Annotated in this window: 60 protein-coding genes (2 of these 60 cut by a window edge); 26 read left to right on the plus strand and 34 right to left on the minus strand. The window is 58.2% G+C overall.

Features of this window, described 5'->3' with window-relative positions:
• The 3 genes from SP68_RS20045 to SP68_RS20055 form a co-directional block, all read left to right on the plus strand.
• Nucleotides 1–927: the 3' portion of an MFS transporter gene (locus tag SP68_RS20045; protein WP_012968830.1), read on the plus strand. Its footprint begins 438 nt before the window's first position; 927 of the gene's 1,365 nt are visible here — the last part of the coding sequence; its start codon lies beyond the left edge, outside the window; its stop codon occupies nt 925–927.
• Nucleotides 928–1,256: 329 nt separating this feature from the next.
• Complete coding sequence (locus SP68_RS20050) at nt 1,257–2,435, plus strand: Gfo/Idh/MocA family protein (protein ID WP_022066300.1); 1,179 nt, start codon at nt 1,257–1,259, stop codon at nt 2,433–2,435.
• Nucleotides 2,436–2,593: 158 nt separating this feature from the next.
• Nucleotides 2,594–3,958 carry an MFS transporter gene (locus SP68_RS20055; protein ID WP_012542696.1) on the plus strand — a complete coding sequence of 455 codons (1,365 nt, stop codon included), beginning with the start codon at nt 2,594–2,596 and terminating at the stop codon, nt 3,956–3,958.
• A 42-nt stretch (nt 3,959–4,000) separates the two neighbouring features.
• Here SP68_RS20055 and SP68_RS20060 read toward each other — a convergent pair whose 3' ends face one another.
• Complete coding sequence (locus tag SP68_RS20060) at nt 4,001–4,492, minus strand: YajQ family cyclic di-GMP-binding protein (RefSeq protein ID WP_002891465.1); 492 nt, start codon at nt 4,490–4,492, stop codon at nt 4,001–4,003.
• A gap of 217 nt (nt 4,493–4,709) precedes the next feature.
• On the opposite strand from SP68_RS20060, the gene panE reads away from it, so the two are divergent.
• Genes panE through SP68_RS20075 form a run of 3 tightly spaced genes read left to right on the plus strand, consistent with a single transcriptional unit; the run spans nt 4,710 to nt 6,704 of the window.
• Complete coding sequence (panE, locus tag SP68_RS20065; protein WP_008805385.1) at nt 4,710–5,621, plus strand: 2-dehydropantoate 2-reductase; 912 nt, start codon at nt 4,710–4,712, stop codon at nt 5,619–5,621.
• Nucleotides 5,584–6,177 (plus strand): protein deglycase YajL, encoded by a 594-nt coding sequence (gene yajL / locus SP68_RS20070; RefSeq protein WP_008805384.1) that lies wholly within the window; start codon nt 5,584–5,586, stop codon nt 6,175–6,177. The genes panE and yajL overlap by 38 nt, the downstream gene beginning before the upstream one ends.
• Before the next feature lie 50 nt (nt 6,178–6,227).
• Nucleotides 6,228–6,704, plus strand: coding sequence for an SRPBCC family protein (locus SP68_RS20075; RefSeq protein ID WP_008805383.1), 477 nt, complete (start codon nt 6,228–6,230; stop codon nt 6,702–6,704).
• Nucleotides 6,705–6,773: 69 nt separating this feature from the next.
• Here SP68_RS20075 and thiI read toward each other — a convergent pair whose 3' ends face one another.
• Nucleotides 6,774–8,222, minus strand: coding sequence for a tRNA uracil 4-sulfurtransferase ThiI (gene thiI, locus SP68_RS20080; protein ID WP_008805382.1), 1,449 nt, complete (start codon nt 8,220–8,222; stop codon nt 6,774–6,776).
• Between the two features lie 181 nt (nt 8,223–8,403).
• Between thiI and xseB the strand changes: the two genes are divergently transcribed.
• The 4 genes from xseB to SP68_RS20100 are packed head-to-tail and all read left to right on the plus strand — an operon-like array spanning nt 8,404 to nt 12,463.
• Nucleotides 8,404–8,646, plus strand: a complete 243-nt coding sequence (gene xseB, locus SP68_RS20085; RefSeq protein WP_002891398.1) for an exodeoxyribonuclease VII small subunit — start codon at nt 8,404–8,406, stop codon at nt 8,644–8,646.
• A gap of 1 nt (nt 8,647) precedes the next feature.
• Nucleotides 8,648–9,547, plus strand: a complete 900-nt coding sequence (ispA, locus tag SP68_RS20090; RefSeq protein ID WP_040973555.1) for a (2E,6E)-farnesyl diphosphate synthase — start codon at nt 8,648–8,650, stop codon at nt 9,545–9,547.
• A gap of 18 nt (nt 9,548–9,565) precedes the next feature.
• Complete coding sequence (gene dxs / locus SP68_RS20095) at nt 9,566–11,428, plus strand: 1-deoxy-D-xylulose-5-phosphate synthase (RefSeq protein WP_008805380.1); 1,863 nt, start codon at nt 9,566–9,568, stop codon at nt 11,426–11,428.
• Between the two features lie 60 nt (nt 11,429–11,488).
• Nucleotides 11,489–12,463, plus strand: coding sequence for an aldo/keto reductase (locus SP68_RS20100; RefSeq protein ID WP_032729433.1), 975 nt, complete (start codon nt 11,489–11,491; stop codon nt 12,461–12,463).
• A gap of 45 nt (nt 12,464–12,508) precedes the next feature.
• Here the strand turns inward: SP68_RS20100 and pgpA are convergent, their stop codons facing one another.
• From pgpA to nrdR, 6 genes are all read right to left on the minus strand, one after another.
• Nucleotides 12,509–12,976, minus strand: coding sequence for a phosphatidylglycerophosphatase A (gene pgpA / locus SP68_RS20105; RefSeq protein WP_004204830.1), 468 nt, complete (start codon nt 12,974–12,976; stop codon nt 12,509–12,511).
• A gap of 28 nt (nt 12,977–13,004) precedes the next feature.
• The gene (thiL, locus tag SP68_RS20110) at nt 13,005–13,976 is read right to left on the minus strand and encodes a thiamine-phosphate kinase (RefSeq protein ID WP_012542699.1); all 972 of its coding nucleotides are present in this window, start codon (nt 13,974–13,976) and stop codon (nt 13,005–13,007) included.
• A gap of 73 nt (nt 13,977–14,049) precedes the next feature.
• Nucleotides 14,050–14,469: a transcription antitermination factor NusB gene (gene nusB, locus SP68_RS20115; RefSeq protein WP_008805376.1), complete on the minus strand. Its 420-nt coding sequence runs from the start codon at nt 14,467–14,469 to the stop codon at nt 14,050–14,052.
• 19 nt (nt 14,470–14,488) lie between these two features.
• Nucleotides 14,489–14,959 carry a 6,7-dimethyl-8-ribityllumazine synthase gene (gene ribH, locus SP68_RS20120; RefSeq protein WP_001021161.1) on the minus strand — a complete coding sequence of 157 codons (471 nt, stop codon included), beginning with the start codon at nt 14,957–14,959 and terminating at the stop codon, nt 14,489–14,491.
• An 87-nt stretch (nt 14,960–15,046) separates the two neighbouring features.
• Nucleotides 15,047–16,150 (minus strand): bifunctional diaminohydroxyphosphoribosylaminopyrimidine deaminase/5-amino-6-(5-phosphoribosylamino)uracil reductase RibD, encoded by a 1,104-nt coding sequence (ribD, locus tag SP68_RS20125; RefSeq protein WP_012542700.1) that lies wholly within the window; start codon nt 16,148–16,150, stop codon nt 15,047–15,049.
• A 3-nt stretch (nt 16,151–16,153) separates the two neighbouring features.
• On the minus strand, nt 16,154–16,603 hold the full coding sequence (gene nrdR / locus SP68_RS20130) for a transcriptional regulator NrdR (RefSeq protein ID WP_002890417.1): 450 nt from the start codon (nt 16,601–16,603) through the stop codon (nt 16,154–16,156).
• A 147-nt stretch (nt 16,604–16,750) separates the two neighbouring features.
• Here nrdR and SP68_RS20135 point away from each other — a divergent pair, with 147 nt between their 5' ends.
• Nucleotides 16,751–17,290: a SadB/YajI family lipoprotein gene (locus tag SP68_RS20135; RefSeq protein ID WP_040973217.1), complete on the plus strand. Its 540-nt coding sequence runs from the start codon at nt 16,751–16,753 to the stop codon at nt 17,288–17,290.
• Between the two features lie 301 nt (nt 17,291–17,591).
• Nucleotides 17,592–18,476, plus strand: a complete 885-nt coding sequence (locus SP68_RS20140; protein WP_004204836.1) for a nucleoside-specific channel-forming protein Tsx — start codon at nt 17,592–17,594, stop codon at nt 18,474–18,476.
• 42 nt (nt 18,477–18,518) lie between these two features.
• On the opposite strand, the gene SP68_RS20145 is transcribed toward SP68_RS20140, so the two are convergent.
• The 8 genes from SP68_RS20145 to SP68_RS28570 form a co-directional block, all read right to left on the minus strand.
• Nucleotides 18,519–19,214 carry a helix-turn-helix transcriptional regulator gene (locus tag SP68_RS20145; protein WP_008805373.1) on the minus strand — a complete coding sequence of 232 codons (696 nt, stop codon included), beginning with the start codon at nt 19,212–19,214 and terminating at the stop codon, nt 18,519–18,521.
• 24 nt (nt 19,215–19,238) lie between these two features.
• Complete coding sequence (locus SP68_RS20150) at nt 19,239–19,604, minus strand: VOC family protein (RefSeq protein ID WP_012968837.1); 366 nt, start codon at nt 19,602–19,604, stop codon at nt 19,239–19,241.
• A gap of 137 nt (nt 19,605–19,741) precedes the next feature.
• Complete coding sequence (secF, locus tag SP68_RS20155; RefSeq protein ID WP_008805371.1) at nt 19,742–20,713, minus strand: protein translocase subunit SecF; 972 nt, start codon at nt 20,711–20,713, stop codon at nt 19,742–19,744.
• Nucleotides 20,714–20,723: 10 nt separating this feature from the next.
• Entirely contained in the window at nt 20,724–22,571 is a 1,848-nt protein-coding gene (secD, locus tag SP68_RS20160; protein WP_008805370.1) for a protein translocase subunit SecD, read from the minus strand.
• A 26-nt stretch (nt 22,572–22,597) separates the two neighbouring features.
• Nucleotides 22,598–22,930: a preprotein translocase subunit YajC gene (gene yajC, locus SP68_RS20165; protein WP_002890398.1), complete on the minus strand. Its 333-nt coding sequence runs from the start codon at nt 22,928–22,930 to the stop codon at nt 22,598–22,600.
• Between the two features lie 22 nt (nt 22,931–22,952).
• Nucleotides 22,953–24,080 carry a tRNA guanosine(34) transglycosylase Tgt gene (gene tgt / locus SP68_RS20170; protein WP_002890395.1) on the minus strand — a complete coding sequence of 376 codons (1,128 nt, stop codon included), beginning with the start codon at nt 24,078–24,080 and terminating at the stop codon, nt 22,953–22,955.
• Between the two features lie 109 nt (nt 24,081–24,189).
• Nucleotides 24,190–25,254 (minus strand): tRNA preQ1(34) S-adenosylmethionine ribosyltransferase-isomerase QueA, encoded by a 1,065-nt coding sequence (gene queA, locus SP68_RS20175; protein ID WP_002890390.1) that lies wholly within the window; start codon nt 25,252–25,254, stop codon nt 24,190–24,192.
• 64 nt (nt 25,255–25,318) lie between these two features.
• On the minus strand, nt 25,319–25,435 hold the full coding sequence (locus tag SP68_RS28570; protein ID WP_004218831.1) for a hypothetical protein: 117 nt from the start codon (nt 25,433–25,435) through the stop codon (nt 25,319–25,321).
• A gap of 74 nt (nt 25,436–25,509) precedes the next feature.
• On the opposite strand from SP68_RS28570, the gene acpH reads away from it, so the two are divergent.
• Both acpH and SP68_RS20185 read left to right on the plus strand, forming a co-directional pair.
• Nucleotides 25,510–26,091, plus strand: a complete 582-nt coding sequence (acpH, locus tag SP68_RS20180) for an ACP phosphodiesterase (RefSeq protein WP_008805369.1) — start codon at nt 25,510–25,512, stop codon at nt 26,089–26,091.
• A gap of 127 nt (nt 26,092–26,218) precedes the next feature.
• Complete coding sequence (locus SP68_RS20185; protein WP_004178733.1) at nt 26,219–26,821, plus strand: peroxiredoxin; 603 nt, start codon at nt 26,219–26,221, stop codon at nt 26,819–26,821.
• Nucleotides 26,822–26,965: 144 nt separating this feature from the next.
• Here the strand turns inward: SP68_RS20185 and SP68_RS28575 are convergent, their stop codons facing one another.
• Nucleotides 26,966–27,112, minus strand: coding sequence for a hypothetical protein (locus tag SP68_RS28575; RefSeq protein WP_012542702.1), 147 nt, complete (start codon nt 27,110–27,112; stop codon nt 26,966–26,968).
• A 55-nt stretch (nt 27,113–27,167) separates the two neighbouring features.
• On the opposite strand from SP68_RS28575, the gene SP68_RS20190 reads away from it, so the two are divergent.
• From SP68_RS20190 to fba, 5 genes are all read left to right on the plus strand, one after another.
• Nucleotides 27,168–27,611: a PTS sugar transporter subunit IIA gene (locus tag SP68_RS20190; protein ID WP_008805368.1), complete on the plus strand. Its 444-nt coding sequence runs from the start codon at nt 27,168–27,170 to the stop codon at nt 27,609–27,611.
• Between the two features lie 5 nt (nt 27,612–27,616).
• Nucleotides 27,617–27,904: a PTS sugar transporter subunit IIB gene (locus SP68_RS20195; protein ID WP_012542704.1), complete on the plus strand. Its 288-nt coding sequence runs from the start codon at nt 27,617–27,619 to the stop codon at nt 27,902–27,904.
• A 20-nt stretch (nt 27,905–27,924) separates the two neighbouring features.
• Nucleotides 27,925–29,316, plus strand: coding sequence for a PTS ascorbate transporter subunit IIC (locus SP68_RS20200; RefSeq protein ID WP_012968840.1), 1,392 nt, complete (start codon nt 27,925–27,927; stop codon nt 29,314–29,316).
• 65 nt (nt 29,317–29,381) lie between these two features.
• Nucleotides 29,382–30,344, plus strand: coding sequence for a carbohydrate kinase family protein (locus SP68_RS20205; protein WP_040973216.1), 963 nt, complete (start codon nt 29,382–29,384; stop codon nt 30,342–30,344).
• A 35-nt stretch (nt 30,345–30,379) separates the two neighbouring features.
• Complete coding sequence (gene fba, locus SP68_RS20210) at nt 30,380–31,234, plus strand: class II fructose-1,6-bisphosphate aldolase (RefSeq protein ID WP_162500005.1); 855 nt, start codon at nt 30,380–30,382, stop codon at nt 31,232–31,234.
• A gap of 59 nt (nt 31,235–31,293) precedes the next feature.
• Here fba and SP68_RS20215 read toward each other — a convergent pair whose 3' ends face one another.
• From SP68_RS20215 to SP68_RS20225, 3 genes are all read right to left on the minus strand, one after another.
• Nucleotides 31,294–33,162, minus strand: a complete 1,869-nt coding sequence (locus tag SP68_RS20215) for an amidohydrolase (protein WP_040973214.1) — start codon at nt 33,160–33,162, stop codon at nt 31,294–31,296.
• 24 nt (nt 33,163–33,186) lie between these two features.
• Entirely contained in the window at nt 33,187–33,732 is a 546-nt protein-coding gene (locus SP68_RS20220) for an antibiotic biosynthesis monooxygenase (RefSeq protein ID WP_008805362.1), read from the minus strand.
• 185 nt (nt 33,733–33,917) lie between these two features.
• Nucleotides 33,918–34,559, minus strand: a complete 642-nt coding sequence (locus tag SP68_RS20225) for a hydrolase (RefSeq protein WP_002890357.1) — start codon at nt 34,557–34,559, stop codon at nt 33,918–33,920.
• 267 nt (nt 34,560–34,826) lie between these two features.
• Here SP68_RS20225 and SP68_RS20230 point away from each other — a divergent pair, with 267 nt between their 5' ends.
• Nucleotides 34,827–35,729 carry a LysR substrate-binding domain-containing protein gene (locus SP68_RS20230; protein WP_012968843.1) on the plus strand — a complete coding sequence of 301 codons (903 nt, stop codon included), beginning with the start codon at nt 34,827–34,829 and terminating at the stop codon, nt 35,727–35,729.
• On the opposite strand, the gene malZ is transcribed toward SP68_RS20230, so the two are convergent.
• The 3 genes from malZ to brnQ all read right to left on the minus strand — a co-directional run bounded on the left by malZ (nt 35,726) and on the right by brnQ (nt 40,473).
• The gene (malZ, locus tag SP68_RS20235; RefSeq protein ID WP_008805359.1) at nt 35,726–37,543 is read right to left on the minus strand and encodes a maltodextrin glucosidase; all 1,818 of its coding nucleotides are present in this window, start codon (nt 37,541–37,543) and stop codon (nt 35,726–35,728) included. The genes SP68_RS20230 and malZ overlap by 4 nt on opposite strands.
• Nucleotides 37,544–37,693: 150 nt before the next feature.
• Nucleotides 37,694–39,067: a proline-specific permease ProY gene (gene proY, locus SP68_RS20240; protein ID WP_023297118.1), complete on the minus strand. Its 1,374-nt coding sequence runs from the start codon at nt 39,065–39,067 to the stop codon at nt 37,694–37,696.
• Nucleotides 39,068–39,153: 86 nt separating this feature from the next.
• On the minus strand, nt 39,154–40,473 hold the full coding sequence (brnQ, locus tag SP68_RS20245) for a branched-chain amino acid transporter carrier protein BrnQ (protein WP_008805357.1): 1,320 nt from the start codon (nt 40,471–40,473) through the stop codon (nt 39,154–39,156).
• Here brnQ and SP68_RS28580 point away from each other — a divergent pair.
• Entirely contained in the window at nt 40,465–40,806 is a 342-nt protein-coding gene (locus tag SP68_RS28580) for a hypothetical protein (RefSeq protein WP_153242733.1), read from the plus strand. The genes brnQ and SP68_RS28580 overlap by 9 nt on opposite strands.
• An 80-nt stretch (nt 40,807–40,886) precedes the next feature.
• On the opposite strand, the gene phoR is transcribed toward SP68_RS28580, so the two are convergent.
• On the minus strand, nt 40,887–42,182 hold the full coding sequence (gene phoR, locus SP68_RS20250; RefSeq protein ID WP_012968845.1) for a phosphate regulon sensor histidine kinase PhoR: 1,296 nt from the start codon (nt 42,180–42,182) through the stop codon (nt 40,887–40,889).
• Between the two features lie 21 nt (nt 42,183–42,203).
• Complete coding sequence (gene phoB, locus SP68_RS20255; protein ID WP_002890343.1) at nt 42,204–42,893, minus strand: phosphate response regulator transcription factor PhoB; 690 nt, start codon at nt 42,891–42,893, stop codon at nt 42,204–42,206.
• Between the two features lie 182 nt (nt 42,894–43,075).
• Between phoB and sbcD the strand changes: the two genes are divergently transcribed.
• A complete protein-coding gene (gene sbcD / locus SP68_RS20260; protein ID WP_040973212.1) occupies nt 43,076–44,281 on the plus strand; it encodes an exonuclease subunit SbcD in 1,206 nt (401 codons plus the stop codon).
• Nucleotides 44,278–47,415: an exonuclease subunit SbcC gene (sbcC, locus tag SP68_RS20265; protein WP_040973211.1), complete on the plus strand. Its 3,138-nt coding sequence runs from the start codon at nt 44,278–44,280 to the stop codon at nt 47,413–47,415. Before sbcD ends, sbcC begins: the two co-directional genes overlap by 4 nt.
• 206 nt (nt 47,416–47,621) lie before the next feature.
• Here the strand turns inward: sbcC and mak are convergent, their stop codons facing one another.
• A complete protein-coding gene (gene mak / locus SP68_RS20270; protein WP_032753741.1) occupies nt 47,622–48,536 on the minus strand; it encodes a fructokinase in 915 nt (304 codons plus the stop codon).
• Between the two features lie 91 nt (nt 48,537–48,627).
• Here mak and rdgC point away from each other — a divergent pair, with 91 nt between their 5' ends.
• A complete protein-coding gene (gene rdgC, locus SP68_RS20275; RefSeq protein WP_002890285.1) occupies nt 48,628–49,539 on the plus strand; it encodes a recombination-associated protein RdgC in 912 nt (303 codons plus the stop codon).
• 71 nt (nt 49,540–49,610) lie between these two features.
• Here the strand turns inward: rdgC and ppnP are convergent, their stop codons facing one another.
• The 4 genes from ppnP to aroL all read right to left on the minus strand — a co-directional run bounded on the left by ppnP (nt 49,611) and on the right by aroL (nt 51,699).
• A complete protein-coding gene (gene ppnP / locus SP68_RS20280) occupies nt 49,611–49,895 on the minus strand; it encodes a pyrimidine/purine nucleoside phosphorylase (protein ID WP_002890284.1) in 285 nt (94 codons plus the stop codon).
• Nucleotides 49,896–49,972: 77 nt separating this feature from the next.
• Nucleotides 49,973–50,653: an AroM family protein gene (locus tag SP68_RS20285; RefSeq protein WP_008805351.1), complete on the minus strand. Its 681-nt coding sequence runs from the start codon at nt 50,651–50,653 to the stop codon at nt 49,973–49,975.
• Nucleotides 50,654–50,902: 249 nt separating this feature from the next.
• Complete coding sequence (locus SP68_RS20290; RefSeq protein ID WP_008805350.1) at nt 50,903–51,094, minus strand: YaiA family protein; 192 nt, start codon at nt 51,092–51,094, stop codon at nt 50,903–50,905.
• A gap of 71 nt (nt 51,095–51,165) precedes the next feature.
• Nucleotides 51,166–51,699, minus strand: a complete 534-nt coding sequence (gene aroL, locus SP68_RS20295; protein ID WP_008805349.1) for a shikimate kinase AroL — start codon at nt 51,697–51,699, stop codon at nt 51,166–51,168.
• A gap of 327 nt (nt 51,700–52,026) precedes the next feature.
• Here aroL and SP68_RS20300 point away from each other — a divergent pair, with 327 nt between their 5' ends.
• Entirely contained in the window at nt 52,027–52,722 is a 696-nt protein-coding gene (locus SP68_RS20300) for a DUF2076 domain-containing protein (RefSeq protein WP_008805348.1), read from the plus strand.
• Here SP68_RS20300 and SP68_RS20305 read toward each other — a convergent pair.
• On the minus strand, nt 52,719–53,177 hold the full coding sequence (locus SP68_RS20305; protein ID WP_040973137.1) for a YaiI/YqxD family protein: 459 nt from the start codon (nt 53,175–53,177) through the stop codon (nt 52,719–52,721). The two genes, SP68_RS20300 and SP68_RS20305, sit on opposite strands and share 4 nt — an antisense overlap.
• 116 nt (nt 53,178–53,293) lie before the next feature.
• Here SP68_RS20305 and proC point away from each other — a divergent pair, with 116 nt between their 5' ends.
• Nucleotides 53,294–54,103 (plus strand): pyrroline-5-carboxylate reductase, encoded by an 810-nt coding sequence (proC, locus tag SP68_RS20310; protein WP_039104218.1) that lies wholly within the window; start codon nt 53,294–53,296, stop codon nt 54,101–54,103.
• A 70-nt stretch (nt 54,104–54,173) separates the two neighbouring features.
• On the opposite strand, the gene SP68_RS20315 is transcribed toward proC, so the two are convergent.
• From SP68_RS20315 to iraP, 3 genes are all read right to left on the minus strand, one after another.
• Nucleotides 54,174–54,491: a PsiF family protein gene (locus SP68_RS20315; protein ID WP_008805345.1), complete on the minus strand. Its 318-nt coding sequence runs from the start codon at nt 54,489–54,491 to the stop codon at nt 54,174–54,176.
• A gap of 91 nt (nt 54,492–54,582) precedes the next feature.
• Nucleotides 54,583–56,013, minus strand: coding sequence for an alkaline phosphatase (phoA, locus tag SP68_RS20320; protein ID WP_008805344.1), 1,431 nt, complete (start codon nt 56,011–56,013; stop codon nt 54,583–54,585).
• A gap of 90 nt (nt 56,014–56,103) precedes the next feature.
• Nucleotides 56,104–56,203, minus strand: the end of a protein-coding gene (gene iraP / locus SP68_RS20325) for an anti-adapter protein IraP (protein WP_008805343.1). Its footprint extends 161 nt past the window's final position; the window shows 100 of its 261 coding nt (coding positions 162–261); the start codon falls outside the window, past its right edge; its stop codon occupies nt 56,104–56,106.

Below are 56,203 nucleotides of genomic sequence, written 5' to 3' on the forward strand. Positions count from 1 at the left end.
TCATTTATTATTACCGTCATCTTTTGCGGCTTCACCTTCGGCGCGGCGGCAGGAGGATTCTCAGCATCGTGGCTGATCCCGCAGTTTGGCTGGCACTCGCTGATGGCGCTCGGCGGCATTCTGCCGCTGCTGTTTGCCCCGCTGCTTATCTGGCTGCTGCCGGAGTCGGTTCGTTTTCTGGTGATCAAACAAGCGCCAGCGGCGCGCATTCGCGCCATTCTTAACCGTCTCTATCCCGGACAAATCAGCGACAACGTGACGTTTACCCTGCCGGCGCAGCCGGCGGCCGGCAACGCGATGCGCATTGTGCTCTCCCGCCAGTACGGCTTCGGCTCACTGATGCTATGGCTGGTCTACTTTATGGGGCTGTTCCTGGTCTATATCCTCGGTAGCTGGCTGCCAACGCTGGTTAAAGCGGTGGGAATGACCGTTAGCCAGGCGGCCATCATGACAGCGATCTACCAGGCGGGCGGCACCCTCGGCTCGCTGTTTGCCGGCTGGCTGATGGACAGGATCAACCCTCATCGCGCGCTGGGGATGATCTACGCCGTTGGCGGCCTGTTCACCATGGCGATGGGCTACGCCGCGGGCAGCTTTGCCTTGCTCTGTATGCTGGCGTTTATCAGCGGCGCCTGTCTGAACGGCGCGAATACCGGTATGAACGCCCTCTCCGCCCGCTACTATCCTACGCAGGCGCGGGCGACGGGATCCAGCTGGATGCATGGCGTCGGGCGCATCGGCGCCATTCTCAGCGCCTTTGCCGGTGCCGAGATGATGGCGCTCAACCTGCCCTTTGAAAGCGTCTTTTTGATCCTCGGTATCCCGGCAGCCCTCACCGTCGCAGGTCTGGCGGCGAAAGGCATCTTTGCGGCCGGTAATCCTCCCGCCGCTTCACCTTCCCCCGCGTCTGTGCGCGGAGCGTCATAGCGGCATCGGCTCCCCGGTGCAATCTGCGGATTGCACCGGCTCAGCGGCTAAAAAGAAAATTTATTTCATATTTGGTCGGAACGAAAAACACCCGCAAGAATCTGCTCTGCTCCGGGAGGCGATAAGCCCTCGCTCATCTTTTCAACGCAGCCCAAAAGAAACTTTCGCTAATTCGATCCCCCTCGCATATATGGAAAATAAATTCCACAACACAATTGAAACAGAACAAACATTTCCTTAAGTTAAGGTCAGTCTATCCGGATGCGCGTTGCCGCAGGCGTCGGCATTGAGCGCCTCAGAGTGCGAATGATTTCAAAAAGGAGAGCACCATGTTAAACGGCCTGAAACCCTTATCCCGCTCCCTGCGTTGGGGCATGGTCGGCGGCGGGGGAACCAGTCAAATCGGCTACAGCCACCGCTGTGCGGCGCTGCGTGACAATGTTTATACCCTGCTGGCCGGCGCGCTTGACGTCGATGCCGAGCGCGGACGCGCGTTCGGCGAGCAACTGGGCATCGCGCCGGAGCGCTGCTACGCCGACTACCAGACCCTGTTTCGTGAAGAGACGCAGCGCCCTGACGGCATCGAGGTCGTCTCGGTCACCACCCCGAACAATACCCATTTCGCCATCACCAAAGCGGCGCTGGAAGCGGGCCTCCACGTCATCTGTGAAAAGCCCCTCTGCTTTAGCGCCGAAGAAGCACGCGAGCTGGTGGACCTGAGCAAAAAACAGAACAAAATCGTCGGCGTCACCTACGGCTATGCCGGCTATCAGATGATCCAGCAGGCGCGGCAGATGATTGCCGATGGACTGCTCGGCGAGATCCGCATCGTCAATATGCAGTTCGCCCACGGCTTTCATAACCAGGCCGTCGAGCTGCAGGCTGAATCCACCCGCTGGCGCGTGACGCCGAAGTTTGCCGGGCCCAGCTATGTGTTGGGCGATCTGGCCACCCATCCGCTGTTTGTCGCCGAAACCATGGCGCCGCAGCTCAATATCAAACGGCTGATGTGCTCCCGCCAGAGCTTTGTCCCCTCCCGCGCGCCGCTGGAAGATAACGCCTTTGTCCTGATGGAATATGACAACGGCGCGGTTGGCTCGATGTGGACCAGCGCGGTCAACAGCGGCGCCATGCACTCGCAAAAAGTGCGTATCGTCGGCGAAAAAGCGAGTATCGAATGGTGGGATGAGCATCCTAACCAGCTCAGCTATGAGGTGCAGGGCGAGCCGGCGCGGATTCTGGAGCGCGGGATGCCCTACCTGTCGCCGAACGCGCTGGCGGATGACCGCATCGGCGGCGGCCATCCGGAAGGGCTATTCGAAGCCTGGGCCAACCTCTATCGCCGCTATGCGCAGGCGATTGACGCCACGGACCGTGACGATCGCGCTTTCCTGCAAGACTTCTGGTATCCGGACGTTGAAGCCGGGCTGCACGGCGTCTATTGGGTCGAACAGTGCGTCAAATCGGCTGACGCTGGCAGCCAGTGGGTTGACTTTACTTTACCTTAATTTTTCCCCTCGCCAGTGGAGTCCCCCTCCACTGGTTTATTGATTTTTACCAACTTGTCTCATCGCGCAACAGCCCCGTAATATCTGTTAAACAAACATTTATTTACGCTTCTTACCCCCGCCGCTACACTAGGCGCAGTTTTTATATTGAGGTGGTAATGAACGATAACAAAATGACGCCAGGGGAACTGCGCGCGACCTGGGGTTTGGGGACGGTATTCTCCCTGCGCATGCTTGGCATGTTTATGGTCCTGCCGGTTCTGACCACGTATGGCATGGCGTTGCAGGGCGCCAGTGAAGCGCTGATTGGCCTGGCGATCGGTATCTACGGCCTGGCGCAGGCGATTTTCCAAATCCCCTTCGGACTGTTATCTGACCGTATTGGCCGTAAGCCGCTGATCGTCGGCGGCCTGCTCATCTTTGTACTCGGCAGCGTCATCGCCGCGCTCACCGACTCTATCTGGGGCATCATTCTTGGTCGCGCCCTGCAGGGCTCCGGCGCTATCGCCGCCGCGGTCATGGCTTTGCTGTCCGATCTCACTCGCGAACAGAACCGCACCAAAGCGATGGCCTTTATCGGCGTCAGCTTTGGCGTCACCTTCGCCATCGCCATGGTGCTGGGGCCGATTGTCACCCACCAGCTGGGTCTGCACGCCCTGTTCTGGATGATCGCCATTCTGGCGACCATCGGCATCCTGCTCACCCTGTGGGTGGTGCCCAACAGCCATAACCACGTGCTCAACCGCGAATCCGGGATGGTGAAGGGCTGCTTTAGCAAAGTACTGGTGGAACCACGCCTGCTGAAGCTCAACTTTGGCATCATGTGCCTGCACATCATGCTGATGTCGACCTTTGTCGCGCTGCCCGGCCAACTGGAGGCTGCTGGCTTTCCGGCCGCCGAGCACTGGAAGATTTACCTGGTCACCATGGTTATCTCGTTCATCTCGGTGGTGCCGTTTATCATCTATGCCGAAGTGAAGCGCAAAATGAAGCGCGTCTTCCTGCTCTGCGTCGCCATCCTGCTGATTGCGGAAATTGTCCTCTGGGGCGCTGGAGGCTACTTCTGGGAACTGGTGGCGGGCGTCCAGCTCTTCTTCCTGGCGTTTAACCTGCTGGAAGCGCTGCTGCCATCGTTAATTAGCAAGGAGTCGCCGGCGGGCTATAAAGGCACCGCAATGGGCGTCTACTCCACCAGCCAGTTCCTCGGCGTGGCGATTGGCGGCGCGCTTGGCGGCTGGGTCGATGGTTTCTTTGATTCGCAAACCGTGTTCTTGCTGGGCGCCCTGCTGGCAATGCTGTGGCTGCTGGTGGCCAGTACCATGAGCGAGCCGCCGTACGTCAGCAGCCTGCGGGTGGAGGTGCCGGATGGCGTGGTGGTCGACAGCGCGCTACAGACGCGTCTGCTGAACGCCAACGGGGTTCATCAGGCGCTGGTGGTGCCTGAGGAGCGCTCGGTGTATATCAAAATCGACAGCAAGGTCACCAACCGCTTCGAGATCGAGCAGCTCATCAAAGGGGTATAAAAAAAGCGGGGAATTCCCCGCTTTTTGCTGTCTGCCGCCGCGTTAGTCGCGGAAGTTTTTGAACTGGAACGGCTGCCCCAGATCGCCGCCGCGCACCAGCGCCATCACCGACTGCAGATCGTCGCGGGACTTACCGGTCACGCGGATCTCTTCGCCCTGAATCTGCGCCTGCACTTTCAGCTTGCTGTCTTTGATCAGTTTGACGATCTTCTTCTGCACCGCGCTTTCAATGCCCTGCTTCAGCTTCGCTTCAACAAACCAGGTTTTACCGCTGTGCACGATATCTTCCGGCACGTCGAGGGAGGTACCTTCAATGCCGCGCTTAAGCAGCTTAGCGCGCAGGATATCCAGCAGCTGGTTCACCTGGAAGTCAGACTCACTCAGCACCTTAATGGTTTTGTTGGCGTCGTTTAATTCAAAAGTGGCTTCAACGCCACGAAAATCAAAACGCGACTCGACTTCGCGGCTCGCGTTGTCCACCGCGTTACGGGCTTCCTGAAGATCAACTTCAGAGACAATATCGAAAGATGGCATCTTTTCCTCTCCTTCCGTTTCTTTTGCGTTGCATAATACCTGCAACGCGGCATAACTCAACTTGTTATCCCGGAAGCTTAGCTGATTACGCAACGCTCGCGCTATTTCCCCGTGCTGCCCGACGACGCCGAATCCCCCTTTCCGTCCGACAATGCGAAAAGCGACGAGATAGACTTTAGCCATCAGCGCCTGGGGTAGCGGCAGATGAGGAGGAACAATGAAAGTAACCGTACTGGGATGCGGTGCACTGGGACAACTATGGCTGACCGCGTTGTGCAAACAGGGACATGAAGTCCAGGGCTGGCTACGCGTACCGCAGCCATTCTGTAGCGTCAATGTCATTGAAACCGACGGCTCGGTGTTCAACGAGTCACTGACGGCCAACGACCCCGATTTTCTCGCCAGCAGCGAGCTGCTGATCGTCACCTTAAAGGCCTGGCAGGTGTCGAATGCGGTGAAGCACCTGGCCGGGATCCTGCCGGTCACTACGCCAATTGTGCTGGTGCATAACGGCATGGGCACCGTCGAGGAGCTGCGCGGCGTGAAACAGCCTTTGCTGCTGGCCTCCACCACCCAGGCAGCGCGTCGCGACGGGAATGTGATCATCCACGTCGCCCAGGGCACCACCCATATCGGTCCGGCGAAAAGCTACGAGGAGGACTACAGCTATCTCGCGGAAGTCCTGCAAAGCGTACTGCCGGATGTCGCCTGGCACAACCATATCTACTCGGCCACCTGGCGCAAGCTGGCGGTAAACTGCGTCATTAATCCTCTGACCGCCCTCAAAGGATGTAAAAACGGCGATTTGCGCCACTATCCGCAGGAGGTTGCCGCCATTTGCCAGGAAGTGGCGGCGGTGATGGAGCGCGAAGGTATTCATACCTCGGCGGAAAACCTGCTATTTTATGTCGAACAGGTGATTGAAAGTACGGCAGAAAATATCTCATCCATGCTGCAGGACATCCGCGCCCAGCGGCACACGGAGATCGACTATATCACCGGTTTTCTGCTCAACCGCGCCCGCGCCCACGGCGTTGCCGTACCGGAAAACGCCCGCTTATTTGAATTGATCAAGCGTAAGGAGAATGAATATGAGCGCGTCGGCACTGATTTGCCTCGCCCCTGGTAGCGAAGAGACCGAAGCGGTCACCACTATCGATCTGCTGGTCCGCGGCGGAGTGAAGGTAACCACCGCCAGCGTCGCCAGCGACGGCGGCCTGACCATCGTCTGCTCGCGCGGCGTCAAACTGCTGGCGGATGCGCCGCTGGTCGAGGTGGCCGATGGTGATTTCGATATCATCGTCCTCCCGGGCGGCATCAAGGGCGCAGAGTGCTTCCGCGACAGCCCGCTGTTGGTGGAAACCGTCCGACAGTTCCACCTCTCAGGCCGCATTGTGGCCGCCATCTGCGCCGCCCCGGCGACCGTGCTGGTGCCCCATCAGCTGTTCCCAATCGGTAACATGACCGGTTTTCCGGCGCTGAAGGAACATATCCCCGCCGATCAGTGGCAGGATAAACGGGTGGTCTGGGATCCACGGGTGAATCTGTTAACCAGCCAGGGACCGGGGACATCAATTGATTTCGCCCTGAAAATGATTGACCTGTTGGTGGGTCGCGAGAAAGCGTATGAGGTCGCCTCGCAGCTGGTAATGGCCGCCGGCATCTATAATTACTACGAAGCCTGATAGCCGGTCCGCGCCGCGGACTGGCTCCCCTTTTCCTGAGGAGTCGTAGCATGTCCCGTAGCGCAACCGATTCTCGCGATCTTGTCATCAGCCGCCTGCTCAGCGCGCCAGCCTCTGCCCTGTGGCGCGCGTGGGCCGACCCGGCATTACTCAAAACCTGGTGGTGCCCGAAGCCCTGGTCTACTGAGGTGCTGGCCTTTGATTTTCGCTCTGGCGGGGCTTTTCATACCGTGATGCACGGCCCTGACGGTGAACGCAGCGATAATCCCGGCTGTTTTCTTGCGGTCATCCCGCAACAAAAAATCGTCATGACCTCGATGCTGACGGCGGATTATCGCCCTGCGGTTTCTCCCTTCGCCATGACGGCCATCATCACCTTTGCCGACGAAAAAGACGGATGTCGCTATACGGCCACGGTGCTGCATGCGGATGATGAAACTCGCGAGCAGCATGAGCAGATGGGATTTTTTGAGGGCTGGAATATCGTCATCGATCAGCTGAATGACCTGGCGATGACCCTGCGCTAATGCGCTGGCCCGGAGATGACAAAAGGCCTTCCATCGGGGAAGGCCTTTTTCAATATGGATGGCAACCCGTTACGGGCGATAAACTTTCACGTTGCTGAAGCCCTGCTCGCGCAGATAGAGCGCCTGCAGACGGCTCATCACCCCGCGCTCGCACCACAGCAGCCAGGTTTTGCTCTGATCAAGATCGCCAAATTTGGTGCTCAGCTTGTAGAACGGCAGCGAAACGACCTCAACGCCCTCGACCTTCAGCGGCTTGTCTTCCTGCTCGTCAATGGAGCGGATGTCAAGGATCGCGTCGTTAGCGCCAAAGCCGGTCACGGTTTCCACTTCAACCACGGCGGCTTCCGTCTGCTGGGCAATATCGCGAATGTCGATATTGCTCGCCTCTTCCACCACTTTATCGAGGATGCTGAAATCGAAGTGTTCTTCCTCCGCTTCAATCTTCGCCTTCACCGCCTTCACGGTCGGGCTCTTCGAGATCACGCCACAGTATTCCGGCATGGTGCGGGCGAAATCTTCCGTGCCGATCTCACGCGCCAGGTCGATGATGTGCTCTTTATCGTGCGAAATCAGCGGACGCAGGATCAGAGTATCGGAGACGTTGTCGATCAGGCGCAGGTTAGTGAGGGTCTGACTGGAAACCTGGCCCAGCGCTTCGCCGGTGACCAGCGCCTGCACGCCGTAGCGTTCCGCGACTTTTGACGCAGCGCGGACCATCATGCGCTTGAGCACGACACCCATCTGACCATCGTCCACTTTTTCAAGGATTTCGCCGACCACGGGCTCAAAGTTAATCGCCACAAAGCGAACGCGGTGCGAACTGCCGAAGCGGTTCCACAGGTAATGTGCGACCTGGCGAACGCCAATCTCGTGGGCGGCGCCGCCAAGGTTAAAGAAGCAGTAGTGCACGCGGCAGCCGCGGCGCATCAGCATATAGCTGGAAACGCCGGAGTCAAAGCCGCCGGAGATCAGCGACAGCACATCTTCCTGGGTGCCGATCGGGAAGCCGCCGATGCCTTCATAGCGGCCTTTCACCAGCAGCAGGCGATCGTTTTCAATCTCGAGATTGACGGTGACGTCCGGGTCGGTCAGCTTCACGCGCGCCGTTTCAATATGCTGATTCAGACCGCCGCCGACGTAGCGTTCCACCTCAATGGAGGTGAATTCATGTTTGCCGCGACGCTTCACACGCACGCAGAAGGTTTTGCCTTCCAGCGCCTCGCGCCACAGCGGCAGCGTCTTTTCAAAAATATCGTGCAGCGAGGTGAACGGTACGTCTTCGACTTCCAGAATATGGTGGATGCCGGGGATACGGGTCAGCGCATCGCGAATAGCCGGGCGCTGATTTTCATCTTTCGCGCGAACTTCGATATGATCCCAATGACGGACGACGGCCAGCGTCTCGTCATAGTTTTTGAGAACGTTACGAATGTTCCCGGTTAAGATTTTAATGAAGCGCAACCGCACAGATTGGCTTTTGATGGTGATTTCCGGGAACAATTTAATGATAAACTTCATGGCGACAATAGTTCGTTGGCAAGCCCGACGGGGCTATAAGCAAAAGTTGTAAAGCAGCGCACACCGGTGCCTGCATCCTGGGCGCGGAGTATATCACCATTGCGCGTTATTTGCTTACACGCGTGACTTCGTTACCATACCCGGTATTGCCGTCGCGACATAACAAGAGTCTACATTCACTATGCCAAAGAAAAATGAGGCCCCGGCCAGCTTTGAAACTGCTCTGGGCGAACTGGAGCAGATCGTTAACCGTCTGGAAAGCGGCGATTTGCCGTTAGAGGAAGCGCTAAGCGAATTTGAGCGCGGCGTACAGCTGGCGCGCCAGGGGCAAAGTCAGCTGCAGAAGGCCGAACAGCGCGTGCAGATCCTGCTGGCGGATAGTGAAGATTCCCCGACCACGCCTTTTACGCCGGACGCTGAATAAAATGGATTTCCCGCAACAATTGCAGGCCTGTGTGGAACAGGCTAATGGGGCATTGCGCCGTTTTATCGCGCCGCAGCCCTTTCAGAACACTCCGCTGGTGGAAGCGATGCATTATGGCGCACTCTTAGGCGGTAAACGCCTGCGCCCCTTCCTTGTCTATGCCACCGGCGCGATGTTCGGCGTCAGCCGCGCCACGCTCGATGCCCCCGCCGCGGCGGTCGAATGTATTCATGCTTATTCCCTGATGCATGATGATTTGCCGGCGATGGATGATGACGATCTGCGTCGCGGACTGCCGACCTGTCATATTAAATTTGGCGAAGCCAACGCAATTCTTGCGGGAGATGCCCTGCAAACGCTGGCGTTCTCTATACTGAGTGATGCGCCGATGGCCGACGTCTCTGATCGGGACCGGCTGGCGATGGTCTCCGAACTGGCGCAGGCCAGCGGCGTGGCGGGTATGTGCGGCGGCCAGGCGCTGGATCTGGAGGCGGAAGGACAGCAGGTGGATCTGCAGGCGCTGGAGCGTATCCATCGCCACAAAACGGGGGCGTTGATCCGCGCCGCCGTCCGGATGGGGGCGCTGAGCGCCGGCGAACGCGGCCGCGCTGCCCTGCCCGCGCTGGATCGCTATGCGGAAAATATCGGTCTTGCCTTCCAGGTCCAGGATGACATTCTCGACGTGGTAGGGGATACTGCGACCCTTGGCAAACGTCAGGGTGCCGACCAGCAATTGGGTAAAAGCACCTATCCCGCCCTCCTGGGTCTTGAGCAAGCCCGGAAGAAAGCGCACGACCTGATCGCTGATGCCCGCCGGTCGTTAGATGAGCTGGCCGCACAATCTCTGGATACTTCGGCACTGGAAGCGCTCGCGAATTACATTATTCAGCGCGATAAATAAACAATAAATGAGTCTCTGATGAGTTTTGATATTGCCAAATACCCGACCCTGGCGCTGGTAGATTCCACCCAGGAGTTGCGCCTGTTGCCAAAAGAGAGCCTGCCGAAGCTGTGTGATGAGCTGCGGCGCTATCTGCTGGACAGCGTCAGCCGCTCCAGCGGTCACTTTGCCTCTGGCCTCGGCACGGTGGAACTGACCGTGGCGCTGCACTACGTGTATAACACGCCGTTCGATCGCCTGATCTGGGACGTCGGCCATCAGGCCTACCCGCATAAAATTCTGACCGGCCGCCGGGACAAAATCGGCACCATTCGCCAGAAAGGCGGCCTGCACCCCTTCCCGTGGCGCGGTGAAAGCGAGTATGACGTGCTGAGCGTCGGCCACTCCTCGACCTCCATTTCAGCCGGTATCGGGGTGGCTATCGCCGCCGCGAAAGAGGATAAGCAGCGGCGCGCAGTGTGCGTGATTGGCGACGGGGCGATCACCGCCGGCATGGCGTTTGAAGCGATGAACCACGCCGGGGATATCAAACCCGACCTGCTGGTGGTGCTGAATGACAATGAAATGTCGATTTCCGAGAACGTTGGCGCGCTGAACAATCATCTGGCGCAGCTGCTCTCCGGCAAGCTCTACTCCACCCTGCGCGAAGGGGGTAAAAAGGTCTTCTCCGGGGTGCCGCCGATTAAAGAGCTGCTTAAACGAACCGAAGAACATATCAAAGGGATGGTGGTGCCGGGCACGCTGTTTGAAGAGCTGGGCTTTAACTACATCGGGCCGGTCGATGGCCACGATGTGCTCGGTCTGGTCAGCACGCTGAAGAACATGCGCGACCTGAAAGGCCCGCAGTTCCTGCATATTATGACCAAAAAGGGCCGCGGCTATGAGCCTGCCGAGAAAGACCCGATCACCTTCCATGCGGTGCCAAAATTCGACCATACCAGCGGCGTACTGCCCAAAAGCAGCGGCGGTCTCCCTTCCTACTCGAAAATCTTCGGCGACTGGCTGTGCGAAACGGCGGCCAAAGACAGCAAGCTGATGGCGATCACGCCGGCGATGCGCGAAGGTTCAGGGATGGTGGAGTTTTCGAAGAAATTCCCCGATCAGTACTTTGACGTCGCCATTGCCGAGCAGCATGCGGTCACCTTCGCCGCCGGGCTGGCGATTGGCGACTACAAGCCGGTGGTGGCGATCTACTCCACCTTCCTGCAGCGAGCCTACGATCAGGTGATCCACGATGTGGCTATCCAGAAGCTGCCGGTGCTGTTTGCTATCGACCGCGCCGGGATTGTCGGCGCAGACGGCCAGACGCATCAGGGAGCGTTCGATCTCTCCTTCCTGCGCTGTATTCCGGATATGGTGGTGATGACCCCGAGCGATGAAAATGAATGTCGCCAGATGCTGCATACCGGCTACCATTACAGCGACGGCCCCTGCGCCGTGCGCTATCCGCGCGGTAGCGGCACCGGCGCGACGCTCGAGCCGCTGGCATCGCTGCCGATCGGCAAAGGGATGGTGAAACGTCAGGGCGAGAAAATAGCGATCCTCAACTTTGGCACCCTGCTGCCGGAAGCCGCGGCGGTAGCGGATAAACTCAACGCGACCCTCGTGGATATGCGCTTTGTGAAGCCGCTGGATACGGCGCTGATCCTGCAGCTGGCCGGCGAACACGACGCGCTGGTGACGCTGGAAGAGAACGCCATCATGGGCGGCGCCGGCAGCGGCGTGAACGAAGTGCTGATGGCCCATCGCCGGGCGGTACCGGTGCTCAATATTGGCCTGCCGGATTATTTTATTCCTCAGGGCACTCAGGAAGAGATCCGCGCCGACCTCGGCCTTGATGCCGCCGGTATTGAAGCCAAAATCCGCGACTGGCTGGCATAATTGCCCCTTCCGCTCCTGCTATGCTTAAGGGATACCCTTGATGAATAGCAGGAGCGCACTATGCACTATATCCCCCTCGGTGATACTGCCTTACGGGTTTCCCGACTCTGCCTCGGCTGCATGACCTTCGGCGAGCCGGACCGCGGCAGACACGCCTGGACGCTTCCGGAAGAGAGCAGCCGCCCGCTTATCCAGCACGCTATTGAAGGCGGCATCAACTTCTTCGATACCGCAAACAGCTACTCCGACGGCAGCAGTGAAGAGATCGTTGGCCGCGCCCTGCGCGACTTTGCCCGCCGTGATGAGGTGGTTGTCGCCACCAAAGTGTATCACCAGGTCGGCGATCTGGCGGAAGGGCTTTCCCGGGCGCAGATCCTGCGCTCCATCGACGACAGCCTGCGCCGTCTTGGGATGGACTATGTCGACCTGCTGCAGATCCACCGCTGGGACTATACCACCCCGATTGAAGAGACCCTCGAAGCGCTGGACGAGGTGGTGAAAGCCGGCAAAGCGCGCTATATCGGCGCCTCGTCCATGCATGCCCGACAGTTTGCCCAGGCGCTGACGCTCCAGCAGCAGAACGGCTGGGCGCGCTTTGTTACCATGCAGGATCACTACAATCTGATTTACCGGGAAGAAGAGAATGAGATGCTGCCACTGTGTCAGCACAACGGCGTGGCGGTGATCCCGTGGAGCCCGCTGGCGCGCGGCAGACTGACCCGCCCCTGGGGAGAGACCACCGCCCGGCTGGTTTCGGATGAGTTCGGCAAAACGCTGTACAGCGCCAGCGAAGAAAACGACGCGCAGATCGCCGGGAATCTCGCGGACGTGGCGGAAGAACTCGACGCCAGCCGCGCCCAGGTCGCCCTCGCCTGGCTGTTAAGTAAACCTGGCGTTGCCGCGCCGATTATCGGTCCCTCGCGTCAGGAACAGCTCGACGACCTGCTGCAGGCGGTGGATTTGACGCTTTCTCCGGAACAGATCGACAAGCTGGAGGCGCCGTATCAGCCGCATCCGGTGGTGGGATTTAAGTAACAGGTGTGGTCTCCCCGGCAGCATGATGCTACCGGGGAGAGACGATTAAAGCAGACCGATGGGCCAGTGATGGCCAATGACATACAGCACGCCGGCCGAGATCACGCCGGCGACGATATCGTCGACCATAATCCCCATTCCGCCGTGGATATTGCGGTCAAACCAGCGAATCGGCCACGGCTTCCACATATCGAAGATACGGAAAATCACGAAGCCAGCGGCCACCCACTGCCAATCCAGGGTCGGCAACGCCATCAGGGTGATCCACATCCCGACAAACTCATCCCAGACTATACTGCCGTGGTCATGGGTGCCCATATCTTTGGCCGTGCGATGGCACAGATAGACGCCAATACAGATGCTCATCATCACCACCAGCGAGTAGAGCTGCCAGGGGAGAAAGGTCATCAGATACCAGAACGGGATCGCCGCCAGCGACCCCATCGTCCCCGGTACCACCGGGCTTAAGCCGCTGCCAAAGCCAGTCGCCAGCAGATGCCACGGGTTACGCATGCTCAGGCGGCGTAACGCCTCGTCTCGACTACGCAAAGTGATCGTATCCCTTTAAATCAAGCGCGACCGGCTTACCATCGCGGATAAATTGCAGCCCTTCGCTCTCCGGCGCAATCTGTCCGATACAGGTAAAACGCGCGCCAAGATGGCCAAGGGCCACGTCCAGCGCCCCGCGGTTCAGCTCCGGTACGGTAAAGCACAGTTCGTAATCTTCCCCGCCAGCGAGCGCCCAGCGCAGCGCCTGCTCGGGCTCCACCTGGCGCAGTATCGCGTCGGAATACGGCATGGCATCGAGATCGATGCGCGCGCCGCAGCCGCTGGCTTTAAGAATATGGCCCAGATCGGAGATCAGGCCGTCGGAAAGATCGATAGCCGATGTCGCCAGGTCACGCAGCGCCTGGCCCTGCAGCACGCGCGGCATCGGGCGCAGATGACGAGCCAGCAGGTAGTCGGCGTCAGACGGTTCATCCACCGTCAGCCGGTTCTGCAGCACCGCCAGGCCGGCGGCGCTGTCTCCCGGGGTGCCGGTGACATAGATCCAGTCTCCTGGCTTCGCGCCAGCGCGTTTCATGGCGCGCCCTGGCGGCACAAAGCCGTGAATACCCAGCGTCATGGCGAGCGGGCCACGGGTGGTATCACCGCCAATCAGCTGCATATCGTAATAGTCCAGCTGGACAAACAGGCTGTCGCTAAAGGCTTCCAGCCAGGTTTCATCCACCTCTGGCAAAGTCAGCGCCAGCGTGAGCCACGCCGGTTCCGCGCCCATCGCCGCGAGGTCGCTCAGGTTCACCGCCAGCGCTTTATAAGCGAGGTCGGCAGGGTCGATATCGGGTAAGAAGTGATTGCCCGCCACCAGGGTGTCGGTGCTGATTGCCAGCGTTTTTTTCTCGGGGATATTCAGGAGCGCGCAGTCATCGCCGATGCCGGTTTCAACATCAAGGCGGGCGCTTTTAACGCGATCAAAATAACGGGCAATCAGGGAAAATTCGCCGCATGCCATACGTTATGCCTCAGCAAAGAAAAAAATAAGGCCGGGTTCGCGGGATCAGATCCTGCAAAGCCCGGCCTGGCGTTTACTTTTTGCGGGGACGAATTACCGGAGCCGCTTTGTCCAGCACGCCGTTGACGAACTTATGGCTATCTTCAGCGCCGAAGGTTTTCGCCAGTTCGATAGCTTCATTGATGGCCACTTTATACGGTACGTCATCACGTTTGGACAGCTCAAACAGCGCGATACGCAGCACCGCTTTTTCCACCTGGCCCAGCTCTTCCAGCTGACGGGACAGGTAGGGCTTCATCAGGCCGTCGAGGTACGCGCTGTTAGTCGCCACTCCGGACAGCAGTTCACGGAAATACAGAACATCTACATCTTTTACGTCCTGTTCCGCCAGGAACTGGTATTCGACATCAGCGATGTCGTTGTGGGACAACTGCCAGGAGTAGAGCGCCTGGACGGCACACTCACGGGCGCGGCGACGAGCAGCAGGTTTCACGGAATTCCCCTTACAAAAATCAGGCCTTGATGGCTTTCAATACGTTAATCATTTCCAGCGCGGTCAGCGCAGCTTCTGCGCCTTTGTTACCGGCTTTGGTGCCAGCGCGCTCGATGGCTTGTTCAATACTTTCAGTGGTCAGAACACCAAAGGCTACCGGGATTTCGCTGTCCTGAGCGACATGCGCCAGGCCATTGCTGGCACCGCCAGCCACATATTCAAAGTGGGCAGTACCGCCGCGGATCACCGTACCCAGCGCGATCACCGCGTCATATTTACCGGTTTTCGCCAGTGCGCCAGCCGCCAGCGGCAGCTCATACGCGCCTGGAACCCAAACAACGGTGATGTTTTCATCTTTTACCTGACCAATGCGTTTCAGGGCGTCAATCGCACCTTCCAGCAGGCTGTCATTGATAAAGTTGTTGAAACGCGCAATGGTGATGGCGACGCGAGCGTCCGGGGTAGCAACGTTAGCTTCAATAATGTTCATACTCTTCCTTCGGGTTCATGTGCCCCGCAAGGGGGGCGGATTTTATCATATTATTCTGAGCGCTGCTTCCTAATAATCAGGAAAGCCTCACGCAGTGGTTAAATGCAGGCAGACATCCGGGCCAACCTGACGTATCTCATTGAATTTGAAATGGGGTGCCTGGCTCAGTTCTTCAAGCCCCGGCAGCGCGCATAATCCACGCGCCGCATTGCCTAACAGTTTAGGCGCAATATAGACGATAAGCTCGTCGACAAGGCCAGCCTGCAGCAGCGCCCCGGCGAGCGTCGCTCCCGCCTCCACCCAGACGCTGTTCACCTGCTGTTTGCCAAGCAGCATCATCAGCAACACCAGATCGAGATGGCCGTTATATTCCGGCACCAGCAGCGTACGAACGCTTTCCGGCCACTGGCGCTCATCCGCACGCAGGCGAGCAAACAGCGTTTCTCCTGCCTGCTGCACAATGCGGTGCTCAGGCGTGACGCGGTTCTGACTGTCGATGACGACGCGCAGCGGTTGGCGCAAATTCTCTTCGGGATACAGCGCCTGAGTATCCGCGCTCAGCTCCTGCCAGCGCACGGTCAGCGCCGGATCGTCCGCCAGCACGGTGGCGCTGCTGGTGAGGATGGCATGACTTTGGGCGCGCAGACGCTGCACGTCGCGTCGCGCCTGCGGGGAGGTGATCCACTGGCTTTCACCGCTGGCCATCGCCGTGCGGCCGTCCAGCGAGGCGCCCAGCTTCAGCTGCACCCAGGGAAAACCGGTGCGCATCCGCTTCAGGAAGCCCTTATTCAGCGCTTCCGCTTCGTTCATCATCAGCCCGTGGCTGACGTCAATACCGGCCTGCTGCAGACGATACAGACCGCGCCCCGCCACCTGCGGGTTTGGGTCTTGCATCGCAGCGACCACGCGGCTAACGCCGGCGGCGATCAACGCATCGCAGCACGGCGGCGTACGGCCATGGTGGCTGCAGGGCTCAAGGGTGACGTAGGCGGTGGCGCCCTGCGCCTTTTCGCCGGCCATGCGGAGCGCGTGCACTTCAGCATGCGGCTCGCCGGCGCGATAGTGAAAGCCCTCGCCGACGATTTCGCCGTCTTTCACAATGACGCAGCCGACATTAGGGTTAGGATGGGTGGTAAAGCGTCCGCGCGTGGCAAGCTTCAGCGCTCGCGCCATGTACATTTCGTCCTGCATGGCTTAGTCCTGTAAGCGGGCGATCTCTTCGCCGAATTCTTTGATGTCTTCAAAGCTGCGATAGACCGACGCAAAGCGAATATAGGCGACTTTATCCAGCTTTTTCAGCTGCTCCATCACCAGATTGCCAATCATTTTGCTGGCCACTTCGCGCTCGCCGGTGCCGCGCAGATGGGTTTTGATATGGTTGACCGCCATTTCCACGTCATCGGCGCTAACCGGACGTTTCTCCAGCGCTTTCAGCATCCCGCTGCGCAGCTTGTCTTCGTTGAAGGGTTCACGCACATCGTTACTCTTCACCACCCGGGGCATCACCAGCTCCGCCACTTCGAAGGTGGTAAAGCGTTCATTACAGACCAGGCACTGCCGACGGCGACGCACGGAAGAGCCTTCCCCCACCAGACGAGAGTCGATCACTTTGGTATCCACGGCGAAACAGAAAGGGCAATGCATAGCGCGTCCTGACAGGTAGTTAAACTGAAGGGTAGTTTACCGCGAAGTGACCTGACTACAAAGAAAGAGCTTTTGAGACAAAGGATCTATGAGAGAGGCAGGCGGTTTGGCTACCATTAAGCATCCTCTGCAAACGGAATCCTGACCATGACAAGACGTTACCTGAAACTCGCCATCGCGGGCAGCCTGTTTACCCTGACCGCCTGCGCCCAGCAAAGCGAAATCCGCCAGATGCACCAGAGCGTGAGTACCCTGAGCCAGGAGATGACCCAGCTCAATCAGCAAACGATCAAAATCACCCAACAAAACGCGCTGAACGCCAAATCCACCCGCGGCGTCTATCTGCTGCCGGAGGCCAAAACCCCGGCGCGGCTGGAGAGCCAGATCGGCACCCTGCGCATGTCGGTGGGCAGCATTACGCCGGACGGCGACGGGTCACGCCTGACTTTACGCATTCAGGGTGAATCCAACGATCCGCTGCCGGCCTTTACCGCCACCGTCGCCTCCGGGCAGATCACCGGCACCACCCACAGCTATCAGGAAGTCAATGTTCAGGATCAGCTGATTAGCGCCCCGGCCAGCATCCTCGCCCCCAGCGATGTGGATATCCCGTTGCGTCTGAAAGTGACGCCCGACAAAGTCGGTTTTATTCGCGTCCACGATATCCAGCCCGCCGCCGCACAGTAAATCTTCACGCCGGGCCCTGCCCCGCCCGGCCTACCTCCAGCCCCGTCTTTCTTATCCACTTACAACTTTTCACAAGAGTTCATTAGAAATCGTTCTGTATGGCGATTTTCAGTAGCATTTTGTCAAGAAATGCATAGAATCGTGAACGCAATCGATTACGCATGTTCTGGTTATGTGAAACAACACGTATTTTTGTGAGCAATGATTCCTATAATAGACCCCCACAGAAAGACGAAATATTTAGAAACGCTTCGGCACTTCTTTTAACGCCTTCAGGCTCAATTTAAACAGTGGCATTACTATGAAAAAAACATTACTGGCAGCGGGTGCGGTTGTGGCGCTCTCCACTTCTTTTACTGCGGGCGCGGCAGAAAACGATAAACCGCAGTACCTGTCTGACTGGTGGCACCAGAGTGTTAACGTGGTGGGCAGCTACCACACCCGTTTTGGACCGCAGATCCGTAACGATACCTACCTTGAATATGAAGCGTTCGCCAAAAAAGACTGGTTTGATTTCTACGGCTATATCGATGCCCCGGTATTCTTCGGCGGCAACAGCACGGCAAAAGGTATCTGGAACAACGGCTCGCCGCTGTTTATGGAGATCGAACCGCGTTTCTCTATCGATAAGCTGACCAATACCGATCTGAGCTTCGGGCCGTTCAAAGAGTGGTACTTCGCGAACAACTATATCTACGATATGGGCCGTAACGACTCTCAGGAGCAGAGCACCTGGTATATGGGTCTGGGTACCGATATCGATACCGGCCTGCCGATGAGCCTGTCACTGAACGTCTACGCCAAATACCAGTGGCAGAACTACGGCGCGTCCAACGAAAACGAGTGGGACGGCTACCGCTTCAAAGTGAAATACTTCGTGCCGCTGACCGACCTGTGGGGCGGCTCGCTGAGCTACATCGGTTTCACCAACTTCGACTGGGGTTCTGACCTCGGCGATGACAACTTCTACGATCTGAACGGGAAGCACGCGCGCACCAGCAACTCCATCGCCTCCAGCCACATCCTGGCGCTGAACTACGCGCACTGGCACTACTCGGTGGTGGCCCGTTACTTCCATAACGGCGGCCAGTGGGCTGACGATGCCAAGCTGAACTTCGGCGATGGCGATTTCAGCGTCCGCTCGACCGGCTGGGGTGGTTACTTCGTGGTCGGTTACAACTTCTAATTGCTGATACAGCAAGACAGCGCCCGGGCCAGCCGGGCGTTTTTATTTCTCCCACACGTCGCACCGCACTTTGCGCAGAAAATCGCTTAACGAGCGATCGGCACACTCGCTGAATCGACGCTCGGTCGCCCTGACCGCCAGACAACGGTCGAGGCGAAAGTTACGATAATCATTACGCAGCTCGCACCAGGCCACCAGCAGCCAGCGCTCCCCCCAGAAAAACAGCCCCAGCGGCAGCACGTCGCGCTCGGTTACCCGGCCAGACTCATCCTGATAGCGCAACTGCAGCACCTGCTGGCCGGAGACCGCCTGATGAATGACGTCAAAATAGGTTTTGGCATAACGATGGGCACCGAGATCGGGGGCAAACAGGCGGGTCTGCTCCGCCTGGCGCCGGCGCGCCTCCGGCAGGATCGCCAGCATCTTCTCCTGGGCGGATTCCAGCGATTGCGACAGCGCCTCACCGCCCCAGGTTTTCAGCAACCGAATCGCGGCGATCAGCGCTTCGGATTCTTTGGTGGTCAGCATCAGCGGCGGCAGATCGTAGCCCGCCAGCAGGCGATAACCACTCCCCGCCTCGCCCTCCACCGGCACGCCGGAGAGGGAGAGATCGCGAATATCGCGATACACGGTGCGCTCCGACACGCCCAACCGCTCCGCCAGCAGCGCGGCGGTAGTGAGCCGCCTGCCGCGCAGGATCTGCACAATCTGAAATAAACGGTCGGCGCGTCGGGTCATGTCTCACTTCACAAAACGTTTAGGTTAAGCCGGCTGGTGCAGGCCGACGCGGTTGCCCTCGCTGTCAGTAAACAGCGCGATGGTGCCAATATCATTCGGCAGCGTCAGCGGCCCGAAAACACACGCCCCACCCGCCGAGGCAATGCGGTCCAGGGTGGCGGCAAGATGGTCTGTATGCAGGTAAATAATAGCGCCCTGCGCTGAAGGGGCGATACCCTCAAATTTGGCCAACGCGCCGCCAGGGGCCGGATCCTGATGCGGGAACACCGCCAGCTCGGCGCAGTCCATGGTTTCGCGACGCAGCGTCACCTGCATCACCGGCTCATAAAACGCGACGGCGCGATCCATATCGGCGACCGGAATTTCAAACCAGTTAATCACGTTATTCATACTTCCTCCTGCTCGTTAGTGAGTTCAGAAGGAGTGTATGGGAGGGCTCCTGACAGCATACTGTCAGCAGGTTTTATCGCGGACAAAAAAAATCCCGGCCGCCTGGGCCGGGATGGCTTTATCTCAACTGAACCGGATTACGGCAGAATAGACGGCTGGTCCGCCCCTTCTTTTTCGACCTTCTGCTGCAGCAGATGCTCGCGCTTCATACCCAGTTTCAACGCCAGCGCAGAGGCGACGTAGATAGAGGAAGCCGTACCGATGGAGACACCGATCAGCATGGTCAGCGAGAAGCCTTCCAGAATCGGGCCGCCGAACAGGAACAGCATCAGGATCACCATCAGGGTGGTCCCGGAGGTGATCAAGGTACGGTGCAGCGTCTGGGTCAACGACACGTTGAAGATCTCGTACGGCGTACCGCGGCGGATCTTACGGAAGTTTTCACGGATACGGTCCGATACCACAATACTGTCGTTCAGCGAGTAGCCGATAACCGACATCAACGAGGCCACAATGGTCAGGTCGATCTCGATATGGAACAGCGACAGTACGCCCATGGTGATCACCACATCGTGCGCCAGGGCGATAACCACCCCGGCAGCCAGACGCCATTCGAAGCGGAAGCCGACGTAGATCAGGATACAGACCAGCGCGGCAATCAGCGCCAGGGCGCCAGTTTGCGCGAGGTCCGCGCCGACGCTCGGGCCGACAAACTCAATTCGCTTCACCGCCGCATTCTGGCTGGTCGATTCGTTAATCACCGTCACGACCTTGCTGCCCAGTTCCTGGCTGACGTTGGCGTCATGCACCGGCGGCATACGTACCATGATGTCGCGGCTGCTGCCAAAGTTCTGCACCTGCGGCTCTTCAAAGCCCGCTTTCTGCAGGGAGTCGCGCATCTGGTCCAGATCGACCGGCTTCTCAAGGGTAATCTCGATCACCGTACCGCCGGTGAAATCGAGCCCCCAGTTAAAGCCGCGGACGCCGATGATGGCGATCGACACAATCAGCAGAAAACCTGAAATGCCGAAGGCCCAGTAGTCCCAGCGCATAAAGTCCCAGACTTTACGGCCGTGGTTCAATTGTTCAACAGTATATTCCTGTGCCACAACGCACTCCTCAGATAGACAGCTTTTTAACGCGCTTGCCGCCGTACAGCAGGTTCACGATGGCACGGGTGCCGACGATAGCGGTAAACATTGAGGTCGCGATACCGATACCGGTGGTAATCGCAAACCCTTTAATGGCACCGGTACCGACCGCGTACAGGATGATCACTTTGATAAGCGTCGTCACGTTGGCGTCGAAGATCGAGCTGAACGCGCCGCGATAACCTTCGTCAATCGCCTGCTGAACGGTACGCCCGTTGCTCAGCTCTTCTTTGATACGCTCGTTGATCAGAACGTTAGCATCGACCGCCACCGCAAGGGTTAACACGATACCCGCGATGCCCGGCATGGTCAGCGTCGCCCCCGGGATCAGGGACATAATGCCGACAATCAGCACCAGGTTGGCAATCAGCGCCGAGGTCGCAATCAGACCGAACTTCTTATAGAAGAGGATCATGAACAGGATAGAGACCACCAGGCCGGCCAGACAGGCTTCCAGACCCTGCTTGATGTTCTGCATACCAAGGGTTGGGCCGATAGTCCGCTCTTCGACGATCTGAATCGGGGCAATCAGCGCACCGGCACGCAGCAGCAGCGACAGCTGGCGTGCTTCGTTCGGGTTGCTGATACCGGTGATACGGAAGCTGTTACCCAGACGCGACTGGATGTTGGCGATGTTAATCACCTCTTCCTCTTTCGCCAGGATAGCGCGACCGTTAGCGTCTTTCTTACCGCTGTCTTTATACTCCACGAACAGGGTCGCCATCGGCTTACCGATATTGTCCTTGGTGAAGTTAGACATGATATTACCGCCCGCGCTGTCCAGCGAGATGTTGACCTGCGGCTGGTTGTACTCATCCATGCTGGAGGTCGAGTCGGTGATATGGTCACCGGTCAGGATCACTCGCTTGTACAGCACCACCGGCTGGCCTTCACGCGTCTCTTTCACTTCCGAGTCGCCCGGCACGCGGCCAGAGGCAGCGGCGGACTGGTCCACGTTGGTATTGACCAGACGGAACTCGAGGGTCGCGGTTGCGCCAAGGATCTCTTTCGCCCGCGCGGTATCCTGGATACCCGGCAGCTCAACCACGATGCGGTCAGCACCCTGACGCTGAACCAGCGGTTCGGCGACGCCCAGCTGGTTCACACGGTTACGCAGAATGTTAATGTTCTGCTGAACCGCGTACTCACGGGCTTCTTTCAGACGCTCATCGGTCATCACCGCTTTCAGGCTGTTGTCACCCTGAGAGGAAATCACCAGATCGCGATGGCGAGGGCTGAGATAAGAGATAGCCTGGTCGCGCGCCGCGCTGTCGCGGAAGACGATGCTCAGACCATAGTTGTCTTCCTTGCGCACGGTCGCGTAAGGAATGCCTTTGTCACGCAGTTCGCTGCGCAGGCTGTCGATGTTCTGTTCCTGCAGTTTGCCTAACGCGGTGTCCATGTCGACTTCCATCAGGAAGTGCACGCCGCCGCGCAGATCAAGACCCAGCTTCATTGGCTCGGCATAGAGTGCCGCCAGCCAGCGTGGGGTTGCCGGAGCAAGGTTTAGCGCCACGACGTATTTGTCACCCAGCACGGTAAGCAGCGCTTCACGCGCACGCAGCTGGGTATCAGTGGTGTCGAAGCGCGCAAGAATAGCGCCCTCTTCCAGTGCCACAGACTTCGCGGTTATTTTTTCTTCTTGTAAAGTTTTCTGGACCTGGATCAGCGTTTGCTCACTGGCGGCGACGCCGCGCGCGCCAGTGATTTGAACAGCCGGATCCTCACCATACAGGTTGGGAAGCGCATAGATCAGGCCGACGACAATGACGACGACCAGCATGACGTACTTCCACAAAGGATAACGGTTTAACACGGCAGTTCCCTTTGGGAAAAGTTAGATTACAGCGCCTTCATGGTGCCTTTCGGCAGAACGGCAGCAACGAAGTCACGTTTGATAACCACTTCAGTGGTATCGTTCAGCGCGATAGCAATGTAGCCAGTTTCCGCTACTTTGGTCACGCGACCGACCAGACCGCCGTTGGTCAGCACTTCATCACCTTTGGCGATGGAGTTCATCAGGTTCTTGTGTTCCTTGGTGCGCTTCTGCTGTGGACGCAGGATCATGAAGTAAAAAATCAGACCGAACACCACCAGCATCAGAATCAGAGACATCGGGCTGCCCTGCGCCGGTGCACCCGTTGCCGCTACCGCATCAGAAATAAAAAAGCTCATTGAAATTCCCTCATTATTAAAATTAATCAACGTTCAAAGGAGGCACGGTGCGCCCCTGACGTTGGTAAAAATCGGTCACGAAGCTCTCTAATTTACCCTCTTCGATAGCCTTGCGTAAACCAGCCATTAAACGCTGATAGTAGCGCAGGTTATGAATGGTATTGAGACGCGCGCCCAATATTTCGTTGCAACGGTCGAGGTGATGCAAGTAAGCGCGTGAATAATTGCGACATGTATAGCAATCACACTCGGCGTCCAGCGGTGCGGTATCGCTTTTGTGCTTCGCGTTGCGGATTTTCACCACGCCGTCGGTGACGAACAGGTGGCCGTTACGCGCGTTGCGCGTCGGCATGACGCAGTCGAACATATCGATACCGCGACGTACCCCTTCCACCAGATCTTCCGGCTTCCCGACGCCCATCAGGTATCGTGGTTTATCGGCCGGGATCTGCGGGCAGACGTGCTCCAGAATACGGTGCATGTCTTCCTTCGGCTCACCGACCGCCAAACCGCCGACAGCGTAGCCATCAAAGCCAATCTCTACCAGACCTTTCACCGAGATATCACGTAAATCTTCGTAAACGCTGCCCTGAATGATGCCGAACAGCGCATTTTTATTGCCAAGGCTATCGAAACGGTCACGGCTGCGCTTGGCCCAGCGCAGAGACATTTCCATCGAGCGCTTGGCGTAATCCCAGTCTGCCGGGTACGGCGTACATTCGTCGAAGATCATCACGATGTCGGAACCGAGATCGTATTGAATCTCCATCGATTTTTCCGGATCGAGGAAAATAGGATCGCCGTTGATCGGGTTGCGGAAATGGACGCCCTGCTCGGTGATCTTACGGATATCGCCAAGGCTGAACACCTGGAAGCCGCCGGAGTCGGTAAGGATCGGTCCTTTCCACTGCATAAAATCGTGCAGATCGCCATGCAGCTTCATGATCTCCTGACCCGGGCGCAGCCACAGGTGGAAGGTGTTGCCGAGAATAATCTGCGCGCCGGTGGCTTCCACTTCTTCCGGCGTCATCCCTTTGACGGTGCCGTAGGTGCCAACGGGCATAAAGGCCGGTGTTTCCACCACGCCGCGCTCAAACACCAGGCGACCGCGGCGGGCGCGACCGTCGGTGGTATCCAGTTCAAATTTCATGCTTGCTCCTGCGTCAGAAAAACAGTCCGACGTTTTCATACTCGCCACGGAATGATTCCGTGGCTAAAAAATGCGTCATGGCGTCCAAAACGCCGGCGGGCCGGCCTTGTCAGGGACGCTCAGAAATAGCCTGCGGATTGTACGTGATAAACATCGCATCCCCGTAGCTAAAAAAGCGATATTTCTGCTCCACCGCCACCTTATAGGCGTTCATGGTGTGCTGATAACCCGCAAACGCCGACACCAGCATAATCAGTGTGGATTCAGGGAGATGGAAGTTGGTTACCAGCGCATCGATCACCTGGTACTGATAACCCGGGTAGATGAAAATCTGCGTATCGTCGAAGAACGGCGCGATCAGGGCGTCTTTCGCCGCCTGCGCCGCGCTCTCCAGCGAGCGTACCGAGGTGGTGCCTACCGCAATCACGCGGTTGCCGCGCGCTTTCGCCGCCAGCACCGCATCGACCACCTCCTGTGGCACTTCCGCATATTCAGAGTGCATGGTGTGCTCTTCAATGCTGTCGACGCGCACCGGCTGGAAAGTCCCCGCCCCCACGTGCAGGGTGACAAACGCCATCTCAACGCCTTTAGCGCGCAGTTTGTCCAGCAGCGGTTCGTCGAAGTGCAGACCGGCGGTCGGGGCGGCTACCGCGCCCGGCCTGGTGCCGTAGACGGTTTGATAGAGTTCGCGATCAGCGTCTTCGTCCGGGCGGTCAATGTAGGGCGGCAGCGGCATATGGCCGATCCCGTTGAGGATCTCCAGCACCGGACGCTCGTCGTTAAATTCCACTTCAAACAGCGCGCCATGACGCGCCAGCATCGTGGCCTTAATGCTCTCATCATCGCCCAGCAGCAGCTCGGCGCCCGGCTTCGGCGCTTTTGAGGCGCGAATATGGGCCAGGATGCGCTTATCATCCAGCATCCGCTCCACCAGCACTTCAATCTTGCCGCCGCTGGCCTTACGGCCGAACAGACGCGCCGGGATCACCCGGGTGTTGTTAAACACCAGCAGATCGCCGGGATTGAGCTTATCGAGGATGTCGGTGAAGGTGCCATGCGTCAGCGCGCCCGTCGGCCCGTCCAGGGAGAGCAGGCGGCAGCTGCTGCGCTCAGGCATCGGATAGTGGGCGATCAGAGATTCGGGTAGTTCAAAAGCAAAATCGGTAACGCGCATGACGGTAACTCAGACTGAATAAAGAGGCGGGTAGTCTAGTGCCGGGGCGTTCCGCCTGCAACCTTTACCCCTCCGGATGAATGACATAATCTATATTCCAAATCATTCCGAATGCCGCCATGCGGCAACCGAATGCCTTACCGGTGGCAAAGGTGCCGCGCGCAGCCAGGCAGCATGCCATGCGGACACCGAGGCGCCGTTCAGCGCAACATCGGTGATTCCACCTGCCCGCTCGTATTTAAAGGATGTCGTTTTATGAATTTTCTCGCCCACCTGCACCTCGCCCATCTCGCCGACAGTTCGCTGCCCGGCAACCTGATGGCCGATTTTGTGCGCGGCAACCCGCAGGGCGACTATCCGGCGGAGATCATCGACGGCATCTATATGCATCGCCGGATTGACGTGATGACTGACAACCTGGCGGAAGTCAAAGAGGCGCGGGAGTGGTTTCGCCCGCAAACCCGTCGCGTCGCCCCCATCACCCTCGATGTCATGTGGGATCATTTCCTGTCGCAGCACTGGGCGCAGCTCTCCCCTGACCTGCCGCTGGACGAGTTCGTGCGCTACGCCGAGCAGCAGATCGTCCCCATCCTGCCTGACTCGCCGCCACGCTTCGTCAATCTGAATCAGTACCTGTGGTCGGAGCGCTGGCTGGAGCGCTATCAGGAGATGGATTTTATTCAGCGCGTGCTTAACGGCATGGCCAGCCGCCGTCCGCGTCTCGACGCCCTACGCGATTCCTGGCAGGATCTGGATACCCACTACGACCAGCTGGAGGGGCAGTTCTGGCGCTTTTATCCGCAAATGATGCGCCTGGCAGAAAACAAACAGCTGTAATAGCCACGTGATTGATAGGTAAAAGCTGGCTGAACGATTGTCAGCGCCTCTTTGTGTTATTAGCGGCCAGGCTCTATACTTGCCCGCGTTGCGTTCCAAATAACCTTAGTAATTACAGGAGAATCAAATGGTTCTGGTCACTCGTCAAGCGCCGGATTTTACTGCAGCCGCTGTGCTGGGTAATGGTGAGATCGTTGAGAAATTCAATTTCAAACAGCACACCAACGGTAAACCTACCGTTCTGTTCTTCTGGCCGATGGACTTCACCTTCGTGTGCCCGTCTGAGCTGATCGCGTTCGACAAACGTTACGAAGAATTCCAGAAACGCGGCGTGGAAGTGGTTGGCGTTTCCTTCGACTCCGAGTTCGTTCACAACGCATGGCGTAACACCCCGGTAGACCAGGGCGGTATAGGCCCGGTTAAATACGCGATGGTTGCTGACATCAAACGTGAAATCCAGAAAGCTTACGGTATCGAGCATCCGGACGAAGGCGTAGCGCTGCGCGGCTCTTTCCTGATCGACGCTAACGGCGTGGTACGCCACCAGGTGGTTAACGACCTGCCGCTGGGCCGTAACATCGACGAAATGCTGCGTATGGTTGACGCGCTGCAGTTCCACGAAGAGCACGGCGAAGTCTGCCCGGCGCAGTGGGAAAAAGGAAAAGAAGGTATGGCTGCTTCTCCGGAAGGCGTAGCAAAATACCTGACCGAAAACGTCTCCAGCCTGTAATCGGCAGGCGTTTTAATAAAAGGCTCGCTCAGGCGGGCCTTTTTTGTTAGCGGTGTCAAAATTTAAGAAAATGACCCGCCGATATTTGTGACCAGAGATACACTTCTGCCAAAAAAATTCGCCCTACCTCTCACTTTTTCTCTGTCAAATTTCAGCATCAAAATACAAAGCCTTCATAACCCACTGAAAAATACATAAATTATTTATATCGTTTTCTGCCGGTACTTTGCCGTCGATGTGATCCCCATCAATATTTAAAACCCCGGATGTGATCTCATCCATCATTTTCATCAATGTATTTAGTCATGATTTTACTCAGGAACAGGAATACGTTCAGGAGCTGAGGATGGAAATTATTTTTGACCCGTCGTTAATCGCCCTTAAGCAGAATATTTCCCGTGCGGAAGAGGCCATCGAACTGGCGGGTTTATTACTCGCCAGGCGTCAGATTTGCAGCGCCGAATATGTCAACGAGATGCTGACGGTATATGAAGATTTCGGCGCCGCTATCGTCATAGACGACGGGATTGCCATGCCGCACGCCCGGCCGGAAAAAGGGGCATTGCAGACCGGATTTTCGCTTGTCACCACCGCCACCCCAATCTCCTTCGGCCACGATGAGTTCGATCCGGTTACCGTGATCATCGCTATCGCCGGCGCGGACGCTGACAGTCATATCAAAATGATCCAACTGATAGCCTCGCTGATCGAGTCAGATATTGTGACCTTCCTTCAGCAGGAAAATGACGTGAATTCAGTCTTACATTTCATCCAAAAACAAATGGAGTAGTCATTATGTTAGTTATCAGAACGGTTTGTGGTAACGGTATTGGCAGTTCATTGATGGCTGCGAATAATGTCAAAAAGATCTGTGAAGAATTAGGTATCAAAGCGGACGTCGCCTCGGTCGATTTTGCTAACGCCGTCGGCGAAAAAGCCGATCTTTACATCACGATCAAAGAACTGGCAAATCAATTTCCAACCCACTGTCATGTCGCCATCATTCGCAGCTACGTCCATAAAGCGAAAATCGCCGAGGATATTACCGACGCGCTGACCAAAATTGCGGCGAATCACTCTTAATTAACATAGAGGGAACGACCATGCAGGCTATTCTTAGTTTCTTAGCGGAAATATTCAGTCAACCTGCTTTTTTAATGGGGCTGATTGCTTTTGTCGGTTTAGTGGCGCTGCGCTCCCCCGGTAACAAACTCCTTACCGGCACATTAAAACCGATTCTAGGCTATTTAATGTTGAGCGCTGGCGCAGGCGTTATCGTTGCCAATCTCAACCCGCTGGGCGGTATTATCGAGGCCGGGTTTAATATCCGCGGCGTTATTCCAAACAATGAAGCCATTGTCTCCGTCGCCCAGAAGATGCTGGGCGTGGAAACCATGAGTATTTTGCTGTTAGGCTTTATTTTCAACCTGATTATCGCCCGCTGTACCAAGTATAAATATATCTTTCTGACCGGCCATCACTCGTTCTTCCTCGCCTGCCTGTTTTCCGCTGTCCTGCAGGCGGCGGAGTTCCATGGCTGGATGTTGATCCTGATCGGCGGATTCCTGCTGGGGTCATGGTCGGCCATCTCCCCCGCGATTGGTCAGCGTTACACCAAGCAGGTCACGGAAGACGGTGGGATCGCCATGGGTCATTTCGGCTCCCTCGGCTACTACCTCTCGGCATGGATCGCCAGCCGGACCGGCAATCCGGCAAATTCCTTCGCGGATACCGAAATTTCAGAAAAGTGGGGCTTTCTGCGCGATACCACCGTCACCACCGGTATCGTGATGTTTGTTATCTACTTTATCTGCAGCGCTGTCGCCGGGTCGGCATACCTGAGCACCATCACCGACCAAAACATGCTGATCTTCTCGGTGCTGACCGGCCTGCAGTTCGCCGTTGGCGTGGCCATTGTGTACAACGGTGTGCGGCTGATCCTCGGCGATCTGGTGCCGGCATTCCAGGGCATCAGCCAGAAGCTGATCCCGGACTCCATCCCGGCCGTTGACTGCGCGGTATTCTTCACCTTTAGCCCCACCGCCGTGGTGGTGGGATTCATCAGTTCCTTCGTGGGCGGGCTGGTCGGGATGCTCTTGCTCGGCGGGCTGGGCATGGCGCTGATTATTCCCGGCATGGTGCCGCACTTCTTCTGCGGCGGCACGTCCGGCGTCTTCGCCGACAAGCTGGGCGGCAAGCGCGGATGTATCATCGCCTCCTTTATCGGGGGGATCTTCCTCGCCTTCCTGCCGGCGATGCTGCTGCCGGCGCTCGGCAACCTCGGGTTTGAAAACAGCACCTTCGCCGATTTCGACTTCGCGGTATGGGGCATCATTATCGGTAACGCCTTCACCCAGTTTGGCCAGGTCACTATCTACCTGATTTGTCTGGTGCTGCTCGTCGCGCTGCTGGCGCCTTTCTGTTTCCGTCACGTACGGGTGGTTGGCGATACGCTCAGCTATGAGGAGCTCACGGCGAAGCAGAAAAATGAATAAGCGACGTCATTTTTCCCGGCGGGGAGGTCAGGCTTCCCGCCGCTGACCAATAATCAGGAGTGGTTATGGCTATTTTGTCCATTGGATTTGCTTGTTTCGATCAGTTTTTCTTTCTCAATGAATGGCCTCAGGAGAATACCAAAAACTTTTGTCATGATTTTATAGAAAGCGGCGGCGGCCCAGCGGCCAATGCGGCATGGCTGCTGGGATTATGGGGTGAGGAAGTCTATTACATTGGTCATCTGCATCAGGACCTTTACGGTCAGCGCATTATCGATGAGTTTGCCGAAGCGGGCGTGGATACCAGCCAGGTGGTTTTTTCCGATGACATGATCACTCCGCTGGCCTCGGTGCTGGTCAATCGCTTAACGGGTTCGCGGACGATTATTACCCGCAAGATGCAAACGCCACCTTCCCTGACCTACGATCAAAAGCTCAAACTGGACGACCTCGCCGAGCGGCTGATTGCCAGCGAGGAGCCGGTCACCATTTTAATTGACGGCCATGAGGCAGAAATCAGTGAATATTTAATCAAGAAACTGCCCCACGCCAAAGTCGTGATGGACGGGGGTTCACTGCGTGCCAGCAATATTAAACTGGCGGCCTGGACTGACTATTTTGTCGTAAGCGAACATTTTGCCCGCGATTATATGAGCTATCGTTCACTGAGCACCGAAGCAGACATTAAAGCGGCCCTGATTGAACTGAATAAAATTTGCCGCGGCGAGGCGTTTATCACCCTTGGCGAAAAAGGCTGCGCCTTCTTAAAGAGCGGTATGCTGCAGATCGTCCCGTCCTGGCTGTGCAATGCCGTTGATACCACCGGCGCCGGGGATGTTTTTCACGGTGCCTTTACCTATGGCGTTCATTATTCGTGGCATATAGATAATATTATTTTATTTGCCAGCCTGACCGCCGCTATTTCTATTGAGAAAAAAGGGGTACGGGAATCGATGCCGGATCTGGCGCTCGTCCACCACTCGCTAAATAGCTACGAGAGAAATTTAAAGCAATATTTTGAAGAATAACTGCGTTTAATAAATATCAAGAGGTGAATATGTTAGTGTCGATGAAGGACATGCTTCAGCATGCCCTAAAGAACGGTTACGCCGTCGGTCAGTTCAACATTAATAATCTGGAATGGGTCGGCGCCGTATTAAGCACCGCCCAGCAGTGCCGCTCACCGGTTATTCTGGGCGTGTCCGGCGGCACGGTTAAGCATATGCTCGGGCTAAAATGTATTCATGATATTGTGGTTAATGCCATAGATTATTTACATATTGATATTCCGGTGGCTCTGCATCTGGATCACGGCACTACCCAGGAGGCCTGCGAAGCCGCGATCGCTGCCGGCTTCAGTTCCATTATGTTTGATGGTTCACATCTGCCGTTCAGGGAAAACCTGACCATCACCCGCCACCTGGTGGCGCTGGCGCACAGCAAGGGCATCTCCGTGGAAGCCGAACTGGGGACCATCGCCGGCAGTGAAGATGGTATCGTTAACTCCGAGGTCATTTACGCCGATCCTGAAGAGTGCTACACCCTGGTGACAGAAACGCATGTGGATTGCCTCGCCGCCGCGCTGGGTTCCACCCATGGTCTGTATAAAGGTAAAGCCCGGCTGGGATTTACTGAGATGGAAGCCATTGCCGAGCGCGTGAAGGTCCCGCTGGTGCTGCATGGCGGCACCGGTATTGCCGATGAGGATATGCGCCGGGCGATTGCCTGCGGCACCGCCAAGATTAACGTCAATACCGAAAACATGTACGCCTGGTGCCAGCAGGTGAAAGCGATCTTTGCCGCCGATACCGGGCACGATGTGAACGATCCGCGGAAAGTCATCACCCAGGGACTGCAGCCGGTACGTGAGATGATTGCCCGCCGCATGGCGCTTTTTGGCTCACAGCAGCGCTATTGACGCCGGGCCTGCGGCTGAAACCTCCGCCCCGAAGCTGCCGGGGCGGAGGCGTCAAGGTATCAGAAGGCAAAGCAGGAGCAGCCCAGCACGCCCCAGAAAGCTTGCTCATCGGAGACCGGAATCGACGACCTGCGCGCAATATCATGTTGGTGGCCGTGAACGCCGCAGCTGCCACAGCACTGGTGCATCTGCACCATGGCGCCGATTTTAGCCGCCGCCGACGGAGCGGAACGGTAATGGCCCGGGACCTTCACCACCGGTGACCACTCCGGTAGCACCGGAATGGGCGGCGGCGCCAGCGGCGAAAAGTGACCGGCAGCGTACACCACTTTGCCATCAACCACCGTTAGCACGGACTCAATGCCTTTGATCTCCTCCTCCGCGACGCCGAAGTAGTCTTTCGACAGCACCACCAGATCGGCAAGCTGACCGGCGGCCAGACGGCCTTTCTTGCCCTGCTCGCTGGAGAACCAGGCGCTGCCCGCCGTCCACAGCTCCAGCGCGACATCGCGCGGCAGGCGGTTGTCGTCGTCATACATCGCCATCCCGCCAACGGTGCGCCCGGAGACCAGCCAGTACAGCGCAGTCCACGGGTTATAGCTGGCGACGCGGGTGGCATCGGTGCCCAGCCCCACCGGCACGTCCAGTTCCAGCATTTTCGCTACCGGCGGGGTATGTTTCACCGCCTCTTTACCGTAGCGATCGACAAAATATTCGCCCTGGAAGGCCATCCGGTGCTGCACCGCAATACCGCCCCCCAGCGCCTTCACCCGCTCAATGTTACGCTCGGTAATGGTCTCGGCATGATCGAAGAACCAGTGCAGACCATTAAACGGGATATCGCGGTTCACCTTCTCAAACACGTCCAGCATCCGGCTGATGGACTCGTCGTAGGTGGCATGCAGGCGGAACGGCCAGCGATGCTCCACCAGATGGCGCACCACCCGCTCCAGCTCATCCTCCATGCCTTGCGGCAGATCCGGCCGCGGCTGCAGGAAATCTTCAAAATCCGCCGCCGAGAACACCAGCATCTCGCCGGCGCCGTTGGCGCGATAGAAGTCGGTCCCCTGCCCCGGCTTCAGCATATCGGTCCAGCGTTCGAAATCCTCCAGCTCCTGCTTCGGCCGCTGGGTAAACAGGTTGTAGGCGATGCGCACGGTCATCTGATCTTTCGCGTGCAGCTGTTCGATAATTTCGTAATCTTCCGGATAGTTCTGGAAGCCGCCCCCGGCGTCGATGGCGCTGGTCAGCCCCAGTCGGTTCAGCTCGCGCATAAACTGACGGGTAGAGTTCACCTGCAGATCCAGCGGCAGCTTCGGCCCTTTGGCCAGCGTAGCGTAAAGGATCATGGCGTTCGGTTTGGCGATCAGCATCCCGGTCGGGTTGCCGCGGCTATCGCGGACGATCTCTCCGCCCACCGGATCCGGCGTCTCTTTGGTATACCCCACGGCTTTCAGCGCCGCGCGGTTCAGCAGCGCGCGATCGTAGAGATGCAGCACAAACACCGGCGTATCGGGCGCCGCGTCGTTCAGCTCTTCCAGGGTCGGCATCCGCCGCTCAGCGAACTGAAATTCGCTCCAGCCGCCGACCACCCGCACCCACTGCGGAGACGGTGTGCGATCCGCCTGATCCTTAAGCATTCGCAGGGCATCGGCCAGCGAGGGAACGCCCTCCCAGCGGAGCTCAAGGTTGTAGTTCAACCCGCCGCGGATCAGGTGCAGGTGAGAATCGTTGAGGCCCGGGATCACCGTATGCCCTTTGAGATCGACGATTTGCGTCCCCTCGGCGGCAAAGCTCATGATCCGATCGTGGCTTCCGGTAGCAACAATTTTTCCGTCGGCGATGGCCACGGCTTCCGCCAGGGGATTCGCGCGATCGAGGGTATGAATCTGACCGTGGGTCAGAATCAGTGTGGCAGTTTGCGACATAACGCACTCCTTGAGGAGGCTGACTCAGTTTTTCTTTAACCAGCCAGCAAACAGGCGGGTCACGATGGGCATCCAGAACCAGACCACCAGCGCAACCACGCAGGCATCATTGATCAGGTGCAGCAGCAGGCTCCCTTTGAGCGACGGCAACAGCATACCGGTGACCGCAGGCACCAGGTTGGTGCTGGGAAAAATCACCAGCAGGGTGATCAGAAACTGTTTCCAGCGCCGCGGCTGGCGCACGTTCGCCGTCGGCGGGGTAAACCAGAAGGCCGGCTCGGTCCGCACCTCCGTCCGATCGCCTTCCGTCAGCAGCGGTGCAATCTCTGCCACCAGCTGCCGACGGGTTTCCGACTGCGTCCAGGCGTAGAGGTGCTCCAGGGTATCGAAGCGGATTATGACGCTCCACAGATTCTGCCCTGCGGCGGGCCGGATCACATTCGCGCCGAGATGGCCGGGAAACTCGGCCGCAATGGGCATAATTTTACCGAGCCACTCCTCGTAGCGCTGGCCGTGTTGCGGATCGAGCAGATGGCTGATGACTAGGGTCACCGATTTTTGCTGCGCCATAGAGAGTTCCTTGCTTCAGGGGAATGGCGGGATTGTTCCCGCCATTAGCCACAGATGACCATACACAACATCATTCATGCTACGTCGAGGCGGCAAGCCGGCACGTCCCCCTGAGCGGAGATAAGTCAGCGACCGGGGACGGGTAAACGCAGCCGAAGATCAGGCAGCCTGAAGGATGAAGTGATTTACGCTTTACGCTCCGGCGCGCCATGCACCATGGTATAAGCGTAATCCACGCCCATCCCGTAGGCGCCGCTGTGTTCGCGTACGAGGTCCATCACCGCATCGTAGGTCGCTTTGCGCGACCAGTCGCGCTGGTACTCCAGCAGCACCTGTTGCCAGGTCACCGGCACCGCCCCCGCCTGCACCATCCGATCAATAGACCGCTCATGGGCGTCGACAGAGGTGCCGCCGGAGGTATCCGTCACCACATAGACCTCGTAGCCCGCCTCCAGCGCCATCAACGCCGGGAAGGTCAGGCAGACTTCGGTCCACAGGGCGGAAATCACCAGCTTTTTACGGCCGGTCGCTTTCACCGCCGCCACAAACGCGTCGTCTTCCCAGGAGTTCATTGAGGTACGTTCAATCGGCTTGACGTCAGGATGCACGGCCAATAATTCCGGCCAGATATAACCGCTGAAGCTTTTGGTCTCTACGGAGGTATAAATCACCGGCACATTAAAAATTTTGCCCGCTTTCGCCAGCGCCACGGTGTTATTTTTCAGGGTCTGGCGATCGATATTCGCCACGCCAAATGACATCTGCGGCTGGTGGTCAATAAAGATAAGTGCGGAATTAGTGGGATCGAGCAGTTCACGAATAGACATTAAATACCTTCTTAATCAATTAGTTAAAAAGATGACATGATGGTTAATGCGTCGTGTGGATCCTGACTGATAAAGCATGGTGAGTATAGCCAGTTATTTCTAACAAGTTATTAAAGTTTTTTTGTGGTTTATTTTTTGCCCGTAGCAAGGATTTGCTCGCATCCGCATTAATCAAATTTTTACGCCAAACTGTTCTGATTTATTCACTGGCATTGATTATTGTGCTTAGGTACAACAAGGGAAAATAAATTAATGGATAGCTCCCCCATGCGTGTGAATTTTGATGTACTCATGATCCTTGATGCCCTGGACAGACACGGGTCCTTCGCCACCGCCGCGGAGTCGCTGTATAAAACCCCCGCCGCCCTGAGCTATATGATCCAGAAGCTGGAGAGCGATCTGGATATTGTGCTGTTGGATCGCTCTGGCCACCGGGCGAAGTTTACCGATACCGGTAGGCTGATGCTGGAGAAGGGACGGCAGCTGTTGAGCGCCGCCAGAGATCTGGAAAAGCAGGCGCAGCAGCTGAGCGCGGGCTGGGAGCGAGAGCTGGCGATCGCTCTCGATGCTTCGTTTCCCTTTTCTGCCCTGCTACCGCTGATCGCCGAATTTTATGCGCAAAACCCGCAGACGCGGCTGAACTTCAGTCATCACACCCTCGCCGGTTCGTGGGAAGAGCTGACCCACCATGGCGCGGATATTATCCTCGGCGCCATCAATGAACCCCCGACCTCTGCAGAGTGGTCATGGCAAACCCTCGGCGCACTGGATAATATTTTCGTGGTTGCCCCCGCCCACCCGCTGGCTCAGGCGAAGGAGCCACTGACCAATAAACAGCTCAGCCAACATCGGGCCATCGTGATCCGCGACAGCGCCCGTTATTGCCATCCGCTAAACAGCAATCTCCTCGACGAGCAGCCGCAAATCGGCGTCGATGATTTCGCCAGTAAAGTCGAACTGCTGTGCGCCGGGTTGGGCTGCGGCTTTCTGCCGCGCCATATCGCTCGCCCATGGCTGGAAAAAGGCAGTCTGGTGGAGAAAAGCGTCGCCTGCTGGCGGGAAAAAGATATCACCTACATGGCCTGGCGCAGCGGGAATGACGGGCTGGCTCAGCGCTGGTGGCGGGAGGCGCTCCTCCGCGGCGACCTGCTGAGCCAGCTCTACCGTTAACGGCCGGACCAGACGCTGGCGGAGATGGCCGGGAGGGTCAGCACCCCGTCCTGAAAGGCGCCGGCGCCTTCCAGCAGCGTCCACCCGGCCACGTTCAGCAGCGGCGAATCCTCGATAACCACCTCGCAGGCTTCCCCGCGGTTAATCGCCACCAGCACGCGCTGCTGTTTGTAGACCCGGACAAACACCACCACGTTATCCTCGGCGTAAATCACCTGACAGCCGCCGTAGCGCAGCGCCTGCTGGGCCTTACGCAGTTTCGCCATCCGCTGATACAGCGCCAGCAACTGGGTATCCTGCAGCGCCGGATCCCACGGGAACGGTTTGCGGCAGAACGGATCGTTGTTGCCATCCACGCCCACCTCGTCGCCGTAGTAGATGCACGGTACGCCCGGCCAGCTAAACAGCCACACCACCGCCAGCGGCAGGCGCGCTACGTCTTTACCAAGGAGAGATTTAAAGCGCGCCGTATCATGGCTGTCGAGCTGGTTGAACATCCTCAGCTGCTGCTGATGCGACAGCCCGGCGCGATAATTATCCATCCACGCCATGCAGGTCTGGGCGTCTATCTTCTGCGGATCGTAAGAGATATCGGTATTGGCGAGGAATCCCCAGATCGGGAAGGTAAAGCCGCGATAGTTCATCGCCGCATCTTCGGCATCCGCCTGCAGCCATTGTCGCGCATCGCCAAAATGTTCGCCAAAGACAAAGGCTTCCGGCTGCGTTTGTTTTGCCGCCTGAGTGATGCCGGCGATATGCTGCAGGTTATTCCGCGCCCCGCCGCCTTCGCCCAGCATATGCACCACGTCCAGACGCCAGCCGTCCATGCTCCACGGCGCTTTCAGCCAGTGGCGTACGATACTGTCCTCGCCGGCATAGATCTCGTTGACCAGGCTGGTCGAGCGATAGTCGAGCTTCGGCAGACTGGCATAGCCCAGCCAGTTGTGCGCCTGCCCCTCCTCTGAGAAGGTAAACCAGTCGCGCCACGGAGAATCCGGGTAATGGCCGGCGCCGCCGCTGCCCTGCTGGTGTCGGTCGAACCAGGGATGGGAATCGCCGGTATGGTTGAACACCCCGTCGAGGATCATACGCATCCCCGCCCGCTGCGTATTATGGCGCAGCCGGAGCAGCGCCGCGTCGCCGCCAAACTGCGGATCGACGCGCCGATAATCCTCGGTATCGTATTTATGCACGCTGGGGGCGGCGAAAACCGGGTTCAGATAGAGGGCGGTGACGCCGAGTTGCTTCAGGTAGGGAAGTTTTTCGCTGATGCCGTCGAGATCGCCGCCGTAGAACGTCGACCCGCCCGCCTCACCGGTTAGCGGTTCGTCCCATGCCTTGCGCACAATCTCCCGTCCCGCCGCGTGATGGTAATAGACCGCATCCTGGTCGGCGTCACGCGCGGCGCTGCGGGCAAAGCGATCGGGGAAAATCTGATAGAACACCTGATCGGCCACCCACTGCGGGCCGGCGTCCGGCAGGTCAATGGCAAACTGTTCCAGCCTGGCCGGCGGGAAACGGGTGAAACCTTGTGGCGTAAACCAGCGCTGATGGTCGGCCCACAGCAGCTTAAAGCTGTAGCGGCGGCGCGGCTGGCCGCTGGCGAGAGAGATTTCACCGCGCCATGCCACCACGCCTGGCTGCGGCGCCTGACGGAGCCGCTGCATCGGCAGCGACAGCTCTTCGTTATCCTCTTCCGCGCGCAGCGTGATCCGCTGCGGCAGCGACTCACCGCTTAACCACAGGGTAATAAACAGTCGGTCCTGTTGCACCTTGATAAAGGGTGCAACCGGAAGGTGCCATGCCTTCAACATCGTGAATCCTCATTGTGCAGAATGGGCACACCTTGCCATAGCCGTCAGGCGCAGAACTCATCATCACAGGATTTTTTGGGGGAGGATAACGGGGGAGGACGCGGGACTGCAAGCCGCCCCGGTCGCGTGATGCTGACCGGGGCGGTGCATTTACTGTGCCTGCGCCAGGCGGCGATCGCGACGGGTCTTAAAGACCCAGCCCAGCAGCAGCAGGCCGATCCACGCCATACCGACATACAGCGAGATACGGGTATCCGGATGATAGCCGATCAGGGCGATAATAAAGGCCAGGAACACCAGGCCGACTACCGTGGTCACCACTCCGCCGGGCACTTTGAATTTCAGCGCCTTGACCTCTTCGGGCGACAGACGGCGGCGGAAGGCAATCTGTGACAACAGGATCATAATCCACACCCACACCGTGGCGAAGGTGGCCAGGGAGGCGATCACCAGGAAGACGTTTTCCGGCATGATGTAATTGAGATACACCGCAAACAACAGCGCAATAGTCATCACTATCACCGTCACCCACGGAATACCGCGGCGCGACGTTTTAGCGAACACCTTCGGCGCGCTGCCCTGCTCAGCCATACCGTGCAGCATACGGCCCACGCCGAACACGTCGGAGTTAATCGCCGACAGGGAGGCTGTCAGGACCACGAAGTTAAGAATACTGGCCGCGAAGGTAATGCCCAGATGCTGGAAGGTCAGGACAAAGGGGCTGCCGTCGGTTCCCACCTGATTCCACGGATAGATGGACATAATGACGAACAGTGTGCCGACGTAGAACACCAGAATACGCATCGGCACCGAGTTGATCGCGCGCGGAATGGATTTCTCCGGGTCTTTCGCCTCACCGGCGGTAATACCGATGATTTCGATGCCGCCGTAGGCGAACATCACCATCTGCAGCGACATCACCATCCCCAGCCAGCCGTTGCTGAAGAAGCCGCCGTTGCTCCACAGGTTATGAATGCCGGTCGGCTGGCCGCCGTTGCCGATCCCCCAGATAATAATGCCGAACCCGGCGAGGATCATGATGATAATGGTGGCCACTTTGAAGAACGAGAACCAGAACTCCAGCTCACCAAACACCTTGACGCTCATCAGGTTGACGGCGCAGATGATCAGTACCACGCTGAGCACCCAGATCCAGTGCGGCACCGTCGGGAACCAGACGCCCATGTAGATACCGAAGGCGGTGACGTCGGCGATGGCGACGATCAGGATTTCGAAGCAGTAGGTCCAGCCGGTGATATAGCCCGCCAGTCCGCCGAGGTTTTCCTGGGCATAGCGGGAAAATGAGCTGGCGGCAGGGTTATGCACCGACATCTCACCGAGCGCCCGCATAATGATATATGCCGCGACGCCACCGATAATGTAGGCCAACAGCACGCTGGGTCCGGCCATCTTAATGGCGTCGGCTGAGCCGTAAAAAAGCCCGGTGCCGATGGCGGAACCCAGGGCCATAAAGCGGATATGCCGGGTGCTTAGCCCGCGCTTAAGCTTGTTACTACTTTCCATCGTGGTTTTTCAATGCCGTTTAACACAAAAAATAAAAAACCACGGAACCCGAAGTCCCGTGGTTAAACGCTTTTCCTTAACGCCTGTTAATGGGCGCTGGAGGTCACCTGGCGTCCGGCTGCGCGATCCCAGATCACCGCGAGGAACACCATCACGGCGGTGGGCATCAGCCAGGCCAGGCCCTGCTCCGCCAGCGGCAGACGCGCGGTCCAGGCCGGCAGAATCGCGGCAAACGCCGATGACTTAATCCCGTCAATGATACCAAACATCAGACTGATAAACATGGCCGGCGCGATAACGCGGGACGAATTATGCCACCAACTGCGGGTAAAGCTTAATACAACCAGTGCGATACACGGCGGATAGATAGCGGTCAGCACCGGAATTGACACCTGAATCAGATGGCTCAGCCCCAGATTGGAGACCGCCATCGAGAACAGGCCAAGGATAAAGACCAGCGTGCGATAGGAGAACGGCAGATACTGGGCAAAGAACTCGGCGCAGGCGCAGGTCAGGCCCACCGCCGTCACCAGACAAGCGATGAAGATCAGCGCCGCCAGCAGGAAGCTGCCCGCCCCGCCGAAGGTGTGCTGCACGTAGGAGTGCAGAATGGCCGCGCCGTTGGCGGACTGGTCCACGAGAGTGGCGCTGTCAGAACCCAGACGGAACAACGCCAGGTACAGCAGCGTCAGGCCAACGCCTGCCATCAGGCCAGCCCAGACGGTGTAGCGGGTCAACAGACGCGCTTCGCTGACGCCGCGGGAGCGTGCCGCATTGACAATCACGATCCCGAACACCATCGCCCCGAGGGTATCCATGGTCAGGTAGCCGTTGACGAAGCCATTGGAGAATGGCGCCGTACGATACGCTTCCAGCGCGTCGCTGATCGGGCCCGCTGGCCAGATGATGGCCGCGACCGCCAGCACAATCAGGGCGATAATTTTCAGCGGCGCAAGGAAGTTGCCCACGGTGTCCAGCAGTTTGCCCGGATAGAGGGAGACCAGAATCACCAGCGCGAAATAGATAACGCTGTAGATCAGCAGCGGCAGCGGGCCGTCGCCGGTCAGCGGCGCAATACCGACCTCAAAGGAGACGGTCGCGGTGCGCGGGGTCGCGAACAGCGGTCCCACCGCGAGATAACACACCACCGCCAGCAGGATACCCGCCACTTTACCAATCGGGGTGCTCAGGCTTTCAACGCCGCCGCCGACTTTCGCCAGCGCCACCACCGTCAGCACCGGCAGACCCACCGCAGTGATCAGGAAGCCGATCGCCGCTGTCCAGACGTGCTCGCCCGCCTGTAAGCCAACCATCGGAGGGAAAATTATGTTGCCTGCGCCAACAAACAACGCGAAGGTCATAAAGCCCAACGCTATGATGTCGCGAGATTTTAACTGATGGGTCATAAATTCATTACTGCCTGTGGATGTGGTGTTGTAAAAAATGGAAAAATACCGCGCTCCCCTCTCAGGGACGATACAGCGGCCATTGCCGGTAAACTCAGCGAGATATGCTCCCGAAGCGGCGTGGGAAAGAATTGTTTTTGGTATTACCACGCAAAAGCAGTCTGTCATCGACTGCGCAGGCGCAATTTAAACGCTTATAACGTTTTAAAGCAAGGCACGATCGCAAAAGCAGATGATTATGCTGGTTATCAGTTCCACACCAGAATCATTTACCATATTGATGGAAAACCCGTGGCTTATCATGCGAACAAAAAAGCAGCACGCGTTCATTAAATAGGCGAGGAAAAAAGGGATGCCAACGAAAATGACCAGCCGGGGCTGGTCATTGGCAAGATAAGCTGACAGCACGCCGATCAGGCGTCGTTTCTGGCAATTAATCGTTCCGGGAGCAGGAAACTAAAACGGGTTCCCTTGCCCACCGTGCTGTCGATCTCCAGCCGGCTGTCATGATGGTTGACCGCGTGTTTGACGATCGCCAGTCCCAGGCCGCTGCCCCCCGTTTGCCGGGAGCGAGCTTTATCCACCCGATAAAAACGCTCGGTCAAACGGGGAATATGCTCTGGCGCAATGCCTGGCCCATTATCCTCGACGCTGAACAGCGCCCCCTGCGGGGTCCGCTGCCAGCTGACGCGAATTTCGGTCCCCGGCGGGGTGTGGTTCACCGCGTTATAGACCAGATTGGAAATGGCGCTGCGCAGTTGCTCCTCATTACCCAGCACCTTGAGCTGCTCGTCAACGGTGAAGATCAGCGTCTGTTTCTCCTGGCTGAGAGTTTGCGCCTCGCGCTCCACCACCCGCAGCATCATCGGCACGTCGATGCGGTCATTCATCGCCAGCGCCGGCGCGGCTTCAATGCGCGACAGCGTCAGCAACTGCTTCACCAGCCCTTCCATACGCTGAGTTTGCTCTCGCATGGTGTGCAGGGCTTTTTCCCGCGTCGCCCCCTCCAGTACCTGCTCCTGCATCATCTCCAGATAGCCCTGCAGCACCGTCAGCGGGGTGCGCAGTTCATGGCTGACGTTGGCGAAAAAGTTCCGCCGCGCCCCTTCCAGCTGATGCATCTGCGTCACGTCGCGCGCCACCATCAGCCACTGCTTATCGGTGTAAGGCATCACGCGAATTTCCAGATGGCGAGCGTTATTCAGCACCAGGTTGAGTGGCTTAGAAAAATCACGCTGTTTCAGATAGTTGGCGAACTCGGGATAACGCAGGAGGTTGAGAATATTTTGGCCACTGTCGTCCGGCCAGCGCAGGTTTAAAATCTGCTGCGCCAGGCCATTACACCAGAAAATGGCCCCCTCTTCCGTGGTCAGTACAACCGCATCCGGCAGCGATTCCGCCCCGCTGCGAAAGCGTTTAATCAGGCTTCCCAGCTCGCGTCGACGCTTTTTATTACGCATCTGCATCTGATGCAGACCATACAGCAGCGGCTCCCAGCTGCCGCGTCCAGGCGGAGGAGTCATGCTCCGATCCACCCACAACCACCACGACAGGCGCATCAAATTCCAGAAATGCCAGATCAGCAAACCGGTCACTGCCGCCAGTAAAAACCACGGCAGATGACCCACAAACGCCCCCAGAATCAGGGCCGGAATACACGCTAAAAAGAGCTCCAGCGCCAGCCTTTTCCATGACAGCCGTTCCAGCACGGGTCACACTCCTGTCAAAATTCAGAAACGGGCGGAGAAACGATACCCCGTGCCGCGAACCGTTTGCACCATGCGATCATGGCCACTGTGTTCCAGCGCTTTGCGCAGGCGGCGAATATGGACGTCCACCGTGCGGTCTTCCACATAGACGTTGGTTCCCCAGACGTGGTTCAGCAGCTGCTCGCGGCTGTACACTCGCTCAGGATGGGTCATAAAGAAGTGCAATAATTTAAATTCCGTCGGCCCCATGTCCAGCGGACTGTCGCCGGTCATCACCCGATGCGACGAAGGGTCGAGGCTCAGACCCTGCATTTCGATCACCTCTTCCACCGCCATCGGCGAAATACGGCGCATCACCGCTTTAATCCGCGCCACCAGTTCTTTCGGTGAGAAAGGCTTGGTAATGTAGTCGTCCGCGCCGGTCTCCAGGCCGCGAACACGATCCTCTTCTTCTCCACGCGCGGTCAGCATCACAACCGGGATATCCCGCGTCATCGCCTCGCGCTTGAGCAACTTAATAAACTGCAGCCCCGAACCACCCGGCAGCATCCAGTCAAGGAGAATCAAATCAGGCCAGGGTTCATTGAGTTGATTCACCGCGCTGTCATAATCTTCCGCCTCAACGGGCTGAAAGCCATTTTGCTCCAGAACAAAGCAGACCATTTCGCGGATTGGAGCTTCATCTTCAACGACCAGAATTCTTCTCGCCATTATTTACCCTGTGTTTTTTAGCCATCAGTATAGAAGTGCGGCGTCATTATGCGTCACTTTTGTGACAGATTTATGAAAAAAATGACGGTCTGATGATCGGGTAATTTGAAGCATGACGCGGACTTACCCCGCGCCGACAAATGATATACTGCCGCCCATGCTTTTTTCGCTAGGGAAGATTTATGCGCCTCCTTCACACCTCCGACTGGCATTTGGGCCAGAATTTTTACAGCAAAAGCCGCGCGGCAGAACACGACGCTTTTCTTACCTGGCTGCTGGCCCGCGCGCAGGAGCATGAAGTCGACGCCATTATCGTGGCTGGCGATATTTTTGATACCGGCTCGCCGCCGAGCTATGCCCGCGAGCTGTATAACCGTTTTGTCGTCCAGTTGCAGCAGACCGGCTGTCGCCTGGTGGTGCTGGCGGGCAATCACGATTCAGTGGCGATGCTCAATGAGTCCCGCGATATTCTCGCCTTTTTGCACACCACCGTGGTGGCGAACGCCGGCTACGCGCCCATTGAGCTGCCGTTGCGCGACGGCACCCCTGGCGCCATCTTTTGCCCGGTGCCGTTTTTACGCCCCCGCGAGCTGGTTACCAGTCAGGCCGGCCACTCCGGTCGGGAAAAACAGCAACAGCTACTGCAGGCCATCAGCGACTATTATCAGGAGCAGTATCAGCAGGCCTGCGCGCTGCGCGGCGATCGGCCGCTGCCCATCATTGCCAGCGGCCACCTGACCACCGTCGGCGCCAGCAAAAGCGATGCCGTCCGCGACATTTACATCGGCACGCTGGATGCCTTTCCGGCGCAACACTTCCCGCCTGCCGACTACATTGCGCTGGGCCATATTCATCGGGCGCAGGTGGTCGGTGGCTGCGAGCACATCCGCTACAGCGGCTCGCCGCTGCCGCTGAGCTTCGATGAAACCGGCAAAGCCAAATCGGTGCACCTGGTGAGTTTTAACGACGGGCGCCTCAGCGCCGTGGAAACCCTGGAGGTGCCCGTGACCCAGCCGCTGGCAGTGATCAAAGGCGATCTGGCCGCCATCACCGCCCAGCTGGAGCAGTGGCGCGGCGTCGAGCAGGACCCGCCGGTGTGGCTGGATATCGAAATTACCACCGAGGACTACCTGCACGATATTCAGCGTCATATTCAGGCGCTGACGGAGGATCTGCCGGTGGAAGTGTTGCTGGTACGACGCAGCCGCGAGCAGCGCGAGAAAATATTGCTCAACGCCCAGCGGGAGACCCTTAGCGAACTGAAGGTGGAAGAGGTGTTCGAGCGCCGGCTGGCGCTGACCGAGATTGACGATGACAAGCGCGCCCGGCTGCACGAGCTGTTCACCCATACGCTGCATACGCTCACCGCGGAGGACGAAAACGCATGAAAATCCTCAGTCTGCGTCTGAAAAACCTCAACTCCCTGAAGGGTGAATGGAAGATAGACTTTACCGCCGAGCCGTTCGTCAGCAACGGCCTGTTCGCCATTACCGGCGCCACCGGCGCCGGCAAAACCACCCTGCTCGATGCCATTTGCCTGGCGCTTTATCACGAGACGCCGCGCCTGAATAAAGTTTCCCAGTCGCAAAATGACCTGATGACCCGCGATACCGCCGAATGTCTGGCGGAAGTCGAGTTTGAAGTCAAAGGCACCGCCTACCGCGCTTTCTGGAGCCAGAACCGGGCACGCAACCAACCGGATGGCAATCTGCAGGCGCCCCGCGTCGAGCTGGCACGCTGCGCCGACGGCAAAATCCTCGCCGATAAGGTCTCGGACAAACTGGAGCAAACCGCGACGCTCACCGGGCTCGACTATGGCCGTTTCACCCGCTCGATGCTGCTTTCCCAGGGACAATTTGCCGCCTTCCTGAACGCGAAGCCGAGCGATCGCGCGGAGCTGCTGGAGGAGCTGACCGGCACGGAAATCTACGGCCAGATTTCGGCCATGGTCTACGAACAGCACAAAGCCGCTCGCCACGCGCTGGAGAAGTTCGAAGCCCAGGCGGCGGGCATCGTTCTGCTGACGGAAGCGCAGCAGCAGGCGCTGCAGGAAAGTTTGCAGGTACTCACTGACGAAGAAAAAACCCTGCTAACGCAGCAGCAAAACCAGCAACAGCAGCTTCAGTGGCTGACGCGCTGCGACGAGCTGGCGCAGCAGCACCAGCAGGCGGTTAGCCGGCAACAGCAGGCCCGCCAGGCGCTGACCGACGCCGCCCCGGCGCTGGCGAAGCTTGAGCTGGCGCAGCCGGCCGCCCAGCTGCGCCCCCTGTGGGAGCGTCAGCAGGAACAGGTGGCAGGTCTGGCGCAAACCCGGCAACGGATCAACGAAGTAAATGCTCGCTTACTTGCCTGCACCGCGCAGCGCGCGCGCATCCGCCGCAGCGCCCTGCACGCTCAGCAGCAGCGTCAGGCTGAACTGACGGACCTGGCGCAGTGGCTGGCGGCCCATGACCGATTCCGCTTATGGGGCCAGGAGATTGCCGGCTGGCGGGCGCAATTCTCGCAACTGGCGCGCGATAAACAGCAGTTAACGGCTCAGACCACCCGCCTGGCCGCGCTGCGCCAGAAACTCAGCGCTCTGCCGGCCAGCTCCCTGTCATTGTCCGCAGAGGAAGTCGCGGCGGCGATGGCGCAGCAAACGCAATCGCGGCCGCTGCGCCAGCGGCTGCTCTCCCTGCATGAACAGCATCAGCAGTTGCACAAACGCCTGCGGCAGAGCGCCGAGAACATCCAGCAGGCGCAAACGGAGCAGGCAAAACTCAATGCCACCCTGACGCAACGTCGGGAGCAATATAAAGACAAAAACCAGCACTATCTCGACCTGAAGGCGCTCTGCCAGCGGGAAGAAACGATTAAAGATCTGGAAGGTTACCGCGCCCGGCTTGAGGCGGGGAAGCCCTGCCCGCTGTGCGGATCCTGTGAACATCCGGCGATTGAGCAATACGCCTCCCTAACGGTCACGGATAATCAGCGCCGCCGCGACGCGCTGGAAAAAGAGGTCGCCGCGCTGAAAGAAGAAGGTCTGCTGGTCCTCGGGCAGGTCAACGCCCTGACGCAGCAGCTCCAGCGTGAGACCGAAGCGGCCCGGCGGCTCACAGAGGAAGAGCAAGCGCTCACTAAAGCGTGGCAGGAAACCTGCGCCGCTCTGCAGGTCACGCGGGATATTGCGCAAGAGATAAACAACTGGATGCAGGAGCAGGAGCGCTACGAGCAGCAGCTCTATCAGCTCAGCCAGCGTCTGATGTTACAGAGCCAGCTCAACGACCAGCAAGCGCTGGAGCGCCAGGCTCACCAGCAGCTGGAGACCACGCGCCAGGGGCTGGAGAACGCCCTGCAGACGCTGTCGCTCAGCCTGCCGGAAGAAGGCGCAGAAGCCGCCTGGCTGCACGCTCGCGAAAGCGAATTTGCCCGGTGGCAGGCGCAACAGACGCGGCATGGCGTGCTCCAGGAGCAGATCGCCGCCCTGAAACCGCTGCTCGATACGCTGCCGCCCGGCGATGAGGATGACGCGGAGGCTGAGCCGGTGATCCCGGACAACTGGCGCGAAATCCACGAGGAATGCCTGTCGCTGCACAGCCAGCTTGTCGCCCAGCAGCAACTGGAGACCGAAGAAACGGCGCGCGTACATCAGTCACAGACGCAATTCACGACTGCCCTGGCCGCCAGCCGCTTCAACGATCGGGAGGCGTTCCTCGCCGCGCTGCTGGATGACGAGACCGCCCAGCGGCTGACGCAGTTAAAACAGTCGCTTGAGCAGCAGCTTCAGCAAGCGACGGTGCTCTGCGAGCAGGCGACTCAGCAGCAACAGGCGCATCTGGCGCTGCGGCCGCAAGGATCAGACGCGGACGGCCCCACCCTGCAAACGCAGCTGCACGCCCTGGCCCAGCGGCTGCGGGACAACACGACCCGTCAGGGTGAGATCCGCCAGCAGCTCAGGCAGGATAATGAAAGCCGCCAGCAGCAGCAGGCGCTGGGGCAGCAGATTGCAGAGGCGGCGCAGCTGGCGGACGACTGGGGCTATCTGAATTCGCTGATCGGCTCCAGCACCGGCGACCGGTTCCGCAAATTCGCCCAGGGGCTGACGCTGGATAATCTGGTCTGGCTGGCAAACCAGCAGCTCAACCGCCTGCACGGCCGCTATCTGCTGCAACGCAAGGCCAGCGAGGCGCTGGAGCTGGAGGTGGTCGATACCTGGCAGGCCGACGCCGTGCGCGACACCCGCACTCTCTCCGGCGGCGAAAGTTTCCTCGTCAGCCTGGCGCTGGCCCTGGCGCTGTCAGACCTGGTGAGCCATAAGACACGGATTGACTCCCTGTTTCTCGATGAAGGCTTTGGCACCCTCGACAGCGAAACGCTGGATACGGCGCTGGACGCCCTGGATGCCCTTAACGCCAGCGGCAAAATTATCGGGGTGATCAGCCACGTGGAGGCAATGAAGGAACGTATTCCGGTGCAGATCAAAGTGAAGAAGATAAATGGCCTGGGCTACAGTCGGCTGGACAGAGTGTTTGCGGTGGAGTGAGGTCTGAATTATGGCGATGTCCCCTCACCCTAACCCTCTCCCGGAGGGAGAGGGAACCGTCCGGCGCCGGTCTGTAATTTCGCACGCTATTGCGATTCCCCCTCTCCCTGCAGGGTGAGGGGTTCCCGGCCACTGCCTCAACCACCCGCACCGTACCGCTTTTCTCCCTCTCCCTGCGGGGAGAGGGCCGGGGTGAGGGGAGCGGTTCAGGTCCCCTGGAGCGGCCATAGCCAGGCCGCGCCGCGTACTCCGCTGGAGTCACCGTGCAACGCTTTGCGGATCGGCGTTTCACACTCGCCGCCGAAGACCCACTGCTTCACCAGGTCCGGTACCGTTTGATACAGACGCTCGACGTTGCTCATCCCGCCGCCCAGCACGATAACGTCCGGGTCGAGGATATTCACCACGTGGGCCAGCGATTTCGCCAGCCGCTGTTCATAGCGGCTCAGCGCCAGTTCGGCCTTTTCGTCACCTTCGCCCACCAGACGCATAATCTCGCTGCCAGTTAACCCCTTGCCGCTCAGCCGCTGGTAGTCGGTGGCAAAGCCGGTGCCGGAGATAAAGGTTTCGATACATCCCTGTTTACCGCAGTAGCAGGGCACTTCGGCGCGATAGCGCAGCTCATCGTCGTTCATCCACGGCAGCGGGTTATGCCCCCACTCGCCGGCGTTACCGTTGCCGCCGATATGCGCCCGCCCGTTGAGCGACACCCCGGCGCCGCAGCCGGTGCCGATAATCACCGCAAACACCGTTTGCGCCCCCGCCGCCGCGCCGTCCACCGCCTCCGACACCGCCAGACAGTTGGCGTCGTTGGCCAGCCGGACTTCACGCTCAAGGCGCAGGCTGAGATCCTTATCAAAGGGCTGGCCGTTGAGCCAGGTCGAGTTGGCGTTTTTCACCACCCCGGTATAGGGCGAAATTGTGCCAGGAATGCCCATCCCCACGGTACCCTGCTGCCCGGTCGCCTGCTCGGCCATCGCTACCAGGGTGGCGATAGTCTCGATGGTTTGCCGGTAGTCCTCACGCGGCGTGGGTAACCGGTGGCGAAACAGCTGCTCTCCCTGGTCGCTCAGGGCTATCACTTCGGTTTTTGTTCCACCTAAATCAATACCAATACGCACGCTCAGCTCCTCACCCCGATTAACAATGCAAGCATAGCGACAATTCGCTATCATGCCCGCCTGATTTAACGACAAAGCCGTGGAAATTATCATGCTGTGGTTCAAAAATTTAATGGTTTACCGTCTCAGCCGCGATATCGAATTGCGCGCCGAGGAGATGGAAAAACAGCTGGCCGAGCTGACATTTACCCCGTGTGGCAGCCAGGATATGGCGAAAACCGGTTGGGTGTCGCCGATGGGATCGCACAGCGACGCGCTGACGCATACGGCAAACGGCCAGATCATTATCTGCGCGCGTAAAGAAGAAAAGATCCTGCCGTCGCCGGTGATCAAGCAGGCGCTGGAGGCGAAGATCCAGAAGCTGGAAGCCGATCAGGGCCGCAAGCTGAAGAAGACCGAGAAAGATTCCCTGAAAGATGAAGTGTTGCACTCGCTGCTGCCGCGCGCCTTCAGCCGCTTCAGCCAGACGATGATGTGGATCGATACCGTTAACGGCCTGATCATGGTGGACTGCGCCAGCGCGAAGAAAGCGGAAGACACGCTGGCCCTGCTGCGTAAAACCCTCGGTTCACTGCCGGTGGTGCCGCTGACCCTGGAGAATCCGATTGAGCTGACGCTGACCGAGTGGGTCCGCTCCGGCACCGTGGCGCAGGGCTTCCAGCTGCTGGATGAAGCCGAGCTGAAAGCGATGCTGGAAGATGGCGGCGTGATCCGCGCCAAGAAACAGGATCTGGTAAGTGACGAAATCGCCGTGCACATTGAGGCCGGGAAGGTCGTCACCAAGCTGGCGCTGGACTGGCAGCAGCGTATTCAGTTTGTGATCTGCGACGATGCGTCAATTAAGCGCCTCAAGTTCTGCGATGAATTACGTGACCAAAACGAAGATATCGATCGGGAAGATTTCGCCCAGCGCTTTGACGCCGACTTTATCTTAATGACCGGCGAGCTGGCTGCCCTGATCCAAAGCCTGGTAGAAGGGCTCGGCGGCGAAGCGCAGCGCTAAGCGCCGCTTTCCTTCCTGCCAGGCAGGAAGGAAAAAACAACCCGGCGGCAGGCGCCGGGTGTCACTCTGGCTTACAGATAGCGGCACAGATAAGAGGTTGGCTCAGCCACCTGCAGATGAAATTCGCTGTTGCCTGGCACATTGAAAACTTCGCCGGCGGCGTAAACTTTCCACTCAGTCTCACCCGGCAGCAGGACATTCAGCGCCCCGCTGACCACCGTCATCTCTTCCGGCTGCGCCGTACCAAAGGTGTATTCCCCTTCCGCCATCACGCCAACGCTGGCGCGACCGGTACTGCTGCTGGTGAAGCCAATGGATTTCACTTTTCCGTCAAAGTATTCATTGCTTTGAAGCATAAACAAGCCCTTCTGATCGTCGGTTAAAGGCTCAATATAGGGGGCGCTCCTTGCCCCTGTCACGTGAAATTAACACATTAGACCAATAGTTCTGCCGCCAGTCGGGAAACCAGCACATTCGACAGCAAAACCGGGACGTCCAGGGCTTTTTGTAACACATCGCGGTGATGCTGATAGTAACCGAGACAGTCGAGGACCAGCACGTCGGCGCCCTGCTCCAGCAGCGTTTTGCCGGCGCTTAATAACTCACTGTCGCTGCCGGTAAAAGGGTTGGCCAGCGCGTAGTACGGCGACTTTTCCAGCGAGAGCCACTTTTGCCGCTGCATAGGCATGATCTCTTCCACCGGCACGATCACCCCCACCTGATGCCCATCGACGATCGACGCCACCAGCGGCGGGATGATCCGCTGCGGCTCAAGAAGGATCGCATGGTGGGTGGTAAAACCGCTTAACTGTTCGGAGCTAAGCAACAGGATCACATCATAGTTCTGCCGATCCAGCATCGCGATCACGCTGCGGATATCGCGTTCAATTTTCTGCCGCGATACCATCACCAGCTGGTTATCATTGAGCAAGGTCAGCAGGCCCTGCTCGCCGTCACCCACCGCGTACTCTTTGGTTACCTCAGCATGTGTCATATCGCCCAGCAAACTAATGTGGGTGATCTGTTCTTCCCTGATATGTTCGGTCAGGAGCGGCAACACTCCCGCCAGCGGCACAACGCCGATGGTCAAAATTGCCATCGTTGCACTACTCATATCATGTACCTTTTCACTACCACTGCTTCAAGACAGACTTACCACACACGGCATCCGCCCCCCTGGTGAGTAAAAATCAACCGTCGAGAAGCGTAGCAGTTCCGCGCCGCGGTTGAATGTAAAGATTGCCGGGCGACAGCGGCGTGCCTGAAAAATCCGTGTGTTAGATATTCATTAGTACGACTGATAAATAAAAAATGTGAGATACGCCCGATATTGCCAGTATGGCCGGCAATCCGGGCTCAGGGGTTACGACTTATCAGGATCTTCATAGCGCCGCTTGGCATCCACGGCTTCCTGCTCGGTAGGATGTTCGCTGATCAGCGAATTGGGTTCAGGATAATCCGCGCGGAGTTGATACCAGGTGACGGTCTGACCCTGCGGGCCTTTCTCTACCGCAACCACGCGCGCTTCTCTCGGATATGGGGGCCTGTTTGGCATAGTTCTTCCTTCTTCTGGTATCAGAACTATCAAGTATAGGCGCCCCTCGCCGCCTTAATGTAAGTAAATTCTTAACTTACCGGGGTTGCCGTCGCGCCGCACAGCATGGTCATAATCTGCTCCACCACCCGATCCGGGGAGGCCGTGGCATCGACAATATGATGGGCGGCATCACGGTATAAGGCTTCGCGCTGCGCCAACACCTCGCCCACTTCCTCACGTACCGGCTTACCGGTAAGCGTCGGCCGCTGTTCGGCTTTTGGGTAGGCCTCCAGACGATCAATGAGCGCCGACACCGAGGCCTGCAGATAGATCACCACGCCGTTCTCCCGCATAAACTGGCGATTACCTTCCGCCAGCACAATACCGCCGCCGGTGGCGATCACCGTATTCGGCAGAGTCACGGCCTTCAGCGACAGGGTCTCCAGTTCGCGAAAACGCGCCCACCCTTCTGCCTGCACGATCTCGGCCACCGTCCGCTGCTCATGGGCCTGCAGCCGATGATCGGTATCGGAGAACTGAAAATGCCGCGCTCGCGCCAGCGCATGACCGACGGTGGTTTTACCGCAGCCGCGTGGCCCGATGAGAAAGATTGGCTGTGTCATGACCGAAGACCCCCTGGTTCCGCCTGTCGTAAAATATGAAAACGAAAGAACGTATTATCGCTGTTTGTTCCGTAACGTAGTCGTAAACAAAACGTTACACAACTTCTTTACACCCCATCACCACAGTGACAAAAGGGGCTCTTGATGTAAACTTATCATTGCATTAAGTGTTTAACCAGCTTTACTTTCGGCTGGGCGTTATTTTTTATCCAACGCTGGCGTAAACGGTAACACATTTATGCATAGCTTTACGAAGCAACATATTTACAACATCGTGTTTCAGACGCACCCTGATGCCTATTCGACAGTGTGACAGAGGAATGTAACATGCAATCTGAAGAACAACGCCTTATTGATGGACTGTTTTCCCGGCTAAAAGAGGCTGAGGCGCACAGTGCATCGCGCGATACCAGCGCCGAGGAGCGGATTGCCCAACATGTGAGCGCGCAGCCGGCGGCCCCCTACTATATGGCGCAAACCATTCTTATCCAGGAAGCCGCGATTAAACAGCTTAACGATCGCATCCAGGCGCTGGAGAGCCAGGTCAGCCAGCTGCAGGCGGCGAAGCCCAGCAGCGGCGGATTCCTCTCCGGCCTGTTTGGCGGTGGCGGCTCGTCACGCGGCTCTGACCCCATCCCGGGCGCGGAGCAATACGGTCGCCCGCAGGCCAGCGCCCAGCCGCAGTATGCCTCGCCGCAACAGCAACCGAACTATGCCCCGCAGGCAGCGGCACGCGGCGGCGGCTTTATGGCGGGCGCGCTGCAAACGGCCGCAGGCGTAGCGGGCGGCGTGGTGCTGGGCAATATGCTGACCAACATGTTCAGCGGCTCGCACCCGCAGGAGATCGTTAATATCATCGAAGAGCAGCCGCAGCCTGATGCCGCCGCGCAGGACGCCACCGCGGGTGACGATCCGTTCCGCCAGGGAGACGATCAGTTCCTTGCCGACAACACCTGGAACGACGACTTCGACGCCGGCTTTGGCGACGATGATATTGGCAGCGACGACGATAGCTGGGTTTAACCCTGCTGACGCTTAACCGCCAGCAACCACTTCTCCAGCTCGGCGGCAAACTGTTGCCGGTCGCGCTGCGATAAACTATCCGGGCCGCCGGTCTGCACGCCGCTGGCCCGTAATGTCTCCATAAAATCCCGCATCGTCAGGCGCTCGCGGATCGTCGCCTCGCTGTAACGTTCCCCGCGCGGATTCAGCGCCGCCCCGCCCTTCGCCAGCACCTCTGCCGCCAGCGGGATGTCGGCGGTGATGACTAAATCTCCCGCCGCGCACTGGCGAACGATTTCGTTATCCGCCACGTCAAAACCTTGTTCAACCCGCAGAGTGCGGATGAAACGCGACGACGGTACGCGCAGCGGCTGATTCGCCACCAGCGTCACCGGGATCTGGGTTCGCTCTGCCGCGCGGAACAAAATCTCTTTAATCACGTTCGGACACGCGTCCGCATCTACCCAAATAGCCATGCCAGCTCCTGTTACCTGCAATAAGTGACGCCAATGTTACCTGCTTTTCTCCCCCATGAAAGCGCCAGGATGGTAAGCTAATCAGATCGTAACGAAAAAAGCAGAGGGGAATGGTGATGGATAAGAAAATTGGCTTTATCGGCTGCGGCAATATGGGTAAGGCCATTCTGGGTGGACTGATCGCCAGCGGCCAGGTACAGCCGGGACAAATCTGGGTCTATACCCCGTCGCCGGATAAGGTTGCGGCTCTGCGCGACCAGTATGGCATCAACGCCGCCGGGAGCGCTCAGGAAGTGGCGCAGATTGCCGATATCGTCTTCGGCGCGGTTAAGCCGGGGATCATGACCAAAGTGCTGGGCGACGTCGCCTCAAGCCTGAATAAAGAGTCGCTGGTGGTCTCCATCGCCGCCGGGGTCACGCTTGAGCAACTGGCGCGCGCCCTCGGTCACGATCGCAAAATTATTCGCGCGATGCCCAATACGCCGTCACTGGTCAACGCCGGTATGACCTCCGTCACGCCTAACGCGCTGGTAAGCAGCGAAGACGTGGCCGAAGTGCTGACCATGTTCCGCTGCTTTGGCCAGGCGGAACAAATTGCCGAGCCGATGATCCATCCGGTGGTGGGCGTGAGCGGCTCCGCGCCGGCCTATGTCTTTATGTTTATCGAAGCGATGGCCGATGCCGCCGTCCTCGGCGGCATGCCGCGCGCCCAGGCCTATAAATTCGCCGCCCAGGCGGTAATGGGCTCCGCCAAAATGGTGCTGGAGAGCGGCGAGCATCCGGGGGCGCTGAAAGATATGGTCTGCTCGCCTGGCGGGACCACCATCGAAGCCGTCCGCGTACTGGAAGAGAAAGGGTTCCGCTCCGCGGTGATCGAAGCCATCACCCAGTGTATGGAGAAATCAGAGAAACTGAGCCGCTCCTGAGCCTGAGAGGGTAGGCAGCAATGCCCTGAGTGTTCAAAGAAGAAGGGAGCGGATAAGCGCTCCCTTTTTTTCAGGCTTTCTTCAGGCAGGTACTCATGAAGGTACTGCGTTCATCACCCTTCAACGATTTTGCCGAGGCCGCTTTGTTGCAGTCGCTCATCTTCTGCTGCTGAGGGGTGAGCGCTTTTCCTTGCGACGTAGTGGTCTCTTTTTTCAGGCACTGGCTCATAAACGTTTTGCGCTCATCTCCTTTCAGCGCTTTGGCTGACGCTTGCTGATTGCAGTCCGTCATCTTTTGCTGCTGTGGAGTGGGCGTTTTTTCTGCCGCGCCAACCGCGCTGATAAAGATCAAGCCAAACAGTAGAGTCATTAGTAAGGTTATTTTCATCGCACCATCCTTCTGTGAGTGGATCGTTGTAAGTCTGGACGCAGATAGAAAAAAAACCAGCCGGTGACGCGATTTCGCCACCGGCAGCGACTTATTTCAGACTCAGGGCGGCTTTCATGGTCGAGAACAGGTCGGTCTGGTCGGTCAGGCCGACGACGTTAGCCGCGTGTGGACCGTAGGCCGCAATGCGCAGCTGGGTGCCGGTATGCTCCATCGACTCTTCCTCAGAGTTGCCGTAGCTCATGACCATCACTGCGCCATCGTGGGTATTCAGAGCCTGGGTCAGTCCCGGGGCTTTGCTGTCCGCCGGAATGATCTGGCTGGCGTGCGCATGGTCGGCGGTGACGATCACCAGGGTATTGCCGTCTTTTCGCGCAAACTCCAGCGCCTTCTGCACCGCTTCGTCGAGGTCTACGGTTTCGCCGATCTGGCCACACGGATTCGCCGCATGATCCTGTTTATCGATGGAAGCGCCTTCCACCTGCAGGAAGAAACCTTTCTCGTTGCGGCTCAGCAGGTCAATCGCTTTCTCCGTCATCTGCGCCAGCGTCGGCACCGAGGCGTCGCGTTTCGGGTTTGGCGTACAGGTCACCGGCGCCTTATCGATATTGCCGTGATAAGACGCCTTCGGCCCTTCCCAGCGAACCGGCATATTGCCATCGGCGAAGAGACCCAGCAGCGGCTTAGCCTGACTGGCGTCAGTCGCGGCGGCAAGGGAAGCCGCGTCGGTCACAATCTGGTAGCCGCGCGCTTCCGCCTGCTCGCGCAGGGTTTTGCCCTGCCACTCGCCCGCCGTCGCCGTTTCGGCAAAGGTCTTCGCCCCGCCGCCTAAGGTGACATCCGGCCGGGCGTTCAGCAGCTGTTCGGTAATGGAGCCTTTGCCCCCTTTCTCCAGCGCATTGCTGGGGCATTTTTCACTGGTGACCGTGGGGCCGTAACATTTACGCGATGTCACATGCGCCACCAGCGCTGCGGGGGTGGCGTCCTGCAGCTCGGCGGTGGAAACGTTGCCGGTGGCCAGCCCCGCCGCTTTCGCCAGCTCGAGGAGGGTCTGATGCGCGTTCTCATGAATATCGACGCCCAGCGCGCCGTTATAGGTCTTGACGCCGGTGGTCCAGGCAGTGGCGGACGCCGCCGAGTCGGTCACGTAGTCCGGTTTCCCGGTTTTTTTATCCAGCGAATAGTGCGTGTACTGCCCGGTTAACGGCAAGGCGTCAATCCCTTTAAAGAAACCGCCCGCCCCTTGCGCATAATTTCGCGCAGCGGTAATTTCCGAATCACCCATGCCATCGCCAATCAGCAAAATAACGTTTTTAGCCGGCTTATTGATTAACGAGGCGCGCAGCGCTTCGGTTTGATCTCCGGTTAAACGACGCGCGCCGCCGGGAGTGGTGATATCTCCCTGCGCAGCGCGATTTTCCAGAACCGGCGCAGCAGTCGTTTCTGCATGAATAACCGGCGAGCCCAGCAGAGGAACCAGGGCAATAAACAGGGCGCTTAATTTCACTTTTGTCATCTCCATGTAAAAAATACTTAAAAAAAACAAAACGAGGGAGACTTTATAAAAGGGAGATGACAGAAAAATGACGGCATCCTTGTCGTGTCACAAAGACTAGCTACGAGGATGCCGCAACAGCTTCTTTAGATATTGCTGCAGCAGCATCGCATCCTGGTCGTTGACCGGCGGACAGGGCGTCACCTGGTCAATCGCC

This window comes from Klebsiella variicola, from assembly GCF_000828055.2.
Lineage (GTDB): Bacteria > Pseudomonadota > Gammaproteobacteria > Enterobacterales > Enterobacteriaceae > Klebsiella > Klebsiella variicola.

Coding starts and splice junctions, on each gene's coding strand:
- SP68_RS20205 (WP_040973216.1), top strand. CDS start 29,382: ATGGCTATTTTGTCCATTGGATTTGCTTGTTTCGATCAGTTTTTCTTT.
- SP68_RS20185 (WP_004178733.1), top strand. CDS start 26,219: ATGGTTCTGGTCACTCGTCAAGCGCCGGATTTTACTGCAGCCGCTGTG.
- SP68_RS20075 (WP_008805383.1), top strand. CDS start 6,228: ATGTCCCGTAGCGCAACCGATTCTCGCGATCTTGTCATCAGCCGCCTG.
- sbcC (WP_040973211.1), top strand. CDS start 44,278: ATGAAAATCCTCAGTCTGCGTCTGAAAAACCTCAACTCCCTGAAGGGT.
- SP68_RS28580 (WP_153242733.1), top strand. CDS start 40,465: ATGGGTCATAAATTCATTACTGCCTGTGGATGTGGTGTTGTAAAAAAT.
- nrdR (WP_002890417.1), bottom strand. CDS start 16,603: ATGCATTGCCCTTTCTGTTTCGCCGTGGATACCAAAGTGATCGACTCT.
- SP68_RS20190 (WP_008805368.1), top strand. CDS start 27,168: ATGGAAATTATTTTTGACCCGTCGTTAATCGCCCTTAAGCAGAATATT.
- SP68_RS20300 (WP_008805348.1), top strand. CDS start 52,027: ATGCAATCTGAAGAACAACGCCTTATTGATGGACTGTTTTCCCGGCTA.
- SP68_RS20135 (WP_040973217.1), top strand. CDS start 16,751: ATGACAAGACGTTACCTGAAACTCGCCATCGCGGGCAGCCTGTTTACC.
- SP68_RS20050 (WP_022066300.1), top strand. CDS start 1,257: ATGTTAAACGGCCTGAAACCCTTATCCCGCTCCCTGCGTTGGGGCATG.
- queA (WP_002890390.1), bottom strand. CDS start 25,254: ATGCGCGTTACCGATTTTGCTTTTGAACTACCCGAATCTCTGATCGCC.
- SP68_RS20225 (WP_002890357.1), bottom strand. CDS start 34,559: ATGTCTATTCGTGAACTGCTCGATCCCACTAATTCCGCACTTATCTTT.
- ispA (WP_040973555.1), top strand. CDS start 8,648: ATGGATTTCCCGCAACAATTGCAGGCCTGTGTGGAACAGGCTAATGGG.
- sbcD (WP_040973212.1), top strand. CDS start 43,076: ATGCGCCTCCTTCACACCTCCGACTGGCATTTGGGCCAGAATTTTTAC.
- SP68_RS20305 (WP_040973137.1), bottom strand. CDS start 53,177: ATGGCTATTTGGGTAGATGCGGACGCGTGTCCGAACGTGATTAAAGAG.
- ribD (WP_012542700.1), bottom strand. CDS start 16,150: ATGCAGGACGAAATGTACATGGCGCGAGCGCTGAAGCTTGCCACGCGC.
- yajL (WP_008805384.1), top strand. CDS start 5,584: ATGAGCGCGTCGGCACTGATTTGCCTCGCCCCTGGTAGCGAAGAGACC.
- phoB (WP_002890343.1), bottom strand. CDS start 42,893: ATGGCGAGAAGAATTCTGGTCGTTGAAGATGAAGCTCCAATCCGCGAA.
- yajC (WP_002890398.1), bottom strand. CDS start 22,930: ATGAGCTTTTTTATTTCTGATGCGGTAGCGGCAACGGGTGCACCGGCG.
- proC (WP_039104218.1), top strand. CDS start 53,294: ATGGATAAGAAAATTGGCTTTATCGGCTGCGGCAATATGGGTAAGGCC.
- rdgC (WP_002890285.1), top strand. CDS start 48,628: ATGCTGTGGTTCAAAAATTTAATGGTTTACCGTCTCAGCCGCGATATC.
- thiL (WP_012542699.1), bottom strand. CDS start 13,976: ATGGCATGCGGCGAATTTTCCCTGATTGCCCGTTATTTTGATCGCGTT.
- proY (WP_023297118.1), bottom strand. CDS start 39,067: ATGGAAAGTAGTAACAAGCTTAAGCGCGGGCTAAGCACCCGGCATATC.
- SP68_RS20060 (WP_002891465.1), bottom strand. CDS start 4,492: ATGCCATCTTTCGATATTGTCTCTGAAGTTGATCTTCAGGAAGCCCGT.
- SP68_RS28575 (WP_012542702.1), bottom strand. CDS start 27,112: ATGAAAATGATGGATGAGATCACATCCGGGGTTTTAAATATTGATGGG.
- acpH (WP_008805369.1), top strand. CDS start 25,510: ATGAATTTTCTCGCCCACCTGCACCTCGCCCATCTCGCCGACAGTTCG.
- SP68_RS20195 (WP_012542704.1), top strand. CDS start 27,617: ATGTTAGTTATCAGAACGGTTTGTGGTAACGGTATTGGCAGTTCATTG.
- pgpA (WP_004204830.1), bottom strand. CDS start 12,976: ATGCGTAACCCGTGGCATCTGCTGGCGACTGGCTTTGGCAGCGGCTTA.
- SP68_RS20140 (WP_004204836.1), top strand. CDS start 17,592: ATGAAAAAAACATTACTGGCAGCGGGTGCGGTTGTGGCGCTCTCCACT.
- brnQ (WP_008805357.1), bottom strand. CDS start 40,473: ATGACCCATCAGTTAAAATCTCGCGACATCATAGCGTTGGGCTTTATG.
- SP68_RS20145 (WP_008805373.1), bottom strand. CDS start 19,214: ATGACCCGACGCGCCGACCGTTTATTTCAGATTGTGCAGATCCTGCGC.
- SP68_RS20230 (WP_012968843.1), top strand. CDS start 34,827: ATGCGTGTGAATTTTGATGTACTCATGATCCTTGATGCCCTGGACAGA.
- phoA (WP_008805344.1), bottom strand. CDS start 56,013: ATGGAGATGACAAAAGTGAAATTAAGCGCCCTGTTTATTGCCCTGGTT.
- SP68_RS20100 (WP_032729433.1), top strand. CDS start 11,489: ATGCACTATATCCCCCTCGGTGATACTGCCTTACGGGTTTCCCGACTC.
- SP68_RS20290 (WP_008805350.1), bottom strand. CDS start 51,094: ATGCCAAACAGGCCCCCATATCCGAGAGAAGCGCGCGTGGTTGCGGTA.
- SP68_RS20215 (WP_040973214.1), bottom strand. CDS start 33,162: ATGTCGCAAACTGCCACACTGATTCTGACCCACGGTCAGATTCATACC.
- panE (WP_008805385.1), top strand. CDS start 4,710: ATGAAAGTAACCGTACTGGGATGCGGTGCACTGGGACAACTATGGCTG.
- SP68_RS20200 (WP_012968840.1), top strand. CDS start 27,925: ATGCAGGCTATTCTTAGTTTCTTAGCGGAAATATTCAGTCAACCTGCT.
- SP68_RS20150 (WP_012968837.1), bottom strand. CDS start 19,604: ATGAATAACGTGATTAACTGGTTTGAAATTCCGGTCGCCGATATGGAT.
- tgt (WP_002890395.1), bottom strand. CDS start 24,080: ATGAAATTTGAACTGGATACCACCGACGGTCGCGCCCGCCGCGGTCGC.
- ribH (WP_001021161.1), bottom strand. CDS start 14,959: ATGAACATTATTGAAGCTAACGTTGCTACCCCGGACGCTCGCGTCGCC.
- SP68_RS28570 (WP_004218831.1), bottom strand. CDS start 25,435: ATGGCATGCTGCCTGGCTGCGCGCGGCACCTTTGCCACCGGTAAGGCA.
- malZ (WP_008805359.1), bottom strand. CDS start 37,543: ATGTTGAAGGCATGGCACCTTCCGGTTGCACCCTTTATCAAGGTGCAA.
- xseB (WP_002891398.1), top strand. CDS start 8,404: ATGCCAAAGAAAAATGAGGCCCCGGCCAGCTTTGAAACTGCTCTGGGC.
- SP68_RS20285 (WP_008805351.1), bottom strand. CDS start 50,653: ATGAGTAGTGCAACGATGGCAATTTTGACCATCGGCGTTGTGCCGCTG.
- SP68_RS20315 (WP_008805345.1), bottom strand. CDS start 54,491: ATGAAAATAACCTTACTAATGACTCTACTGTTTGGCTTGATCTTTATC.
- dxs (WP_008805380.1), top strand. CDS start 9,566: ATGAGTTTTGATATTGCCAAATACCCGACCCTGGCGCTGGTAGATTCC.
- thiI (WP_008805382.1), bottom strand. CDS start 8,222: ATGAAGTTTATCATTAAATTGTTCCCGGAAATCACCATCAAAAGCCAA.
- ppnP (WP_002890284.1), bottom strand. CDS start 49,895: ATGCTTCAAAGCAATGAATACTTTGACGGAAAAGTGAAATCCATTGGC.
- aroL (WP_008805349.1), bottom strand. CDS start 51,699: ATGACACAGCCAATCTTTCTCATCGGGCCACGCGGCTGCGGTAAAACC.
- SP68_RS20055 (WP_012542696.1), top strand. CDS start 2,594: ATGAACGATAACAAAATGACGCCAGGGGAACTGCGCGCGACCTGGGGT.
- SP68_RS20220 (WP_008805362.1), bottom strand. CDS start 33,732: ATGGCGCAGCAAAAATCGGTGACCCTAGTCATCAGCCATCTGCTCGAT.